At 65.6% G+C, this 55,981-nt stretch carries 54 protein-coding genes (2 of these 54 cut by a window edge); 31 read left to right on the top strand and 23 right to left on the bottom strand.

The window, feature by feature from the left end; all coding sequences use genetic code 11:
• The 3 genes in view from DFR51_RS10850 to DFR51_RS10840 are tightly spaced (at most 39 nt apart) and all read left to right on the top strand, a layout consistent with a single transcriptional unit that may run on beyond the window.
• On the top strand, nt 1-489 hold the 3' portion of the coding sequence (locus tag DFR51_RS10850; protein ID WP_126494474.1) for a hypothetical protein. Its footprint begins 45 nt before the window's first position; the window shows 489 of its 534 coding nt (coding positions 46-534); its start codon lies off the left edge, out of view; its stop codon occupies nt 487-489.
• Between the two features lie 39 nt (nt 490-528).
• The gene (tgt, locus tag DFR51_RS10845; RefSeq protein WP_121051567.1) at nt 529-1,653 is read left to right on the top strand and encodes a tRNA guanosine(34) transglycosylase Tgt; all 1,125 of its coding nucleotides are present in this window, start codon (nt 529-531) and stop codon (nt 1,651-1,653) included.
• Complete coding sequence (locus DFR51_RS10840; protein WP_121051004.1) at nt 1,653-2,423, top strand: enoyl-CoA hydratase; 771 nt, start codon at nt 1,653-1,655, stop codon at nt 2,421-2,423. The genes tgt and DFR51_RS10840 overlap by 1 nt, the downstream gene beginning before the upstream one ends.
• Here DFR51_RS10840 and DFR51_RS10835 read toward each other — a convergent pair.
• Together DFR51_RS10835 and DFR51_RS19020 are read right to left on the bottom strand one after the other, a co-directional pair.
• On the bottom strand, nt 2,420-3,232 hold the full coding sequence (locus DFR51_RS10835) for an enoyl-CoA hydratase-related protein (RefSeq protein ID WP_121051565.1): 813 nt from the start codon (nt 3,230-3,232) through the stop codon (nt 2,420-2,422). The two genes, DFR51_RS10840 and DFR51_RS10835, sit on opposite strands and share 4 nt — an antisense overlap.
• A 106-nt stretch (nt 3,233-3,338) precedes the next feature.
• Nucleotides 3,339-3,596 carry a PepSY domain-containing protein gene (locus DFR51_RS19020; protein ID WP_160119048.1) on the bottom strand — a complete coding sequence of 86 codons (258 nt, stop codon included), beginning with the start codon at nt 3,594-3,596 and terminating at the stop codon, nt 3,339-3,341.
• A gap of 115 nt (nt 3,597-3,711) precedes the next feature.
• Here DFR51_RS19020 and DFR51_RS10825 point away from each other — a divergent pair, with 115 nt between their 5' ends.
• From DFR51_RS10825 to DFR51_RS10815, 3 genes are read left to right on the top strand one after another with little or no spacing between them, the layout of a single operon-like run.
• The gene (locus DFR51_RS10825) at nt 3,712-4,053 is read left to right on the top strand and encodes a PepSY domain-containing protein (RefSeq protein WP_207790681.1); all 342 of its coding nucleotides are present in this window, start codon (nt 3,712-3,714) and stop codon (nt 4,051-4,053) included.
• Complete coding sequence (locus DFR51_RS10820) at nt 4,053-4,715, top strand: response regulator transcription factor (protein WP_121051002.1); 663 nt, start codon at nt 4,053-4,055, stop codon at nt 4,713-4,715. The genes DFR51_RS10825 and DFR51_RS10820 overlap by 1 nt, the downstream gene beginning before the upstream one ends.
• Nucleotides 4,715-6,070: an ATP-binding protein gene (locus DFR51_RS10815; protein WP_121051000.1), complete on the top strand. Its 1,356-nt coding sequence runs from the start codon at nt 4,715-4,717 to the stop codon at nt 6,068-6,070. The genes DFR51_RS10820 and DFR51_RS10815 overlap by 1 nt, the downstream gene beginning before the upstream one ends.
• Here the strand turns inward: DFR51_RS10815 and DFR51_RS10810 are convergent.
• Together DFR51_RS10810 and DFR51_RS10805 are read right to left on the bottom strand one after the other, a co-directional pair.
• Nucleotides 6,067-7,350, bottom strand: coding sequence for a putative porin (locus DFR51_RS10810; protein WP_121050998.1), 1,284 nt, complete (start codon nt 7,348-7,350; stop codon nt 6,067-6,069). The genes DFR51_RS10815 and DFR51_RS10810 overlap by 4 nt on opposite strands.
• A gap of 85 nt (nt 7,351-7,435) precedes the next feature.
• Entirely contained in the window at nt 7,436-9,535 is a 2,100-nt protein-coding gene (locus tag DFR51_RS10805) for a malate synthase G (protein WP_121050996.1), read from the bottom strand.
• Between the two features lie 103 nt (nt 9,536-9,638).
• Between DFR51_RS10805 and DFR51_RS10800 the strand changes: the two genes are divergently transcribed.
• From DFR51_RS10800 to DFR51_RS19175, 3 genes are all read left to right on the top strand, one after another.
• The gene (locus DFR51_RS10800; RefSeq protein ID WP_121050994.1) at nt 9,639-10,553 is read left to right on the top strand and encodes a LysR family transcriptional regulator; all 915 of its coding nucleotides are present in this window, start codon (nt 9,639-9,641) and stop codon (nt 10,551-10,553) included.
• A gap of 185 nt (nt 10,554-10,738) precedes the next feature.
• Entirely contained in the window at nt 10,739-11,335 is a 597-nt protein-coding gene (locus tag DFR51_RS18820; RefSeq protein ID WP_126494472.1) for a hypothetical protein, read from the top strand.
• Complete coding sequence (locus tag DFR51_RS19175; protein ID WP_197723676.1) at nt 11,332-12,087, top strand: hypothetical protein; 756 nt, start codon at nt 11,332-11,334, stop codon at nt 12,085-12,087. Before DFR51_RS18820 ends, DFR51_RS19175 begins: the two co-directional genes overlap by 4 nt.
• A gap of 203 nt (nt 12,088-12,290) precedes the next feature.
• Here the strand turns inward: DFR51_RS19175 and DFR51_RS10790 are convergent, their stop codons facing one another.
• Nucleotides 12,291-12,755: an Lrp/AsnC family transcriptional regulator gene (locus DFR51_RS10790; protein WP_121050987.1), complete on the bottom strand. Its 465-nt coding sequence runs from the start codon at nt 12,753-12,755 to the stop codon at nt 12,291-12,293.
• Between the two features lie 130 nt (nt 12,756-12,885).
• Between DFR51_RS10790 and DFR51_RS10785 the strand changes: the two genes are divergently transcribed.
• Nucleotides 12,886-15,213, top strand: coding sequence for a transketolase (locus DFR51_RS10785; RefSeq protein WP_121050985.1), 2,328 nt, complete (start codon nt 12,886-12,888; stop codon nt 15,211-15,213).
• Here DFR51_RS10785 and DFR51_RS10780 read toward each other — a convergent pair.
• From DFR51_RS10780 to DFR51_RS10760, 5 genes are all read right to left on the bottom strand, one after another.
• Entirely contained in the window at nt 15,210-17,273 is a 2,064-nt protein-coding gene (locus tag DFR51_RS10780; RefSeq protein ID WP_121050982.1) for a phosphocholine-specific phospholipase C, read from the bottom strand. The genes DFR51_RS10785 and DFR51_RS10780 overlap by 4 nt on opposite strands.
• A gap of 22 nt (nt 17,274-17,295) precedes the next feature.
• Complete coding sequence (gene phnE, locus DFR51_RS10775) at nt 17,296-18,288, bottom strand: phosphonate ABC transporter, permease protein PhnE (protein ID WP_121050980.1); 993 nt, start codon at nt 18,286-18,288, stop codon at nt 17,296-17,298.
• Nucleotides 18,285-19,064, bottom strand: coding sequence for a phosphonate ABC transporter ATP-binding protein (locus DFR51_RS10770; protein WP_121050977.1), 780 nt, complete (start codon nt 19,062-19,064; stop codon nt 18,285-18,287). The genes phnE and DFR51_RS10770 overlap by 4 nt, the downstream gene beginning before the upstream one ends.
• Before the next feature lie 2 nt (nt 19,065-19,066).
• On the bottom strand, nt 19,067-19,978 hold the full coding sequence (locus DFR51_RS10765; RefSeq protein ID WP_243445504.1) for a phosphate/phosphite/phosphonate ABC transporter substrate-binding protein: 912 nt from the start codon (nt 19,976-19,978) through the stop codon (nt 19,067-19,069).
• 107 nt (nt 19,979-20,085) lie between these two features.
• On the bottom strand, nt 20,086-22,248 hold the full coding sequence (locus tag DFR51_RS10760) for a TonB-dependent receptor plug domain-containing protein (RefSeq protein ID WP_243445503.1): 2,163 nt from the start codon (nt 22,246-22,248) through the stop codon (nt 20,086-20,088).
• A 249-nt stretch (nt 22,249-22,497) separates the two neighbouring features.
• On the opposite strand from DFR51_RS10760, the gene DFR51_RS10755 reads away from it, so the two are divergent.
• Nucleotides 22,498-23,373: a MurR/RpiR family transcriptional regulator gene (locus DFR51_RS10755; protein WP_121050971.1), complete on the top strand. Its 876-nt coding sequence runs from the start codon at nt 22,498-22,500 to the stop codon at nt 23,371-23,373.
• Here the strand turns inward: DFR51_RS10755 and DFR51_RS10750 are convergent.
• Nucleotides 23,360-24,157 carry an HAD-IIA family hydrolase gene (locus DFR51_RS10750; protein ID WP_160119047.1) on the bottom strand — a complete coding sequence of 266 codons (798 nt, stop codon included), beginning with the start codon at nt 24,155-24,157 and terminating at the stop codon, nt 23,360-23,362. The two genes, DFR51_RS10755 and DFR51_RS10750, sit on opposite strands and share 14 nt — an antisense overlap.
• A 79-nt stretch (nt 24,158-24,236) precedes the next feature.
• On the bottom strand, nt 24,237-24,914 hold the full coding sequence (locus DFR51_RS10745; protein WP_243445502.1) for a TetR/AcrR family transcriptional regulator: 678 nt from the start codon (nt 24,912-24,914) through the stop codon (nt 24,237-24,239).
• A 154-nt stretch (nt 24,915-25,068) separates the two neighbouring features.
• Between DFR51_RS10745 and DFR51_RS10740 the strand changes: the two genes are divergently transcribed.
• Genes DFR51_RS10740 through DFR51_RS10695 form a run of 10 tightly spaced genes read left to right on the top strand, consistent with a single transcriptional unit; the run spans nt 25,069 to nt 35,712 of the window.
• Nucleotides 25,069-26,250: an amine dehydrogenase large subunit gene (locus DFR51_RS10740; protein ID WP_121050961.1), complete on the top strand. Its 1,182-nt coding sequence runs from the start codon at nt 25,069-25,071 to the stop codon at nt 26,248-26,250.
• The gene (locus DFR51_RS10735) at nt 26,247-26,747 is read left to right on the top strand and encodes a MauE/DoxX family redox-associated membrane protein (protein WP_121050957.1); all 501 of its coding nucleotides are present in this window, start codon (nt 26,247-26,249) and stop codon (nt 26,745-26,747) included. Before DFR51_RS10740 ends, DFR51_RS10735 begins: the two co-directional genes overlap by 4 nt.
• Complete coding sequence (locus DFR51_RS10730) at nt 26,744-27,328, top strand: redoxin family protein (RefSeq protein WP_170151772.1); 585 nt, start codon at nt 26,744-26,746, stop codon at nt 27,326-27,328. The genes DFR51_RS10735 and DFR51_RS10730 overlap by 4 nt, the downstream gene beginning before the upstream one ends.
• A gap of 12 nt (nt 27,329-27,340) precedes the next feature.
• Nucleotides 27,341-27,895 carry a methylamine dehydrogenase light chain gene (locus DFR51_RS10725; RefSeq protein ID WP_121050951.1) on the top strand — a complete coding sequence of 185 codons (555 nt, stop codon included), beginning with the start codon at nt 27,341-27,343 and terminating at the stop codon, nt 27,893-27,895.
• A gap of 2 nt (nt 27,896-27,897) precedes the next feature.
• Entirely contained in the window at nt 27,898-28,338 is a 441-nt protein-coding gene (locus tag DFR51_RS10720) for a c-type cytochrome (protein WP_243445501.1), read from the top strand.
• Nucleotides 28,335-28,805 (top strand): cytochrome C, encoded by a 471-nt coding sequence (locus DFR51_RS10715; protein ID WP_243445500.1) that lies wholly within the window; start codon nt 28,335-28,337, stop codon nt 28,803-28,805. Before DFR51_RS10720 ends, DFR51_RS10715 begins: the two co-directional genes overlap by 4 nt.
• A gap of 29 nt (nt 28,806-28,834) precedes the next feature.
• Nucleotides 28,835-31,039, top strand: a complete 2,205-nt coding sequence (locus DFR51_RS10710) for a TonB-dependent receptor (protein WP_121050945.1) — start codon at nt 28,835-28,837, stop codon at nt 31,037-31,039.
• 28 nt (nt 31,040-31,067) lie between these two features.
• Nucleotides 31,068-32,471 (top strand): aldehyde dehydrogenase family protein, encoded by a 1,404-nt coding sequence (locus tag DFR51_RS10705; RefSeq protein ID WP_121050942.1) that lies wholly within the window; start codon nt 31,068-31,070, stop codon nt 32,469-32,471.
• The gene (locus DFR51_RS10700) at nt 32,468-34,069 is read left to right on the top strand and encodes an AMP-binding protein (RefSeq protein ID WP_121050939.1); all 1,602 of its coding nucleotides are present in this window, start codon (nt 32,468-32,470) and stop codon (nt 34,067-34,069) included. Before DFR51_RS10705 ends, DFR51_RS10700 begins: the two co-directional genes overlap by 4 nt.
• Nucleotides 34,042-35,712: an AMP-binding protein gene (locus DFR51_RS10695; RefSeq protein ID WP_121050937.1), complete on the top strand. Its 1,671-nt coding sequence runs from the start codon at nt 34,042-34,044 to the stop codon at nt 35,710-35,712. Before DFR51_RS10700 ends, DFR51_RS10695 begins: the two co-directional genes overlap by 28 nt.
• A gap of 3 nt (nt 35,713-35,715) precedes the next feature.
• Here DFR51_RS10695 and DFR51_RS10690 read toward each other — a convergent pair whose 3' ends face one another.
• Complete coding sequence (locus DFR51_RS10690; RefSeq protein WP_121050934.1) at nt 35,716-36,873, bottom strand: aminotransferase; 1,158 nt, start codon at nt 36,871-36,873, stop codon at nt 35,716-35,718.
• A 65-nt stretch (nt 36,874-36,938) separates the two neighbouring features.
• On the opposite strand from DFR51_RS10690, the gene mtnB reads away from it, so the two are divergent.
• The 8 genes from mtnB to DFR51_RS10650 all read left to right on the top strand — a co-directional run bounded on the left by mtnB (nt 36,939) and on the right by DFR51_RS10650 (nt 43,241).
• Entirely contained in the window at nt 36,939-37,559 is a 621-nt protein-coding gene (mtnB, locus tag DFR51_RS10685) for a methylthioribulose 1-phosphate dehydratase (protein ID WP_121050931.1), read from the top strand.
• A complete protein-coding gene (locus DFR51_RS10680; RefSeq protein WP_121050928.1) occupies nt 37,556-38,092 on the top strand; it encodes a 1,2-dihydroxy-3-keto-5-methylthiopentene dioxygenase in 537 nt (178 codons plus the stop codon). The genes mtnB and DFR51_RS10680 overlap by 4 nt, the downstream gene beginning before the upstream one ends.
• On the top strand, nt 38,093-38,716 hold the full coding sequence (mtnC, locus tag DFR51_RS10675; protein ID WP_121050925.1) for an acireductone synthase: 624 nt from the start codon (nt 38,093-38,095) through the stop codon (nt 38,714-38,716).
• Entirely contained in the window at nt 38,713-39,768 is a 1,056-nt protein-coding gene (gene mtnA, locus DFR51_RS10670) for an S-methyl-5-thioribose-1-phosphate isomerase (protein WP_121050922.1), read from the top strand. The genes mtnC and mtnA overlap by 4 nt, the downstream gene beginning before the upstream one ends.
• 86 nt (nt 39,769-39,854) lie before the next feature.
• The gene (locus tag DFR51_RS10665) at nt 39,855-40,127 is read left to right on the top strand and encodes a hypothetical protein (RefSeq protein ID WP_243445499.1); all 273 of its coding nucleotides are present in this window, start codon (nt 39,855-39,857) and stop codon (nt 40,125-40,127) included.
• A 71-nt stretch (nt 40,128-40,198) separates the two neighbouring features.
• On the top strand, nt 40,199-41,395 hold the full coding sequence (locus DFR51_RS10660) for a dipeptidase (RefSeq protein ID WP_121050919.1): 1,197 nt from the start codon (nt 40,199-40,201) through the stop codon (nt 41,393-41,395).
• Nucleotides 41,380-42,261: a bile acid:sodium symporter family protein gene (locus DFR51_RS10655; protein ID WP_121050916.1), complete on the top strand. Its 882-nt coding sequence runs from the start codon at nt 41,380-41,382 to the stop codon at nt 42,259-42,261. The genes DFR51_RS10660 and DFR51_RS10655 overlap by 16 nt, the downstream gene beginning before the upstream one ends.
• The gene (locus DFR51_RS10650) at nt 42,258-43,241 is read left to right on the top strand and encodes an ornithine cyclodeaminase family protein (protein ID WP_243445498.1); all 984 of its coding nucleotides are present in this window, start codon (nt 42,258-42,260) and stop codon (nt 43,239-43,241) included. The genes DFR51_RS10655 and DFR51_RS10650 overlap by 4 nt, the downstream gene beginning before the upstream one ends.
• Here DFR51_RS10650 and hrpB read toward each other — a convergent pair.
• From hrpB to DFR51_RS10610, 8 genes are all read right to left on the bottom strand, one after another.
• Nucleotides 43,238-45,670, bottom strand: a complete 2,433-nt coding sequence (hrpB, locus tag DFR51_RS10645) for an ATP-dependent helicase HrpB (RefSeq protein WP_121050913.1) — start codon at nt 45,668-45,670, stop codon at nt 43,238-43,240. The two genes, DFR51_RS10650 and hrpB, sit on opposite strands and share 4 nt — an antisense overlap.
• 16 nt (nt 45,671-45,686) lie before the next feature.
• Nucleotides 45,687-46,115, bottom strand: coding sequence for an OsmC family protein (locus tag DFR51_RS10640; RefSeq protein WP_121051548.1), 429 nt, complete (start codon nt 46,113-46,115; stop codon nt 45,687-45,689).
• A gap of 64 nt (nt 46,116-46,179) precedes the next feature.
• Nucleotides 46,180-47,037: a formyltetrahydrofolate deformylase gene (gene purU / locus DFR51_RS10635; RefSeq protein WP_121051546.1), complete on the bottom strand. Its 858-nt coding sequence runs from the start codon at nt 47,035-47,037 to the stop codon at nt 46,180-46,182.
• 25 nt (nt 47,038-47,062) lie between these two features.
• On the bottom strand, nt 47,063-47,845 hold the full coding sequence (gene fdhD / locus DFR51_RS10630) for a formate dehydrogenase accessory sulfurtransferase FdhD (protein WP_121050910.1): 783 nt from the start codon (nt 47,843-47,845) through the stop codon (nt 47,063-47,065).
• Nucleotides 47,838-48,062 (bottom strand): formate dehydrogenase subunit delta, encoded by a 225-nt coding sequence (locus DFR51_RS10625; protein WP_121050907.1) that lies wholly within the window; start codon nt 48,060-48,062, stop codon nt 47,838-47,840. The genes fdhD and DFR51_RS10625 overlap by 8 nt, the downstream gene beginning before the upstream one ends.
• Nucleotides 48,059-50,902: a formate dehydrogenase subunit alpha gene (gene fdhF / locus DFR51_RS10620; protein ID WP_121050903.1), complete on the bottom strand. Its 2,844-nt coding sequence runs from the start codon at nt 50,900-50,902 to the stop codon at nt 48,059-48,061. The genes DFR51_RS10625 and fdhF overlap by 4 nt, the downstream gene beginning before the upstream one ends.
• Entirely contained in the window at nt 50,899-52,422 is a 1,524-nt protein-coding gene (locus DFR51_RS10615; RefSeq protein ID WP_121050900.1) for an NADH-ubiquinone oxidoreductase-F iron-sulfur binding region domain-containing protein, read from the bottom strand. The genes fdhF and DFR51_RS10615 overlap by 4 nt, the downstream gene beginning before the upstream one ends.
• 3 nt (nt 52,423-52,425) lie before the next feature.
• Entirely contained in the window at nt 52,426-52,848 is a 423-nt protein-coding gene (locus DFR51_RS10610; RefSeq protein ID WP_121050897.1) for an NAD(P)H-dependent oxidoreductase subunit E, read from the bottom strand.
• Nucleotides 52,849-52,978: 130 nt separating this feature from the next.
• Between DFR51_RS10610 and DFR51_RS10605 the strand changes: the two genes are divergently transcribed.
• Both DFR51_RS10605 and DFR51_RS10600 read left to right on the top strand, forming a co-directional pair.
• A complete protein-coding gene (locus DFR51_RS10605; protein WP_121051544.1) occupies nt 52,979-54,298 on the top strand; it encodes a radical SAM protein in 1,320 nt (439 codons plus the stop codon).
• A gap of 101 nt (nt 54,299-54,399) precedes the next feature.
• Complete coding sequence (locus DFR51_RS10600; RefSeq protein ID WP_121050894.1) at nt 54,400-55,068, top strand: OmpW/AlkL family protein; 669 nt, start codon at nt 54,400-54,402, stop codon at nt 55,066-55,068.
• A gap of 63 nt (nt 55,069-55,131) precedes the next feature.
• On the opposite strand, the gene DFR51_RS10595 is transcribed toward DFR51_RS10600, so the two are convergent.
• On the bottom strand, nt 55,132-55,734 hold the full coding sequence (locus tag DFR51_RS10595; RefSeq protein WP_121050891.1) for a Pr6Pr family membrane protein: 603 nt from the start codon (nt 55,732-55,734) through the stop codon (nt 55,132-55,134).
• A 74-nt stretch (nt 55,735-55,808) separates the two neighbouring features.
• A protein-coding gene (locus tag DFR51_RS10590) for a hypothetical protein (protein WP_121050888.1) crosses the window boundary here: on the bottom strand, nt 55,809-55,981 show its 3' portion. It continues 43 nt past the right edge of the window; 173 of the gene's 216 nt are visible here — the last part of the coding sequence; its start codon lies beyond the right edge, outside the window; its stop codon occupies nt 55,809-55,811.

Below are 55,981 nucleotides of genomic sequence, written 5' to 3'. Positions count from 1 at the left end.
GCGTGCGATGAGCCTGCAGACCAGCCCGAGAAGGGCGCGGACGTCGCCATCGTGGCGGCGAACGAACAGGGCAAGCGGGTGTTCGAGGCCGCAGCGGACGGCAAGACGGGGGCGGTGACGGTGACGACGCCGGGCTTCGACCTCAACCTGAAGCTGCCCAAGGTGGCGCTCGGTGCGGACGATTTTGATATCGACGGCGTGAAGCTCTATCCCGGCTCGACGATCGGGGAGATTCGCGTTGATGCCGGCGCCAAGGACAAGAAGGGCGATAGCGCGGTGGATGTCGGCTTCACCGCGCCTGCCGGCGCGAAGACCGTGGCGGGCTGGTTCGCACGGCGCTTCACGCAGAAGGGGATCGCCTTCGAACGCGCGGGCGACACGCTGACCGGCGAGACCGCGGACGGCGATGCCTTCGTCATCGAACTCGCCGACGAGGTGGTGGACGGCGCGGCGGGCGCCAAGGGCAGCATCCACGTCGTCAGCGGATAGAGGTTTCCTGCGCGCGCGCTTCGCTCTATGCGGCGCGCCATGACGCGTTTCGACTTTTCCATCCACGCGCGCGACGGCAAGGCGCGCACCGGCACGATCCGCATGATGCGCGGCGACATCCGCACGCCCGCGTTCATGCCGGTGGGCACCGCGGCCACCGTGAAGGCGATGAAGCCCGCGGACGTGCGCGCGGGCGGAGCCGACATCATCCTCGGCAACACCTATCACCTGATGCTTCGCCCCGGCGACGAGCGCATGGCGCGCCTTGGCGGGCTGCACCGCTTCATGGGCTGGGACCGTCCGATCCTGACCGATTCGGGCGGCTATCAGGTGATGAGCCTGTCCGACCTCACCAAGGTGACGGAGGAGGGCGTTCGCTTCGCGTCCCACCTCGACGGCTCGCGGCACCTGCTGACGCCCGAACGCTCGATGGAGATCCAGCGCAACCTCGGCAGCGACATCGTGATGGCGTTCGACGAATGCACGGCGTTTCCCGCGCCGCACGCTGTGGCAGCGAAGTCGATGGAGATGTCGATGCGTTGGGCGAAACGCTCACGCGATGGCTTCGACGGGCACGAGCACGCGGGCCGCGCGGCGCTGTTCGGCATCCAGCAGGGTTCGATGTTCGAGGATTTGCGCCGCGCCTCCTCGCAGGCGCTGACGGAGATCGGCTTCGACGGGTACGCGATCGGCGGCCTCGCGGTGGGCGAAGGCCAGCCGCAGATGTTCGAGGTGCTCGACTATGCGCCGGGGCTGCTGCCGGAAGACCGGCCGCGCTACCTGATGGGCGTCGGCAAGCCCGACGACATCGTGGGGGCGGTGCAGCGGGGCATCGACATGTTCGACTGCGTGCTGCCGACGCGATCGGGCCGCAACGGGCAGGCCTTCACGCACGACGGGCCGATCAACCTTCGGAACGCGCGCTTCGCCGAGGACACGGGACCGCTCGATCCCGATTGCGCCTGCCCGGTCTGCCACGGCTGGAGCCGCGCCTATATCCATCACCTGATCCGTTCGGGTGAAATCCTGGGCGCGATGCTGATGACCGAGCACAACCTCTCCTTTTATCAGCAGTTGATGGCCGGGCTTCGGGAGGCCATCGGGGAGGGGCGGCTGGAGACGTTCGCGCGCGCATTCGTCGGTCGCTACCGAAAGGATGGCTGATGGCGGTTGTCGAGGTCGAGCGCTGCGGGGGCTATGCCGTCGTCACGATGAACCGCCCGGAGGCGATGAATGCGCTTTCGAAGGCACTTCGCACCGAACTCGCCCACACCATCGATGCGCTTGAAGCTGACGCCGACATTCGCGCCATCATCCTCACCGGCGCGGGCGACCGGGCGTTCACCGCAGGGCTCGACCTCAAGGAGCTGGGATCGGGCGCGTCGAGCCTCTCCGACGCTGTGGAAAAGGACGATCCGGCAAGCGCGCTTCGCCGCTTCTCGGGGCCGGTGATCGGCGCGATCAACGGCGTCGCCATCACGGGCGGCTTCGAACTGGCGCTCGCCTGCGATGTGCTGATCGCGTCTGAAACCGCGCGCTTTGCGGACACGCACGCGCGCATCGGCCTGATGCCCGGCTGGGGCCTCAGCCAGCGGCTGAGCCGCGCCATCGGCACCTATCGTGCCAAGGAAATATCACTGACCGGCAATTTCATCGACGCCGCGACGGCAGAGCGCTGGGGCCTCGTGAACCGGGTGGTCGCACCTGCCGACCTGATGCCCGCCGCGCGGCGGCTTGCCGAAGACATGGTCTCTGCCGACCCGGCGATGCTGAAGGCGCTGAAAGCGCTGATCGACGACGGCTTCGCGCTCCCCTTCGGTGAGGCGATGGCACTGGAGACGGAGCGGTCGGCGGGCAATAGCGCGATCGGTGCGGAAGCGGTCGAGGCGCGGCGAAAGGCCGTCCTCGAGCGAGGGCGTTCGCAGGCTTCCTAACGCCCTTTGAAGTTCGGCGGGCGCTTCTGCAGGAAGGCGGCGACGCCCTCCGCGAAATCTTCCGTGAGTCCCGCGAGCCGCTGGTTGCGGCGTTCCACCATCAGCCCTTCGCTGAGCGGCTTGTCGAGGCACTGGCGCAGGCCCTGACGGATGAGCGCGTAAGCCCGTGTCGGCCCCTTCGCGAGCCGCGCGGCAAGTGCGCCGGCTTCCGTCATCAGCGCATCGTCGTCCACGACCTTGTAGATCATGCCCCAGTCGAGCGCCTGCGCGGCGGGCACTTTCTCGCCGAGCATCATCATCGCCTGCGCCCGTGCGCGGCCCGCGAGGCGCGGCAGAATCCAGGTCGAGCCGACATCGGGCACGAGGCCGATGTTGACGAAGGCCTGCAGGAAATAGGCGGAGCGGGTGGCGATCACGATGTCGCCGGCCAGCGCGATCGACGCGCCTGCGCCGGCTGCGGGGCCGTTCACGGCGGTGACGAACGGGACGGGCAGATCCATCAGGCGTTCAAGCAGAGGGTTGAAATGGCTTTCGAGCACCTTGCCCGTATCCATCAGGCCCGCGGGGAGACCGCTGCTGTCAGGAACGGCGCCTGCATTACCGCCCGAAAGATCGGCGCCCGAGGAAAAGCCGCGGCCCGCACCCGTCATCAGAAGCACGCGCGCGGTGCCGTTATCGCGCACGGAATCGATCGCGTGGATCATCTCGCCCACCGTTTTCGTGCTGAGTCCGTTCAGCACCTGGGGCCGGTTGATCGTCAGCGTCGCGATGCCGTCCTGTTCTTCGAGCAGGATATGTTCGTAGGCCATCTGCATCTCCCCTTATGCTGTTCCGGGCGATGCTTAGCGGCATCGGGTGGCAAGGGAACCGGTCAATTGAAAGGGGGCATTCGCCTGACCGGTTCCCGCCCCGCGCCTAGTCGTCGAAGCGCCGGTCGAGCACTTCGCCGGTTCGGCGGTCGAGTAACAGCTCGACTTTGCGGTTCCGGTTGTCGCGGCCTTCAACCTTGATCGTGGAGCCCTTGATCTTGATCTCGTCCGCGCGGATGCCCTGCTTCGCGGCGCGCTTTTCAGCCGCACCGAATGACATCGGCTTCGCGGCGGGCGCCGCAGCGCATGCGGTGAACGGCGCGGCGATGGCGAGCGCGGCGACGGGGAGAACGAATCGGTTCATCTGCAATCTCCTTGGCTTGAGTGTTGCCGCCGAGTAGCGCACGCCGCCTGACGCATGCCCTTCTGCAGCCGTCAGGGAAGTGTCAGCCCCGATATGATATGCGGGACGAATGCAGATGGTCCTGAAATCCGGCCTGCGCCTGCTCTGTCTTGCGTTTGTCGTTCCGGCGATGGCGCTTGCGCTTGCCTCCGGCGCGCCCGCGAAAGACAAGAAAGCGAGAAAGGTAGAGGAGGCGAACTCCATTCGCGCGGCTGTCGAGCGCGGTGATCTTCTGCCGCTGCCCCATATCCTCGCGCTTGCACAGGCCCGCGTAAAAGGGGAAGTGCTGAAGATCGAATTGGAGCAGGACGACGGCGTGCTCAGCTATGAGGTCAAGATCCTGACGAAGAAGGGCCGCGTGCGCGAGGTGGAACTCGATGCCCGCACGGGGGCGCTGATCAAGATCGAGGACGATTGATGCGTCTGCTCGTGGTGGAGGACGATCCCGATGTCGGGGACGATCTCGTTCGCGCGCTCGGGGAGGCCGGTTTCGTCGTCGACCTCGCCGTGACAGGCGATGATGCGTGGTATCGGGGCGATACCGAGAATTATGCCGCCGTGATTCTGGACCTGGGCCTGCCGCGCCTCGATGGGCTGAGCGTCCTGCGGCGCTGGCGGAGCGCCGGGCGTAATTTCCCCGTGCTGATCCTGACCGCGCGCAGCGAATGGACCGAGAAGGTCGAAGGCATCGATGCGGGCGCTGACGACTATCTCGCCAAGCCCTTCGCAATGGGCGAACTCGTGGCGCGGGTGCGGGCGTTGCTGCGCCGTGCGGCCGGGCATGGGTCGCCGCTGATCCGTGTCGGCCGCATGACGCTCGATACCAGCCGCATGTCGGCGCACGTCGATGGACGCGCCATACGCCTGTCGCCGCTCGAATACCGTTTCCTGGAATTCCTCGCCCATCAGAAGGGCGGCGTCGCGGCGGCACACGATATTGCGGAGCATCTCTACGGCACCGCGGATTCGGGCGATACCAACGCTATTGAAGCGCTCGTCACCCGGCTGCGCCGCAAAACGGGACCTGGCATCGTCGAGACACGGCGCGGCTTTGGCTACGTGCTTTCGGAGGAGAGTTGATGGCGCTGCGTTCGCTGCGGCTTCGGCTGCTGGCGAGCGCCGCCGCCGCGATCTTTCTTGCGCTCGCGCTTGCGGGCCTCGGTCTCGGCCTCCTGTTCGAACGCCATATCGAGCGTCGCGAGGCGCATTCGATGGAGGCAAAAGCGCGCGAGTTGCTCGGCACGCTGCGGCTTGATGCGAACGGCAAGCCGGTTGTCGATACGCAACCTTCGGACAGCCGCTTCAGCGAGCCTGCGGGTGGACTTTACTGGCAGGTCACGACCCCGGCCGGACAGGAACACTCGCCCTCGCTCTGGGACCAGTCGCTTCCCACCGCGACGGGTGCACCGCGCGACCAGTGGCGCGTGCGGCGGATACCCGGGCCGTTCGAGCAGGGGCTGTTTCTGATCGAGCGTATGGTGCGGCCCGACGAGACCGGTCGCCCGGTGCTGGTGCAGGTGGCGACGGATGACAGCGCACTTAACGACGCACAGCGCGAATTCAGCCGGGAAATGGTCGGCTCGCTTGTGCTGTTGTGGCTGGTGCTGATCGGCGCGGCCTACGGCCAGGTGGTGCTGGGGTTGAGGCCGCTGGCGCGTATCCGCGCGGAACTCGACCGGATGCGGCGCAATCCGGGTGCGCGGCTATCGGCGGATCACTCGACCGAAATCGACCCGCTGGCGAACGCCATCAATTCGCTCGCCGATGCGCGCGCGGCGGATGTCGATCGTGCGCGCCGCCGCGCCGCCGATCTCGCGCACGGCCTGAAGACGCCGCTTGCCGCGCTCGCCGCGCAGAGCCGCCGGGCGCGCGAGGCGGGAGCGCATGAGGCGGCGGACGGCCTCGACCGCGCCATCGCGGCGGCCGGCGCAGCGCTGGAGGCTGAACTCGCGCGCTCGCGCTCCGCAGTGGCGCGCGAGGCGCAGGCATCTTCGCGCGCGAAGATGCTTGCCGCGGTGGAGGCGGTCGCCGCCGTGATCGAGCGCACCGAGGCGGGTGAGCGCATCGTATTCGAGATCGATGTGGCGGAGGATCTGGAATTGCCGTTCGCGGCTTCGGACCTTGCCGAAATTCTTGGCGCGCTGATGGAGAATGCCGCGCGCTTCGCCCGGCGGCGCGTGGCTGTGGCGGGCATGGCCGCAGATGGCGAGGTTTGGATCACGGTTTCGGACGACGGCCCCGGCATCGCCGATACGCGCGCGGCGACGGCGCTCGTGCGCGGCGGGCGCCTTGACGAAGCCGGGCCGGGACACGGCTTCGGGCTTGCCATCGTCAGCGACCTGGTGCGCGCGACGGACGGTACGCTTGCGCTTGGCACCGGCCCGCTCGGCGGTCTTGAAGTCCGCCTCGCGTGGCCGGCGGCGCGCGCATCCTAGAAGTTGACCAGGAAATTCAGACGCAGGCGGTTCTGCCAGTCGACGGGGCCGATAACGCCGTCCTTCTGCCGGTAGTGGTAGTAGGTGGCATTGAGCACGAGGTTGTGCTGCGGCACGAAATCGATCGCGAGCGTGTGCTGCATGTAGTTCGTGCCGATGTTTGTGTTGTCCTGGCTGAACGCCGCGAGCACGGCGTCGGTCTCCGCCTCGGCATAGCCGTAGGTGAAGCGCCAGTCTCCGGGCTTGCTGGCGCGGCCGACGAGAAGGTCGACGCCGAAGCCGGTGTCGGCATCGGTCGCCGCGCCATAGTTGTGAACATAGTCGCCGACGATACGCACCGGCCACTTCTCGCCGAGGCCGTTCCAGGTGAGCGCGGCGATCACATCGAGCAGGTTGAAGTCGGAGAGATAGCGCCCGCCCGCGAAGAGGTTTGAGCGGAAGTCGCCGGCGTCACCGCCTGCGACGCTGCGAAGCGAATAATCATAATATCCGACCGCGAATTCTGCCTGAATGGGCGCGGCGGGGGTCTGCACCGAGAGCTGACCGCCGATCATGCGGCTGTCCGGCCCGGCGACGGATTCGTCGACCATGAAATAGAGGCCGCTCGCCTTCACCTTCACGCCGCCGAGATCGGCGGTGTACGCCGCGGACGCGCCCTGCGGGGAGACGTCGCCGTCCCAGACGAGCTCGGTACGCATGAACGGCTGGGGGATCTTGCCGAGATGGACCTGAAGATCGCCGGGGGTGAGGCGGATATAGGCCTGATCGAGGCTGACCTGCAGATCGTCGTTGAAATTCGACAGCGTCATGTCGGTGGAGTTGGGATCGTCCGGGTCGCCCGTGGCGAGCTGGCCGCCGACGGTGAGCCAATCGTTCACCGAATAAGCGGCGCGCAGGCGCGCGCGGAGGACGCCGCGATCGCGATCGCGCGCGCCGGCGACGCCGAAATTGGACTCGTAGCGCACGCGCACGTCGCCCGAGAGGCTGAGGCGCGAGGGTTCGCTGCCGACGGGCGCTGCGGTCGTGACGATGGCGTTCGGTGCCGGGGCGGGCGCGGCTGCGACGGCGACGGGCGTTTCGCGCTGCTTCGCGAGTGCGCCTTCAAGCTCTGCGATGCGCGCCTGCGCGCGGGCCTGATCGGCGCGGAGCGCTTCGACCGCGGCTTTCAGCTCGGCGATGTCATCCGCAGGTGCGGCTGCCGCCGGTGTCAGCGACGATGCCAGCAGCACTGCCACGCAGAGCGGCAGGCGCGAACGGCGGAGAACGGAGAACGAAGTCATAAAACCCCCTTGCTGAAAACAAACGCGGCGCTGCCGATAGCAGCGCCGCGCTGTCACGTATCTGACAGGGGGTATCAGCGAAATGTCAGATTGAGCGGACGGCCTTCACCTTTGCGCGGAAGGCGTGGAGCAGCGGTTCGGTGTAGCCGCTCGGTTGGGCAACGCCTTCGAATACCAGCGCGCGCGCGGCCTGATACGCGAGGCTGGTGGCCTCGTTGCCGGACATCGGCCGGTAGAGCGGGTCGCCCGCGTTCTGCGCATCCACCTTCGCAGCCATGCGCGCGAAGGCGGCGTCGACGTCCGCTGGGGTGCAGACACCGTGCAGCAGCCAGTTCGCCATATGCTGTGAGGAAATGCGAAGCGTGGCGCGGTCCTCCATCAGACCGATGTCGTGAATGTCGGGCACCTTTGAGCAGCCGACGCCCTGATCGACCCAGCGCACCACGTAGCCGAGAATGCCCTGCGCGTTGTTATCAAGCTCCTCGCGGATCTCCTCGGGCGACCAGTTGTGCCCGGCGGCGAGCGGGATGGTGAGGAGTGCGCCGAGGCTGTCGATGCCCTCCGCGCGGCGTTCCTGCTGCCGCGCGAACACATCGACGGCGTGATAGTGCGTGGCGTGCAGCGTGGCGGCGGTGGGCGAAGGCACCCATGCGGTGTTCGCGCCGGTCTTCGGATGGCCGATCTTCTGGTCCAGCATGTCCGCCATCCGGTCCGGCGCGGCCCACATGCCCTTGCCGATCTGCGCGCGGCCCGAAAGCCCGCAGGCGAGGCCGATCTGCACGTTGCGGTTCTCGTAGGCGGTGATCCACGCGGAGGTCTTCATGTCGCCCTTGCGGATCATCGCGCCCGCGCGCATCGACGTGTGCATCTCGTCGCCCGTGCGATCGAGGAAGCCGGTGTTGATGAAGACGATACGATCCTTCACCGCCGCGATGCACGCCGCGAGATTGGCCGAGGTGCGGCGCTCTTCATCCATCACGCCGACCTTGATCGTGTGGCGCGCAAGGCCGAGCAGATCCTCGATCGCATCGAACAGACGGTTGGTGAACGCGGCCTCTTCGGGGCCGTGCATCTTGGGCTTCACGATGTAGATCGACCCCGCGCGGCTGTTCACGAAGCGGCCCTGACGCTTGAGGTCATGGACGCCGATGAGGCTGGTGACGATGCCGTCGAGGATGCCTTCGGGCGCTTCCGATCCATCGGGGAGGCGCACGGCGGGCGTCGTCATCAGGTGGCCGACGTTGCGGACGAAGAGGAGACTGCGGCCGGGCAGCATGAACGCGGCGCCGTCCGGCGCGGTATAGGCGCGGTCCGCGTTCAGGCGGCGCGTCATCGGCTTGCCGGTCTTCTCGAACGTGTCCTCAAGGTCGCCCTTCATCAGGCCGAGCCAGTTCGCATAGGCGGCGACCTTGTCTTCCGCGTCCACGGCGGCGACCGAGTCTTCGAGATCGACGATCGTGGAAAGCGCGGATTCGAGCACGACATCGGCGAGGCCCGCCGGGTCGTCCTTCCCGATCGGGTGCGCGCGATCGATGACGAGTTCGATGTGGAGGCCATTGTGGCGGAGCAGGATGTTGTCGCCCGCGCGGCCGACGAGCTGCGCGGGATCGGCGAGCGCGGGGGTGCCGCCCGCCCAGCCCGTCCACGATCCGCTGGCGAGGGGCACGGCGCGATCGAGGAACGCCTTCGCCCACGCGATCACCTCCGCGCCGCGCGCGGGGTCGTAGCCCTTGCCGGCGGCTGCGCCCGGAATCGCATCCGTACCGTAGAGCGCATCATACAGGCTGCCCCAGCGCGCATTGGCGGCGTTGAGCACGAACCGCACATTGAGCACGGGGACGACGAGCTGCGGCCCGGCGAGCGTCGCAAGCTCCGCATCGACATTCTGCGTGGTGACGGTGAAGGGCGCGGGCTCGGGCACGAGGTAGCCGATTTCGCGCAGGAACGCCTGATATTCGGCGGCGTCGATGGGCTTTCCGGCGCGCGCTGTGTGCCAGGCATCGATACGCGCCTGCAGATCGTCGCGCTTCGCGAGGAGCGCGGCGTTTTCGGGGGCGAAGCGGGCGTAGATGTCCGCAACGCCTGCCCAGAATGCGTCTGCGGCGACGCCCGTTCCGGGCAGCGCCTGTTCTTCGATGAAGCGGACGAGGCTGTCTGCGATCTGGAGGCCGTTCTTCGTCGTCATGGTCTGATCGTCCCGTATGGTTTCGCGCGTTCATAGACGAGCGCGAACTCGTGCGGTAGACGAACGAAAATTAAAGCAGCTTTTCACGACGGGAACAAATCGGATGGATGCCGATTACGTGCTGTTCGCCAAGATCATCGAAAGCGGCAGCCTTTCGGCGGCGGGGCGCGCGGTGGGGCTTTCGCCTGCGATGGTTTCGAAGCGGCTGGCGCGGCTGGAGGCGCGGCTGGGCGCGGCGCTCGTCAACCGCACGACGCGGCGCCTCGCGCTCACCGAAACGGGCGCGCGCTTTCACGCGGACGTGCTGGCGATCCTGAAGGCGGTGGCGGAGGCGGAAGCGCGCGTGGCCGGCGACAAGGACGGCCCGGCGGGGCTGCTGCGCGTGTCCGCGCCCACCTCGTTCGGGCGGCTGCACATCGCGCCGCACCTGAAGCGGTTTCTGGATGCGTATCCGCGCATCACGCTCGATCTCGATCTTTCGGACGGGTTCGTGGACCTGATGGCGGCGCGCATCGACGTCGCCGTGCGCATCACGCCCACGGTCGGCGGCGGCGTCTCCGCGCGGCGGCTGGCGACCAACCGCCGCATCCTCTGCGCGGCCCCCGCCTATATCGCGCAGCACGGCGCGCCGGAGGACACGGCGGCGCTCGGCGATACCCAGCGGCACCGGCTGCTCGCGGCGACCGGCCAGTTCCCGTGGCGACTGACGGGTGTGGGGGGAAGCGCAGGTGCGCGCACGGTGACCATCGACGGCACCAGCCGCGTGCGCACCAATTCGAGCGAGGTCGTCCGCGAGCTGTGCATCGCCGGGGTCGGCATCGCGCTCCGCTCGCTATGGGACGTGAGCGCCGACCTCGCCGCCGGGCGGCTGGTGCGCATCCTGCCGGACTGCGAGGGATCGGCAGACGTCGGCATCTACGCCGTCTCCCCCCGCCGCCCCGAAACTGCGCCTGCGGTGCGGGCGTTCACGGATTTTCTAGAGGGGCTTTATGGGCCTGTGCCACCTTGGGAGGGGTGATGGGGTACTGGAACAGACTAGCGGGTTACGGTTGCGCTTCACGAAAATCTATTATGTTTCATTATATTACGCTCAAGAAACAAATTTCTTGGCGCTTCTCTTGAATATTCGGGTTTCTCTTATATCTTGTCGTGAAGAAGCGGTGTCTGGATCAAGCCGCTCGGACGAATAACGGGAGGAATATTATGGCCACAAAGCTACGTATCGATATCTCGCAAGGAGTAATCGATATTGAAGGCGATCCCGATTTGGTCCGGGAAATATATACAGATTTCAAATCAAGACTTTTGGAGGCGTTAAAGTTCACTCCACCAGCAGCATCGACACCAGCGAGCGCAACGCATTCTGGCAACAACGAAGAGGCTGCTTCTTCTGCACCTAAGCAGAAGGTCAAGCGTCGTGGTGCAACCAAGAAGAAAACGAATGGCGATGAGAGTGGTAGCGGTGTGGCTGCCGACGCTCCCAAGCTCGACAAAAATTTGGATACATCTGGTCTTGGCGCATTTTATAGTCAATTCGCGCCGAAGAATAACGCTGAGAAGATTTTAATATTCCTGAAGTTTATGGCTGATTCATTGAATTTGGAAAACCCTAACACTGATCAGGTCTACACTTGCTTTAAGGCCACAGGAGACAAGATACCGAAGGCATTCGCGCAGGCCTTCTATGATACCAGCAGTAAATTCGGCTATATAGATTTTCGATCGCCCACAGACTTTCCTGTCACCATCGCGGGTGATAATCACTTTAATCATAAATTGAAGCGGAATCCGGCTGAATGAATGATGCGGTCAATCGCTTCTATAACTCCATCGAAGATGTGGCGAGCCAGAGCCAGAGTGGGCTCGTTGAGTTGTTTGTCTATTTTATAACGGTGGAATTGGGCCAAGAAACAGCAATCCCAAAACAGATCACTGACTGTTTTGAGGCGTGCGATCTAACGGTTCCTGCCAACGTGAGCGCTCGCTTATCAGAGGGACTGAAAGCCAAGCCGCCAAAGTACATCAAAGTCAAAGGTGCATACAAACTCCAGCGGCACATGCGGGAGGCGTTATCGAAGAAGCTCGGGGCCGAGACTGTGACTGCTCAAACCAGCGCTACCCTTCGCGGCCTTGAGCATAAGCTTCCTGCTGGAGCTGATAAGGAGTTTTTGAAAGAAGCGATCAACTGCTTTGAGATCGGAGCCAACCGAGCAGCGATTGTTATGACTTGGATATTGGCGATGGATCACCTGTTCGCCTACATCCTCGCGCACAAGCTAGCCGACTTCAATACAGCCCTCTCGAAAGATAAGGGCGTGAAAATCACCTCCGTTTCCAAACGGGACGACTTCACTGAAATCAAGGAAACAAAGTTCATTGAGCTTTGCCGCTCCGCAGGTATCGTCTCGAACGATGTGCGGAAAATTCTTGATCAGAAGCTTGGTACACGAAACTCGTGTGCCCACCCTTCCGGCGTGACAGTCAACAAGTCGAAGGTAATTGACTTCATTGAAGATCTTGTTGACAATGTTATTCTCAAATTCCCTGTTTAAACTTAACCACAAATGAGCTGACTTCCATCGCTCATTTCCAAGCATGTCCGGCATTCGAGTCGAAATATAGGAAATGACCTATATGAGGGCCCCCGCTTCTAACGGCTCGGACATACACAAGAGGGATCGTAGACAGCCACAGGTGATGATCATGTCGATCTATGCCGGTATGTGTTAGATCGTCCACAAACAGACTGAACCCCTCAAACCGGCACCGCCGTCTTGTAAACGATCGGCCGCAGCGCGAAGCTCGTCGTCACCTGCGCCACCCCCTCGATGCGCGTCAGTCGCCGCAGCACGTCCTCGAAATCGGAGAGTGAGGGGACGAGGACGCGGAGCTGGTAGTCGGCTTCGCCGGTCATCAGGTAGCATTCCATCACCTCCGGGAAGGCGGCGACGGCGGTTTCGAAGATGTCGAGGTGCTTTTCGTCCTGCTGGTTGAGCCGCACGCGCACGAAGGCGCTGATCGTGAGGCCGACCTGATCGGGGCTGACGAGGGCAACATAGCCGGTGATGATGCCCGCCGCCTCCAGCTGGCGCACGCGGCGCAGGCACGGGCTCGGCGACAGGCCGACCTTCTCCGAAAGCTCCTGATTGGTGATGCGGCCGTCTGCCTGCAGGCACTCAAGGATTTTGACATCGAGCGCGTCGAGCGGCTGGGTTGGCATAAAATTGCTTCCTGACGGTTTCCGGCAATCGTTTCTGCCAAAACACTTGGTCTGTCGACCCCATTTCGCAAGGACCGCGCGCGGGCAGGCGTAATATATGGTCCGCTCGCACAATCGCGGAGCAAGACAGATGGCAGTGACGGTTTCCAGCCCCGATACGGTGAGCACGCTCGAAGACCTGGAGACGCGGCTGCGCTGGCTGGCGGCGTGGACGATCCACAACGCGAACCACATCCGCGAGAACGTGGACGGCATCAAGGTGGGCGGGCATCAGGCGAGCTGCGCTTCGATGAGCGCGATCATGGCGGCGCTGTATTTCCATGCGCTGGGGCCGAACGACCGCGTGGCGGTGAAGCCGCACGCGGGGCCGCTGCTCCACGCGATCCACTACATGCTGGGGAACGAGGGCCTCGACAAGCTGAAGGCGTTCCGGGGGCTTGGCGGCGTGCAGTCCTACCCATCGCGTACCAAGGACGTGATCCCGGTGGATTTCTCGACCGGATCGGTGGGGCTCGGCGTCGCGATCACGGCGTTCGCGAGCCTTGTGCAGGACTATATGGTCGCGCACGGGCTGATGGCGGACGCGGATACCGGTCGCATGATCGCGCTGATGGGCGACGCGGAACTCGACGAGGGCAATATCTATGAATGCCTGATCGAGGCGTACAAGCACGATATCCGCAACTGCTGGTGGATCGTGGATTATAACCGGCAGTCGCTGGACGCGACGACCGCCGACCGGATGTTCCGCCGCTTCGACGACATCTTCGAAACCTGCGGCTGGCGCGTCGTGACGCTGAAGCACGGGCGGCACCAGCGCGCGGCGTTCAAGGAGCCGGGCGGGCAGGCGCTCGCGGACTGGATCGACAATTGCCCGAACGCCGAATATGCGGCGCTCACCTACCAGGGCGGCGCGGCGTGGCGCGCGCGGCTGGAGGCGGACATCGGCAGCGTGCGCGGCGTGAAGGCGCTGCTTGGCAAGCGCGACGATGCGGCGCTCGCGGAGCTGATGACGAACCTCGGCGGGCATTGCCTCGAATCGCTGAAAGACGCGTTCGACGGGGCGCAGGACGACCGGCCGACGCTGTTCATCGCCTATACGATCAAGGGCTATGGCCTGCCGCTCGCGGGGCACAAGGACAACCATTCCGGGCTGATGACGCCGGGGCAGATCGCGGAGCTGCGCGGGCGGCTCGGCATCGCCGAGGGCGAGGAGTGGGAGCCGTGGGCGGGGCTTGGCGGCAATGCTGCGGCGGCGGCGAAGGCGATGCTGGAGGCGGCGCCGATCCGCCAGCAGAAGGACGCGCGGCCGATCGATTCCGTGCCCGTGCCGACGCTGGAAGCGCCGCGCGAGGCGGAGCAATCGACGCAGGCGGCATTCGGGAAGATCCTGTTCGAGCTGGCGAAATCGGGCCATCCGCTCGCCGCGCGGATCGTGACGACGTCGCCCGACGTGACGGTCTCCACGAACCTCGGCGGCTGGGTGAACCAGCGCGGACTGTTCCGGCGGCAGGACCTTGCCGACGTGTTCCAGAAGGCGAAGATTCCATCGGCGCAGAAATGGTCCGGCGCGCCTGCCGGGCAGCACATCGAACTCGGCATTGCGGAGAACAACCTGTTCCTCGTGCTCGGCGCGCTCGGGCTGGCGGGCGACCTGTTCGGGGAACAGCTGATGCCGGTGGGGACGGTGTATGATCCCTTCATCGCGCGCGGGCTCGATGCGCTGAACTACGCCTGCTATCAGGACGCGCGCTTCATGCTGGTGGCGACGCCGTCGGGCGTGACGCTGGGGCCGGAAGGCGGCGCGCACCAATCGATCAACCCGCCGCTGATCGCGATGGGGCAGCCGGGGCTGACGCACTACGAGCCTGCATTCGCCGACGAACTCGCGCTGATGATGGAACACGGTTTCCGCCACATGCAAGCAGCGGACGGCGGATCGATCTATTTCCGCCTGACGACGCGCACCATCCTGCAGGCGCGGCGCGAGGACGACGCGTGGCAGGCAGATGCGCTGAAGGGCGCCTACTGGCTGCGGCAGCCGGCGGAAGGCAGCGAGGCGGCGGTCGTGGCGATGGGCGCGGTGATGCCCGATGCGATCGCGGCGTGGGAACTGCTGGAGGCGGACCTGCCGGGGCTCGGGCTGCTCGCGGTCACCTCGCCGACGCTGCTGCACCGCGACTGGAGCGCGGCGCGCGCGGCGCGCTGGCAGGGGCGCGGGCGGGAGGCGTCGCACATCGAAACGCTGCTCGGCACGCTCGCGCCGAACGCGGGGCTGGTGACGGTGCTCGACGGGTCTCCGGCGGCGCTGTCGTGGATCGGCGGCGTGCGCGGCCACCGCGTCAGCCCGCTCGGCGTCGATCGCTTCGGGCAGACCGGCAACCTTGCGGACACCTATCGCATCCACCGCCTGAACGCGGATGCGATCGTGGAGGCGGCGGCGGAGCTGTTCCTCTAGGCCGGATCGCTGATGCTGTGACGGCCGGTTTCGATGCGGCCCGCGAAGCGCTGCTCGAAGCCGGGGGCGGTGACGGTGAGATCGTACCAGCCTTGCGAGTCTTTCGCGGACCAGACGTGGGCGGCTTTCAGCGGCTGTGACACGGCTCCGTAGTGTTCGCTGCGCAGCGTGCCTTCGCCGCGTGACGTGAGTTTCAGCGCCGGGCCTTTGCGGTCGTAGCGTGCCGTCACGATGGGCGGCGCGGCGTTTTGCGCGAGCGAGCCTTTGATTGCGCGCACGAAGCCGTTCGGGCCGATCAGCCAGAGATCGAATGACCCGTCCGCTTCCACCGCCCAGTCGTCGGAAAGGCGCTTGCCGGCTTCCACGGTGTAGCGGCGCGGGATGCGGTCGAGGTTCAGCTTGTCGTAGACGTGGAACACGGCGCCCGCCGTGCCCGTGTTCGCGAAATCGACCGTGACGGCGCGGCGCTTCGCATCGACGCGCATGTCGGCGTGGAGTTCGTAGGGCAGCGCGCGCGAGGGGCGCGTGCCCGCCTCCTGCCAGAGCGGCTGCGGGGTTTCCGGCGGCATGATCTTCGGGCGCTGCATGTGCGCGAGGACGACGCCCGAGGCGCCCGTCACCGGCGGCAGCGGCGGGAAGCTCGTGTCCGTCGGCGCGGCGAAATCGAACGCCGAGGTCAGATCGCCGCTCACCGCGCGGTGCCACGGGCTGATGGCGGGGATCGTGATGTCGAAGCGCTTTTCGAGGAACTGGCCGATCGAGGTGTGGTCCATCACTTCGGACGTGACCCAGCCGCCCCGGCTCCACGGCGAGACGACGTACATCGGCACGCGCGGCCCCATCGCCCACGGGCGGACCTTGCCGCTGATGTCGTCGGTGGGGTCGGTATATTTGCCGGCGGTGTCGTTGAAATAATGTCCGGCGATCGGCATCGTCGTCTTGCCGCAGAGATTCCCCTCCACATCGTAGGACGGCGGCGCGGCGGGCGGCACGTGGTCGAACTGGCCGTCGTTCTCGTCGAAGGTGAGGAAGAAGGCCGTCTTCGCCCAGACTTCGGGGTTCGATGTCAGCGCATCGAGGACCATCGCGGTGAATTCGGCGCCCTGCAGCGGCGTCGAGGCGCTCGGATGCTCGGACCATTCCTTGGGCGGCAAGACCCACGAGACGGCGGGGAGTGTGCCGTTCTTCACATCGTCCGCGAGCTGGAGCAGCGTGTATTCGCTCATGCCGCGCTTGTAGAGTTCGGAGCCCGGCTTCGCGTCGCGGAAGCTCTGCGAACCGAGACAGCCGTGCATCGCGCCCGTCCAGTTGTCGTTCGGATCCTGATAGATGCGCCAATCGATGCCGGCATCCTGCAGCACGTCGGGGATCGTCGGCCAGGTGAGCGCATTGCCCTGATAGGTGTAGCCCGGCGACGGGAGCGCGCCCTTCACCCAGCAGCGGAGGTTGTTCGGCTCCGAATTCACATCGGTGCAATTCTCGCCCTTCGCGACCGCCTGCGGATCGAAGTTTGCGCCGGTCCAGAACACGATGCGGTTGGGATCGGTGCCGGATGTCACGGAGCAGTGATAGGCGTCGCAGATCGTGAAATTCTCGGCGAGCGCGAACTGGAAGGGAATGTCCTCGCGCCGGTAATAGCCCATCGAATAGGGGTTCTTGTAGCGCGGCCATTCGCCGAAACGGCCCTGGCTCCACGCGGCCTGCGCGTCAGAAAAGCTGTGCGGCGTGCCGGGCACCTTCAGCGCATCGGTGGTCTTCGTGTCGAGATGGTAGGGCGGAAGCTCGCGCTTGCCGTCCGACTGCTGCCAGACGGTGCGGTCGCCGCGCATCGGGATCGGATGACGATCGCCGAAGCCGCGCACGCCGCGCATCGTGCCGAAATAATGATCGAAGGAGCGGTTCTCCTGCATCAGGATGACGATGTGCTGCACGTCCTTGATCGTGCCCGTGACGCGCGCGGGGGCGATCGCCATGGCGCGCGCGATGCTGGCCGGAAGCGCGGAGAGCGCGGCGCCGGCTGCGGCGGTGCGGAGGAAATTGCGGCGGCTGGTGTCGGTCATCGTGCGCCTTTCATTTGAGGGGTCAGAGCGCCGCGCGGCGCAGGTGCGCGGCCGCCCGGTCGAGGAGGAAAACCACGAGGAAAATAACGACGAGGATCGTGCCGACATGGCCGTAGTCGTACATGTCGTAGCGGCCTTTCAGTTCCTGCCCGATGCCGCCCGCGCCGACGATGCCGATAACGGTCGCCATGCGCATGTTGCGATCGAGCACATAAAGCGCGGCGGCGATGAAGCGCGGCATCGCCTGCGGCAACACAGCCCAGCGAAGCTGCGCGAGCATGTTGGCGCCGCCGGCCGCGAGCGCTTCCTGCGGGCGCGGGTCCAGCCCTTCCATGTCTTCGGCGTAGACCTTGCCGAGATAACCCGCGCCGTAGAAGGCGAGCGCGAGGATGCCCGCGATCGGCCCGAAGCCGTAGGCGATGACGAGGAACAGCGCGCTGATCATCTCGGGGATCGAGCGCAGCAGGCTGATCGCCGCGCCCGCGACGCCGCGCAGCGCGGGCGAATGCGTGATGTTACGCGCTGCGCCGAGCGCGAGCGGAAAGCCGACGAGGATCGCGATCACGGTGCCCCACAGTGCGATCTCGAGCGTTTCCAGCATCTTCGCGGCGACGTGGACGAGATAGCCCACAGGCTCGACGAGAACCGTGGTGCGTTCGGTGTGCGGCTCCATCTCAAGCGTATCGGGATTGAGCGCCTGCGTCGTGGTTTCCGCAGTTTCGATGCGTGCGAAGGGGGGCAGATGCCGGGGATCGAAATTCTCGATCCGGCTCACTTCGGTGCGCGTGGAGATTTGCAGTGGAAACAGCTTACCCGCGACCGCGCCGAAACCGTCGGCGACTTCCGATTCCGGCACGATGCCGACCGCGGCAAGCGCGGCCTCGCCGGTCATCGAAATCATGCGTCCCATTTCGACGCGCTGGCCGGTGATCCAGAGCAATGCGAACGCCATGATGACGATGGCGACCGTGCGGGTTCCGAACGGGGCCGGATAATTCCAGGCGGCGCTGTTCATGCCGCGAGCCCTCCGCTGGCGATGGGGACCGGCCCCGCCTCTCCGTAGATCGCGCGGATCGCGTTGCGGTCGAGTTCGGCGGGGGTGCCGTCGAAGACGAGCCGCCCGTGGCGCAGTGCGACGATGCGGTCCGCGAAGGTGCGCGCGAGTTCGATCTGGTGGAGACTGCACAGCACGGTTGCGCCGCGCACGCGCGCCTGATCGCGGATGAGCGCGAGAATATCGCTGCTGATGCGCGGATCGAGGCTGGCGACGGGTTCGTCCGCAAGCACAATGGCGGGGTCCAGCATGAACGCGCGCGCGATGCCGACGCGTTGCTGCTGCCCGCCCGAAAGACTGTCCGCCCGGCGGCTCATGTGCGCGGGGTCGAGGCCGACGGAAGCCGCGAGCATACACGCCTTCGTCTTCAGCGCGTCCGGGAAGAGACCGGCGAGCACGCGCGCCGGGCCGAGCGCAGGGAGCGCGCCAGTCATGATGTTCGCCGCGACGCTGAGGCGGCCGACGAGATTGAAGCTCTGATGGATCATGCCGATGCGGCGACGGATGGGTTTCATCGTGCGCGGCGTGAGATCGCGGCCTTCGATGATGACGCGGCCCTCGGTCGGCTCGGCGAGGCGGTTCGCCATGCGCAGCAGCGTCGACTTGCCCGCGCCCGATGGGCCGAGCAGCACGCAGAACTGGCCGCGCGGAACATCGAGCGAGACATCATCGAGCGCGCGCGTGCCGTCCGGGTAGCGCTTGCCGATCTTGCGGAAGCTGATCGCGGGCGCGTCCATTTTCAGCGGTTCGCCGATTTGGTGAGGATACGGCTTTTGAGATCGTCGTTGACGAGCGCCATGCGCGATGCGGCGACGTTGAACTTCGATGCCGGGAATTTCACGTCGTAGCCGTCGATGCGTTTGCCGCCGTAGCCGCGGATCATCTCGGGTGTCATGCCGGGGGCGTGCGCGATGTCGGCGAACGCGGCGCGGAGTTTCGCCTGCAGCTTCGGCGCCAGGCGGCTGTTCACAGCGATCGGCGGATAGGGGATCGGGCTGCTCTTCGCGATCACCTTGAACTTCTTCGGATCGACCGCGCCCTGCCGCACCGCCTTCTCATAGGAATCGAATGAGAGCGCAGCGGCATCGACGCGGCCCTGCACCAGCGCGGCAAGGCTGTTCACGTGGCTGCCCGCCATGCGGATTTCGCCGAGATCGTGAACGGGATCGAGGCCCGCCTCGATGACCATCGCCATCGGGAAGACGAACGAGGACGCGGAATTGACGTCGCCGAATGCGACGCGCTTGCCGCGCAGATCCTTCACGCTTTTGAAGGGGGCATCCTTGCGCGCGAAGAAACCGGCGTAATAGACGGACTGGCCGTTTTCGACGCCGACCGCGAGCAGCTTCGCGCAGCCGCGCTTCCGCGCCTGGAGGTAAGTGACCGGCCCCATGAAGGCGACATCGGCGCGGCCGCCGCACATCGCCTCCACAACGGCGCCGTAGCTTTGCGCGACCTTGAGATCGAATTTGATGCCCGTGCTGCGCGATATGGCGTTGAACACCGGCTGATAGTCCGCGATCGTGCCGCTTTCGGTGCCGCCGTCAGCGGGGATGAGCACGACCGTGAGCGGCTTTGTCGCGGTTTGCGCAAGCGCGGGCGATGCGATGCCGACCAGTGTCGCCAATGCTGCCGTCAGCCAGTGTCTCATCCGAGTCTCCATCGGTGTGTTGAAAACGGAGTCCCTAGAATTCGCGTGTGACAGGTGCGTGATGCGGGCTCATCTCGCTGACCCGGGAAACGAGCCCGCACCCTCCCTCAGAACTTCGTGCTGTAGGAGACGTAGACGCTGCGCGGTTTGCCCTCGAACGGGTAGCCGTAGTAGTATTCGGGGCTGCTCGTCGTGATCTCGCCGCGGACGAAGGCTTCGCTGAAGCGCATGTTGCCGAAGCCGTAACGCTCCGCATAATATTTATCGAAGACGTTGACGACGCGGACCGTGAAGCGGTGGTCGCGCTCCTCGCCGAGCCATACGCCGAGCGAGGCGTTCATCACGAAGTAGTTGCCGAAGTTGTGGCGGAGCGCGCCGCCGACGCCGCCGGTCGCAAATTCCGGCCCCTGATAGCGCGGATAGAGCGTGACGTGGAAACGCTGGCCCGGGCTGTGCCAGGCGACGGTGCCCTGGATCATGTATTCGGGCGTTTCGTTGATCTGCAGCTTCGAGCCATCGAGACGCGCCTGCTGCTTGGTGTAACTGACGTTCGCCGACCAGCTCTCGCCGAGCGCCAGGTTGAGTTCGGCGGTGAGGCCGCGAATCTCGGTGATGCGATCGTTGTTGTAATAGGTGTTGGGCGTCAGGCCCGACGTTGTCTGGATACGGTTGGTGATGTCGGTGGTGAACCAGCCGAGTTCGGCGCTCACCTGGAAATTGCCGAAGGTGTGGGTGTAGCCGGCGGCGGCGTTATAGGTTTCGGTTTCCTCGGTCTTCAGGTCGGGGTTGCCGACGAGCGTGGGGCTTTCGTTGAAGAGCTCCGTATTGCGCGGCGTGCTGTAGGACGTGCCGCCGTTCGCACGGATGTAGAAATCCCCGAACGGCTGACGCACGCCGAATTTCCAGATCGTTTTCGAACCGAACGCCTTGGCGAAATCGATACGCGCGGCGAGCGAGATTTTCGTGTCGGGGCTGAACGGGATCGTCGGGCGCAGATCCGCATAAAGACCGGTGATCGTGGTGGAAGCGTCACCGACCGGGAACACCGGATCGGAGTCGTTCTTGTAGGACACGACCTGCACGCCGCCGACGACCTCGACCACGTCCTTCACCGTGAGCGTGTTGCGGAGATTGACGCCGAGTTCACGGAAGCCGCCGACTTTCGAATTCTTGCCGAAGCCCTTGTTGGGATAAGGGATCGAGCGGCCGGTCGCCTTGCCGAACGCGATCGCTGCGCCCGTTGCCGGATCGATACAGCCCATGGGCTGGCGGCAGATCTCGGCGTAGGTTTCGGTGTTGTTGAGCTTGGGATTGCTCCAGTAGCCGGAAAATTCGGTGTAGAGCGCGTCAGACCACCGGCGATCGAGCGAGAAATCGACGATCGGATAGCGGACACGGTTCGGCGAATAGGTTTCATTGTCCGGGAACGCATCCTGGAATTCGATCTGCGTGTATTGTGCGCCGACGCGGAATTCCGATTTGTCATCGACCTTCCAGAGATACTTGATGCCGATGTTGCTGCGGTTGAGCGGGTAATCCTGAATGGCGCCCGCGGCAGCGACGTTGTCGACGAACGAGTCCGGATTGAAGATGCGGGGACCGTCCGTCTGTACCGTGCCGCCGTAGACCATGATGCTGTGGCGGCCTTCGGAATCGATCGGGAACGAAGCGTTGCCCCAGATTTCGCGCGTGTTGAACGAGCCGTAATTGGCGCCGAGTTCGAATTTCTTGGTGCCGTCCGGGCGCTTGGTGACGAGGCTGATGACGCCGATGCCGCCGTTCGATCCGAAGAACAGGCTGTTGCCGCCGCGGAACACTTCGGCGCGCTCGATCATGTGCGGATCGATCGTGGTCGATCCCCAGATGTCTTCGAGCGCGGGGCCGCGATCGTAAAGCGGTACGCCGTCGAGAACGACCAGCGTGTCGCGGTCGCCGCCACCATCGAGGCGGATCGTGTATTCGCCTTCGTCCGGCGAATAGCCGATGTTGGCGCCCTTGATGAGGAACTGTGCGAGCTCTGCAAAGTTGGTGGCGCCGCTCATCGCGATCTGTTCGGAGGTGACGATCTGCACGGAGTTGCCGAATTCGATGACACCCGCCGCAAGTTCGCTCGGCTGTTCGAGCTGGCGGCCGGTGACGACGATCATCTCTGCATTGTCGGCAGCGTCGCCCGGATCGGCGGCGGCCATGTCGGCGGCGGCGAGCGCAGGCAGCGCGCAGCCGGTGAGGACGAAGCCAAGGAGGGCGGCACGGGTGATGGTGGGCGTCACGGAAGAATCCCCTTGTTGAAACGCATCGACGCGCGCCTTGGCCCGTGACCGGCGAGGCTTTCCCTCCATCCGATTCGCGAGGCCCCAGCGGCGCTCGCCACGGCCATAGGGCTCGCTCGTGACAGCTTTGTGAATAACACTCATTTCATTTCTGAATAAAATTGAGTGAAAGTGCTTCGCTTGACGCTGCCGCCCGGCTGAGCTTTGCTCAATCGCGGAATTGGAATCGGTAGAGTCGAAGGGTGCTTAATGACGCAGGGCGGCGCGCGGGATCAGATGCCGGTGGAAAACGCGCTGGCGCGAATCCGCGTCGCGCGGCCCACCATGCCCAAGGGGGCCGGGCGAATCGCCGACTTCGTGCTTGCCGAGCCGGAACGGGTCGTGCGCATGTCGGTGACGGAGCTTTCCGAAGCGACGGGCGCGAGCGAGGGCAGCGTCATCAATTTCTGCCGCAGCCTGGGCCTCACCGGGTTTCAGCACCTGAAGCTGAGCCTGGCGCAGGAGATCGTGCGGCCGGTGCAGTTCATCCACGAGGATCTGGAGAAGGACGACGACCTCGAAACCGTGTGCCGCAAGGTGTTCCATTCCGGCATTCAGGCGCTGCGCGACACGCATTCGGTGCTCGATCCGCAGGCGCTCGGGCAGGCGGTGGCGGCAATGCGCGCGGCGAAACGCATCGAGATCTACGGGATCGGCTCCTCCGCGCCGATCGCCGAGGATGCGCACTACCGGATGCTGCGCATCGGCCTTGATGCGCGCGCGATGACGGACAGCCACATCCAGGCGATCAGCGCATCGCGCACGGGGCCGGACGTGGCGGTGCTGACGATCTCGCACACCGGCGCGACGCACGAGACGCTTACGGCGACGCGGCTCGCGCACGAGGCGGGCGCGAAGACGGTGGTCATCACCAATTATGCGCGCTCCCCCATTCAGAGCCACGCGGATATCCTGCTCTACACGATGGCGCGCGAAACACGCTTCCGCACCGAGGCGATGGCAAGCCGTATCGCGCAGCTTTGCGTGATCGACGCGCTGATCGCAGCGCTCGCGCTCGCCGACTACGACCGGGCGACCGACACGCTGCGGCGGACCTTCGACATCCTCTCGATCAAGCGCTTCTGAGGCTGGCCGCCACCGATTCGAGCGTGCGCATCGCCGCGCCGCCGATCGTGACGCAGGGCATCCCCACGGCGGCTGCGCCGGCGACGTCGGTGTCCGGATTGTCGCCGATCATCAGCGCGTCTTCGGGCGGGATATCGAGAAGAGCGCACGCGCGCAGGAAGAGGCGCGGCGAGGGCTTGCCGACGAGCTGGTAATCGAGCGAGCGCTTGCCCGTCGCCGCGAGCAGCGCTGCGAGGAGGGCGCCGGTTTCAGGCACGACCTCGCCGCCGGGGCCGGGATGGTTGAGATCGGCGTTCGACACCAGCAGCGCCGCGCCGCGCAGGATCGCGTTCGCTGCGCGTTCAAGCTGGCGAAACGTGAAGCGCGTGTCGCGGAGCAGGACCACCGCATCGGGCGCGTCGCGCGCGACAGTGATCCCAAGCGCGCGGGCGGCGGCGCGCAGGCGCGGATCGCCAAGGATCATTGCCCGGCGCCACGTACTCTCTGCAGCAATACGGATCGCCTCGTACCCCGCCAGCAGGATGCGATCCGGCGGGACGGCAAGGCTTGCGTCTTCAAGAATGCGGGCGATCTGGTGCGGAAGATGCGTGCTGTTGTTCGAGACGATGACAACGCGTTCCTGCCACGAAGACAGAAGCGATACGGCGCCGGGCTGGAGACGATTGCCGATCGCAAGGCAGCCATCCCAGTCCACAAGCAACGCACGCGGACGTGCGTGTAATTCGCCGAAAGCGACATCGCGACTGACAGGGGCGCGGCGGACGCCCAGGCTTGCAACTGACACCCCGCCGGTCTCCCCGTGGATTCTTGTTCAATTTAGCTCAATATAGATTGCAAAAAAAATGAGCAAGTCTCATTTTAGATCAAGAGACGTGTTCCGACGCGGGCGCGCGAATGTCGCCGGGCTTCAGCGATTTGACGAGCGGCACGTAGGCACGGCAGGCAATGGTTTCCAGCCAGCCCATGCGATGCCGCCACGGCTTTTCATGGCCCGCGAACATCGTGGTGCCTTCGAGCGAGGCGGAGATGAATAGGGCGACCGTTTCGCGCTCGTCTTCAGGTAGAGACGGATTGAGTTCCGCGATCAGCTCGTTGAGGACGGCGCGGGCACGGCGATAGACCTCGTCGACGCGCTCGGAAACGAAGGCGTCGTGGTTGGCGAGCGCCCAGATTTCGGGAAAGAAACGCGTTGTTTTCTTGGTGGTGATGTCTTCGAGGATCAGCCTGATCAGGCTTTCGAAGCGTTCCTCCACGCTGGTGCCTTCGTCGTGGCTGATCGCGTCGAAGGCTTCTTCGTAGCTGCTGATGACGGCATCGAAGAGCGCGCGGACGAGTTCGTCGCGCGTCGGGAAATAATAGGTGATGTTGCCGAGCTTCATGTCGCAGGCCTTGGCGATCGCCCGCATCGTCACGGCGCGATAGCCCTGTTCGACAAGGATGGTGAGCGCTGCGCGCAGGATCTGTTCCACGCCATCCTGTCCGCGCGCATAGCCGCCCTCGCGCGGCACGACTTTCAGGTCCGGAACTATGAACTCAGCCAACACGGAACTCCTTCGACTCTCGCCCGGGCGTGTAGCGCGCTGATATTGAACCGACAAATTAGTACGCTTGACAAAAATTGGACGTAAGACCTAAATCATTTTCGCACTCTAGGGAAGTGCGACTCGTCGAAGGGCGATGCGAGGGAGGGGTTTCATGTCACGACGCGCCGGGCTTCTGGCCGCCACGCTGCTGCTTGCCTTGGGGAGCACCGCCACGAGCGGTGCTCAGGCTCAGCAGGCCTTTCCGCAGCCGCTTCCAGAGGAGCCGATTCCGTCGGTCGCGACGCTGCCCGAGCGCTATCCCGACAGCTACGTGTTCGTGCACGATCTGCACTTCAGCAGCATTCTCGACGGGCGCGCCGCCGTCGTCGACGTGTCGAGCCCTGTCTCCTCGGTGAAGGGGCACGTTCCGGTCGCGCAGTTCGGCACACTGCTGCCGTCGACGACCGGCAGCGAAATCTACACGGGCGAGACCTTCTTCTCGCGTCTGACGCGCGGCGAACGCACCGACGTGATCTCGATCTGGGACAAGGCGACGCTGGCGCCGAAGGGTGAGATCGTGCTGCCCGGCGGGAAGCGCGGCCAGTTCGTGACGCTAAAGAACGCCATGCAGTTCACGAACGGCGAGAAGTGGATGCTCGTGTTCAACTTCACGCCGGGCGCGTCCGTGACGGTCGTCGATCTCGAAGCGCGGACAATCCTTGGAGACATCGATCTGCCGGGCTGCTCGCTGATGTATCCCACCGGCGCGCGCGGGTTCACTTCGCTCTGCGCCGACGGCACGATGATGACCGTGCTGCTCGACGAAACAGGCAAGGCGAAATCGACGACCGCCACCAAGGCGATCAACGACATCGACAATGATCCCTGGTTCATGATGCCCGCGATGGTGGGCCGCACGGCGTGGTTCGTCAGCTTCAAGGGCAAGCTGCGCGGCTTCGATCTTTCGGGCGACAAGCTGCGCGATCTCGGCGGCTTCGCGATGGTGCCGGGCGATGCCGCCAAGGGCTATCGCCCCGGCGGCTGGCAGGTGACCTCCGCCGATGCGGCAGGGCGCGTTTATGTGCTGATGGACCCGAACGGCGAAGCGGGCAGCCACAAGAACGGCGGCACGGAAGTGTGGGTCGCGGACACGGCGAAGAAAGCCGTCGCGCGCAAGATCGCCATGAAGAACCACACGCTCTCCATCGAGGTGACGGCGGGCGCGAAGCCCTATCTCGTCGCATCGCGGCCTGACGGCAATCTCGACGTCTACGACGCGAACAGCGGCGCATTCCTGCACACGGTCGCCGAGGCCGTGCACGACCCGATGACCATGACGGCGGCGGGCAAATGAGCTTCGCGGGCGACAGCATCGCGCTGTTCCTCGCGCTCGTGCTGCTGTCGGCGGCCGCGCACAAGGCGTTCCAGGCCGATCGCCTGGCGGGCGCGGCGGCGCGGCTTGCGGGCGTGAACGCCGGTTTCGGCAGGGTGCTTGCGGTGACGGCGGGCGCCGTGGAATTTCTCGCAGCGATCGCATTGCTGTTTGCCGCGACGCGGCCGGCAGGGGCCGCCATCGCCGCAGGGCTCTGGCTCGTCTACGCCGTACTGCTGGTGCGGCGGCGCGGCGAGGCTTTCGATTGCGGTTGCACTTTTGGCGCGCATGCCGCGGCTCCCCGGGTCTTTGCTCCGGCGCGCGCCATCCTTTTCGCAGCCCTGGCGATCGCCGCGGCGCTTCTGCCGGCAGGCGCATGGTCGCCCGAGCCGCTGTTCGCGGCCCTCGCACTCTTCAGCCTGCAATCCGCCGCCGGTGAACTGGCGGCCATTCCTCACCCCCATTGGAGGCACGCATGAGCCTGATCGTCGTCTCGCAGGTGCTGCTCTGGATCACCGTTGCCGTGCTCGGCGTCCTCGTTGCGGCGCTCGCGCGGCAGGTTGGCGTGCTTCACGAACGGATCGCGCCGGCGGGCGCATTGACGCTCCATCAGGGCGTGAAGGTTGGCGACGCCGCACCGGAAATGCACGTGAAGTCGCTCGGCGGCGATGCTGTCGTGGTTGGCGGTGCGCGCGGCCGCAGCCAGCTGATCTTTTTCCTCTCGCCGGACTGCCCCATCTGCAAGACGCTGCTGCCGGTGTTCAAATCCGCTGCCGCTGCCGAGCGCGGCTGGCTGGACGCGATCCTTGCGAGCGACGGCGATGAGGCCGCGCACCGGCGCCTGATGATGGCTGAAGGGCTTGCGGGTTTTCCTTATGTCCTCTCCGAAGATCTCGGGCGCCGTTTCGGCGTGTCGAAGCTGCCCTATGCGGTGCTGATCGGCGAGGACGGAAAGATCGCCTCGCTCGGCCTCGTCAACACGCGCGAGCATCTGGAAAGCCTGTTCGAAGCCAAGGAGCGCGGCGTCGCGTCGCTCCAGGACTTTCTTGCGAAACGATAGGGGGACGCAGTCATGGCCATCGACAAGATCACCGAAGCGCTCACCCGCCGGGTAGCCAAAACCACGTCGCGACGCAGTCTGCTGACACTGATCGGCGGTGCGATCACCGGCGCGGCGGCATTCCCCGTGCTGCCCGTGTCGCGCGCCTACGCTTCGGCGAACCCCGTGCATGGCGGCGGTGGCGGCGTCGCGCCGCAGCCGACGGGCAATCCCCAGGACCCGGGCGACCAGGCGAGCTGTGATTACTGGCGCTACTGCGCGATCGACGGTTTCCTCTGTTCGTGCTGCGGCGGTACGGCGAGCACCTGCCCGCCCGGCACGGAGATGTCGCCGATCACGTGGATCGGCACCTGCCTCAATCCTGCGGACAACCGCTCCTACATCATCAGCTACAACGATTGCTGCGGCAAATCCTCGTGCGGACGATGCCTGTGCAACCGCAACGAGGGCGACCGGCCGATGGTGCGCCCGCAGGAGAACAACGACATCAACTGGTGCCTCGGCACATCGAGCGCGATCTACAATTGCTCGACCGCCGTCATCCTTGGCGTGGCGCTGGAGAAATGACGATGCTGCGTATCGGGGCCGCAATGGTGCTGATGGCGCTGCCCGCTGCTGCAGAGGCCGCAGACGGTCCGGCGCTCTACAAGCGCTGCGCTGCGTGCCACCTCGCGACCGGCGCGGGTGTGCCCGGCGCGTTTCCTTCGCTGAAGGCGGAGCCTGCAGCGCTTGCGGCAAAGCCGGACGGTCGACGTTTTCTCGTGCTGGCCGTCACGCGCGGCCTTGCCGGGCCGCTCGTGGTCGACGGCAAGACCTATCGCGGCGTGATGCCCGCGCAGCCGATGAAGGATGATGAGGTCGCGGCGGTTCTGAACCATGTGCTCGATACGATCGCTTCGGCCGACAAGAAGGTGACGCGGTTCAGCGCCGACGAGGTGGGCGACATCCGCAAGGCCGGCGCGGCGCTGACGCCGCGGCAGGTCGCCGAGCTTAAGGCCGCGATCAAATGATGCTGCGCGGTGCCCTCGCATTCGCAGCCCTCGCCGGAATTGCCGGGGCGGGGCTCGCTGCGCAGGGCGCCCTTCAAGACAGCGGCGTTTCCAATCCGGCGCTCGCGCGGCAGAACTGGATTCTGAAATGCCAGGGGTGCCACCGGCCGGACGCGACCGGTACGGCTGCGACGACACCCGCGATGGCGGGGGTGGTGGCGAAGTTCCTGCACGTGCCCGGCGGGCGCGAGTATCTGGGGCGCGTGCCGGGCGTCGCGACCGCGCCGATCAGCGACGCGGAACTCGCGGACCTTCTGAACTGGACACTTTACCGCTTCGACGGCGCGCACATGCCCGCCGGTTTCAAACCCTATTCGGCAAGCGAGATCGGCAAGCTGCGCAAGGCACCGCTCCGCACCGAAGCGCCTGCCGTGCGGGCGGAACTGATCGAGAAGATCAATGCTCTTGCGGAGGGCGGCGACACATAATTCGGGGAAACAAAAGGGGAAGGTTTATTATGAAGATTTCAGGACGCGCGGCACTGTCCGCCACCATCTTGCCGGTCCTGCTCGCGGGCACTGCCGGTATCGCGCAGGCACAGGAAAATACCGAAGCGGCGCCAGCCGATACGGAAATCGTCATTACCGCGACGAAGCGCGCCGAGCGGCTTCAGGACGTGCCGATTTCGGTCTCCGCGATCGGCGGTGATCAGCTTTCGAAATCGCGCGTGACGAACGCGGATGACCTCGTCACCAAGGTGGCGAACCTGCAGCTCACCAGCATCGTTGGCGACAACACGCCGATCTTCGCGCTGCGCGGCGTTTCGATGTCCGATTACAGCCTCAACCAGTCGAGCCCGGTCGCGACCTATTACGACGAAGTCTACAAGGGGAATTTCGCGTTCCTCGGCGTCGCGATGTACGACCTTGAACGTGTCGAAGTGCTGCGCGGCCCGCAGGGCACGCTGTACGGCAAGAACACCACGGGCGGCGCCGTGAACCTCATCAGCCGCGCACCGGAACTCGGCGAGACGAGCGGTTATCTCAATCTCGGCTATGGCAATTACAACCGCATGGATGCGAGCGGCGCCATCAATATGCCCATGGGCGAAAAGGCCGCGGCGCGCGTCGCCTTCACCTTCGCGCGCGCGGACGGCTGGTTCAAGAACCAGTTGCCGGGCGAGCCGGACCTTGCGAGCGTGCGCGAATATGCGGTGCGCGCTTCCGTGCTGCTGGAGCCTTCGGACGGGGTGCGGTTCGTGCTGCGCGGTTCGACGAGCTATCAGAACCCGCGCAACTATGGCATCTACGCGCAGCCTACGGAGGTGCATCGCGTCGGTCTCGGCAAGCGCGAGATCGAGGCGAACGTCACCGAACGCCGCCGCGCGCGCACCTATTCACTGGCGCTCACCGGCAACATCGACGTGTCGGATACGCTCACCGTCACCAGCATCACCTCGTGGGACAAGGGCAAGCTCTCGTTCTATGAAGATACCGACGGGACGGCGACCGAACTGCTGGAGATCCCGTATTACGACAAGGCGAACCAGTTCGCGCAGGATCTGCGGCTGACGAGCGACACGGGCGGTCCGTTCGATTTCATCCTCGTCGCCTATTACAACCGCGAGAAGGTGTTCAACAGCACCACCTTCGAAATCGGCAAAGATGTCGATTCGGATGGTGTCCCCGGCGTGACGGATGCGGACTGCGCGATCGGCCTTCCGCTCGGCTGCCTGTTCGCCAACAGCTTCAACCAGGTGAAGAAGAGCTTCGCGCTCTACACCGACATGAATTACGACATCACCGACTCGATCACGCTGCGCGGCGGCCTTCGCTACACGCACGACACGGGACGGCAGAGCGATTTCGAATCGAATGCGCTCGGCCCGAACGGTGTGCTGGTGGTAAACCTGATCCCGCCGTCGAGCCTGAAATACAGCACCGACAATATCTCCGGGAAGATCGGCTTCGATTACAAGCTCGCCGACGGCAATCTTCTGTATGCACATTACAGCCGGGGGTACCGCGCGAGCAGTTTCAACGCGCAGGCGTTCTTCGATCCATCCGAGCTTTCGATCGCGAAACCGGAAAAAGTGAACGCATACGAGATCGGTGCCAAAACGCAGTTCGCGGGCCGCTCGGTTACGCTCAATCTCGCGGCCTTCTATTATGATTATCGCAATCAGCAGTTCATCAACGTCGATCCTGGAACCGCAGCGCAGACGCTGCTGAACATCGATAAATCGCGGATCATGGGCGGCGAGGCCGAACTCAGCGTTCGCGCGAACGACATGCTCAGTCTCCGCGCCGGCGTCGGCCTTCTCGATTCCAAGATCAAGAAGGGCACGGTGAGCGGTGTCGACGTTTCGGGCAACGAACTGTCGAATGCACCTTCGCTGACCTTCAACGGAGGCGTTGATGTGACGGCCATGGATTCGGATAGCGGCAAGCTGAGCCTTCACGGCGATGTGAGCTATTCGTCGAGCCAGTATTTCGAAGTGCTGAATGTGCCGCGGTTGCAGCAGGGCAGCTACGCGATCCTCGGCGCGCACATCGATTATGAGACTGCGGACGGGCGCTGGAACGCATCGATCTGGGGCAAGAACCTTGGCAACAAGTTCTACTTTACCTCGCGCGTCGATCTCCTCGCAGGCTTCGGTTTCGATTATAATCACATCTCCGCGCCGCGCACTTACGGCGTGACGGTGGGTCACAAGTTCTAAAGACGAAGATACTGGGGAAGGATCGATTATGGACGACTATCGGCTGCTGATCGGCGGCACGCTGGTGCCGGGCGATATGACGATGGATGTCATCAACCCGGCGACGGAAGAGGTGCTCGCCGTCTGTCCGCGTGGATCGGAAGCTCAGCTCGACGCTGCTGTTGCGGCGGCGAAGGCGGCCTTCCCCGCATGGTCGCGGCGTTCCATGCAGGAACGCCGTGATCTCCTCCTGAAACTTGCCGACGCGATCGAGGCGAAGACGGACAGTCTTGCGCGGTTGCTGACGCAGGAACAGGGCAAGCCGCTCTCCGAATCGACGGCGGAAATCGCCTATACGGCGGCGTTCATGCGCTACCTCGCGACGCTGGAACTCAGCGATCGCATTCTTGAGGATAATGACAACCGCCGCGTCGAGATGCGGCGGAAGCCGCTGGGCGTGGTCGGTGCGATCATTCCGTGGAATTTCCCGGTGCTGATCGTGGCGTTCAAGATGCCGGTGGCGCTGCTCGCGGGCAACACGATCGTCATCAAGCCTGCGCCGACGACACCGTTGACGACACTGAAACTGGGTGAACTCTGCGCGGAGATTTTCCCGGCGGGCGTTATCAACATCGTCACCGACCAGAATGATCTCGGCGGCAAGCTGACGACGCATCCGGATATCGCCAAGATCTCGTTCACCGGCTCCACGGAGACCGGCAAGAAGGTGATGGCGAGCGCGGCGTCCACGATTAAACGCATCACGCTCGAACTCGGCGGCAACGACGCGGCGATCGTGCTGCCCGATGCCGATCCGAAGGCAATCGCGCCCGGCATCTTCGGCGCGGCGATGATGAACGCGGGGCAGGTGTGTCTCGCGGTGAAGCGCGTCTATGCGCATTCCTCGATCTACGAGGATCTGTGCGCGGAGCTTGCGAAGCTGGCGGACGCGGCGATCGTCGACGACGGCCTCGCGCAGGGCGCGCAGATCGGCCCGCTGCAGAACAAGATGCAGTATGAGAAGGTGAAGGGCTTCCTGGACGACGCGCGCGCCGCAGGTACGATCATCGCGGGCGGCGAGACCGTGGACCGGCCTGGATACTTCATCCGCCCGACCATCGTGCGCGACGTTTCGGACGGCTCGCGCATCGTTGACGAGGAACAGTTCGGTCCCGTGCTGCCGGTGATCCGCTACGACGATGCGGAAGAGGCGCTGGAACGCGCCAATGCCTCGCCGTGGGGGCTTGGTGGTTCGGTGTGGGGCAAGGACCGCGACACCGCCTACGACATCGCCACGCGCATGGATTCGGGTACGGTGTGGATCAACAAGCACCTCGATTTCGGGCCGAACATTCCCTTCGGCGGCGCCAAGCAATCCGGCATCGGCGTGGAGTTCGCCGAGGAAGGCCTGCATGAGTTCACGCAGGTGCAGATCATCAACGAAGCGCGATGACGGAGCAGTCTTTCGAGTGGAATCCGCCCGCGCGAACCAATTTCGCGCGGGATCGGATGCAGATGCTCGCGCGCGAACGCGGGCAGGATCGTGCCTTGCTGTGGGTCGATGCGGGCGGGCGTGTAGAGGACATCAGCTTCGCCGCGCTCGATGGACGGGCGGCGAAGGCTGCTGCCGTTCTGAAAGACGCAGGCGTGCAGCGCGGCGATACGGTGCTGATTCTGCTGGCGCGCGAACTCGAATGGTGGGAGCTGATGCTCGGTTGCCTGCGGCTCGGCGCGATTGCCTCGCCCGGCACCGTGCAGCTGATGCCCAAGGACATCGCCTATCGCCGCGCAGCGGCAAAGGCCGTCTGCGTGATCGCGGGCGCCGATATCGCTGACCGCGTGGATGCCGCGCTTGGTGACGACAAAATCGCGAAGCTGCATATCGGCGGGCCGCGTTCGGGCTGGGGCGATTATTCGGCGCTTGCGGCGAAGGCGGCGCCGCTTGCTGAGATCGCCGACACCGCGTTCGACGATCCGGCGCTCTGCTATTTCACCAGCGGCACCACCGGAAACCCGAAGATGACGATCCACGGCGCGGGCTATCCGCTCGCGCACGAGATCACCGCGCGCACCTGGCTCGATCTCGGCCCCGGCGATCTGATGTGGAACGTCTCCGACACGGGCTGGGCGAAGGCGGCGTGGTCCAGCCTGTTTGCGCCGTGGATGATGGGCGCGGGAATCTTTGCCTATCACGCGCCGGGCTTCGATGCGGAGGCAGTGCTTGGCCTCCTCGGCAAATATCCGGTGACGACGCTGTGCGCGCCGCCGACCGCATACCGCATGTTCGTGCGCTCCGATCTCGGCACGCGGCGCTTCGAGACGCTGCGGCGCTGCGTGAGCGCGGGCGAACCGCTTAACCCCGAGGTGATCGACCTGTGGCGCGCGGCGACGGGGCTTTCGATCCATGATGGCTACGGCCAGACCGAAACGGTGATGCTGTGCTGCAACCGCGAAGGCGCGGAGCGCCAAGGCGCGATGGGCAAGCCTGCGCCCGGCATCGACCTTGCCGTGATCGGCGAGGCGGGTGAACGCCTGCCTCCGGGTGAGGAAGGCGACATCGCGCTGCGCGTCGCGGAAGGGCGTCCGCCGGGGCTGTTTCTGGGTTACCGCGACGACGATGAGCGCACGGCGAGCGTGTTCCGCGACGGTTGGTATCTGACCGGAGACCGCGCCTTCGTGGACGAAGACGGCTTCTTCTGGTTCGTGGGCCGCGCCGACGATGTGATCCTTTCGGCCGGATACCGGATCGGGCCGTTCGAGGTGGAAAGCGCGCTGTTCGAGCACCCTGCGGTCGCCGAGAGCGCGGTTGTGGCCAGCCCCGACCCGACGCGCGGCGAGGTGGTGAAGGCGTTCGTGGTGCTCGCTGCCGGGCACGCCGCATCGGACGCGCTCGTCGAGGCTTTGCAAACGCATGTGAAATCCACGACGGCGCCCTATAAGTATCCGCGCAAGATCGAGTTCGTCGCATCGCTGCCGAAGACGGTGAGCGGCAAAATCCGGCGCAAGGAATTGAGGGAGCAGGAATGGTCCGGGGAGAATCTCAAGAGCTGAGCCATGTTGTCGGGGCGAGCGAACCGCCGCTGATCGAGAAGACGATCGGCGCGATGCTGGCCGAGGCGGCGGCGCGCGATCCAGACGGCGAGGCGCTCGTCGTTCGCCATCAGGGCGTGCGGCTGACGTGGGCGGAGCTGAAGCGCCGCAGCGACGCGGTGGCCTGCGGGCTGCTGGCGGCGGGCATCCGCCCCGGCGATCGCGTGGGCATCTGGGCGCCGAACTGTGCGGAATGGACAATCCTGCAATTCGCAACCGCGACGGCGGGCATGATCCTCGTGACGATTAATCCCGCATACCGGACGAGCGAGGTCGAATACGCGCTGAAGAAGGTGGGATGCCGCGCGCTGGTGACGGCGGTGCGGCACAAGACGAGCGACTATGTTGCCATGCTGCGCGAGGTGATGCCGGAGCTTGCAGCGGCGACGCCCGGCACGCTGCGCGCGCGGGCGCTGCCGGATTTGCGCCTCGTCGCCACGATCGGCGAGGAAGCGCACGCGGGCTGCCTTCGCTTCGGCGATCTGGAGGGCGCGGTGGACGCGGCGCAGCTCGCGGCGATCCCCATCGATGCGCACGATGCGGTGAACATCCAGTTCACCAGCGGCACCACGGGCTTCCCCAAGGGCGCGACGCTGACGCACAGGAACATCCTCAACAACGGCTATTTTGTCGGCGCGGGCATCGGGCTTTCGAAGGCCGACAAGGTTTGTATTCCCGTGCCGCTCTACCACTGCTTCGGCATGGTGATGGGGAACCTCGCCTGCCTGACGCACGGCGCCACGATGGTCTATCCTGCGGAGGCCTTCGATCCGCTCGCGGTGCTGGAAACGGTGGCGGCGGAGCGGTGCACGGCGCTGTACGGCGTGCCCACCATGTTCATCGCCGTGCTCGGACGGCCGGAGTTCGACAGCTTCGACGTGTCGTCGCTGCGCACCGGCATCATGGCGGGTTCACCGTGCCCGATCGCGACGATGCGCGAGGTGATCGACCGGCTGGGGATGCATCAGGTGACGATCGCCTACGGCATGACCGAAACGAGCCCGGTGAGCTTCCAGAGTGCGATGGACGATCCGATCGAGGAGCGTGTCTCCACGGTGGGCCGCGTGCAGCCGCACCTTGCGGTGAAGATCGTCGGGCCGGACGGTGAGACGCTGCCGCGCGGTGAGCCGGGCGAGCTTTGCACGCGCGGCTATTCGGTGATGCAGGGTTACTGGGACGATGCCGCGCGCACCGCCGAAGCGTTAGACGAAGACGACTGGATGCACACCGGCGACATCGCGACGATCGACGCCAAGGGCTATTGCCGGATCACCGGCCGTATCAAGGACCTGGTGATCCGCGGCGGCGAGAATATCTACCCGCGCGAGGTCGAGGAATTCCTGCTGACGCACCCGCACATCGCCGACGCGCAGGTGATCGGCGTGCCCGACGAGCGCTACGGCGAGGAGCTGTGCGCGTGGGTGATGACGCGCGGCGGCGCGGCGCTTTCCGAAGAGGAGGTGCGTGATCACTGCCGCGGCCGCATCGCGCACTACAAGGTACCGCGCTATGTGCGGATCGTCGAAACCTTCCCGATGACGGTGACGGGCAAGGTGCAGAAGTTCGTGATGCGCGAAACGATGATCGCCGAACTGAGGGGGTAAGTCTCAGCCGAACAGCTTCCGCGCCTTCGCCATGCGTTCGAGCGCGGCATCGATCGTCGCGTCGGTTTTGGCGAAGCAGAATCGGACCACCGATGTGACGGGCGCTTCCGCGTAGAACGCCGAGACGGGAATCGCGACGACATCGCCCTCGCGCGCCAGCCGGTCGCAGAATGCCACGTCATCGAGCGCGATGCCTGAGGCGGCGAGATCGACCGACAGGAAATACGTGCCCGCGCTTGGCAGCGTCTTCCAGCCCGCCGTTTCGAGGCCGCTTGCCAGACGGTCGCGCGAGCGGGCGAAATCGGCGCGCATCGTGGTGAAATAATCGTCGGTCTTGCCGAGGCCGTAAGCGATCGCCGCCTGCAGGTTCGGCGGTGTCGTGAACGTTAGGAACTGGTGCGCGCGGGCGAGTACCTGGTTGAGCCTGGGCGCGGCGCACATCCAGCCGACCTTCCAGCCGGTGAGCGAGAAGATCTTGCCGCCAGAGCCGATCTTCACGGTGCGTTCGCGCATTCCCGGCTGCGCCATGATGGGCGAATGGGCGCGGCCATCGAACACAACATGCTCCCACACCTCGTCGCTGATGACGACGGCGTCGTGCGCGACCACGAAACGCGCGAGGAGGGCGAGTTCTTCGTCCGAGAACATCGTCGCGGTGGGGTTGAGCGGGTTGTTGAGGAGGACGATGCGCGTGCGCGGGGTGAAGGCCTCCGCGAGTGCCGTTTCGGTCAGCCGCCATTCGGGCGGCTCCAGGCGAATCAGTTTCGGCACGCCGCCTGCCTGTTTCACCATCGGCAGATAGGCGTCGTACATCGGCTGGATCATCAGCACCTCGTCGCCCGGGCTGACGAGCGCCAAGATAGAGGCGGCAAGCGCCTCGGTCGCGCCGGAGGTGACGGTGATTTCGGTCTGCCAATCGAGATCGATGGCCTGATGGCGGCGGTAGTGATCGGCGATCGCCTGGCGCAGCTCCGGGATGCCGAGCATCGGCGGATACTGGTTGTAGCCTTCGGTGAGCGCGCGGGCGGCCGCTTCCAGCACGTCGCGCGGCCAGCCTGCGTCAGGGAAGCCCTGCCCAAGGTTGATCGCGCCCGTTTCACGGGCAAGCAACGACATCTTCTCGAAGATCGTGGTCGGGAGGTTGGCGTAGAGCGGATTCATGGAGATGTTTCATAGGTGAGCGGAAACCGCTTCGCCAGCACCGCCGTGATGGTTAAGAAAACATCATGGTTGCAAGCACATTCGCCGAGGCCGCTGAGGCCATCGTTGCCGTGGGGCGCGCATTCGACGCGCGCGGGTGGGCGCCCGCGACGAGCGGGAACTATTCGGTGCGGCTTGAGGACGGCAGCTTTGCGGTGACGGTTTCCGGCTGGCACAAGGGGCGGCTGACGCTGGACGGCGTGATGCGCGTGGACGGGGAGGGCGCATCGCTCGACGGCAAGCGGCCAAGCGCGGAGACGGCGCTCCATTTGTCGCTCTACCGCCGGTTTCCCGAAGCGGGCGCTGTGCTGCACAGCCATTCGCCGCAAGCGGTCGCGCTGTCGCGGTTGCTCGGCGGGAACTGGACGATCCGGGGTCATGAGTTGGCGAAGGCGTTTCCGGGTGTGACCACGCACGCGGTGGACGTCATGCTGCCGATCGTTGAAAACAGCCAGGACATGCGCGACATCGAGGCTGCGATTGCGCCGTTTCTCGCCGCGGACATGCCGCCGCCCGCTTACCTTATTCGCGGGCACGGGCTCTACGGCTGGGGCCGCGACATTGCGGAGGCCGAGCGGGTGATCGAAGCGGCGGAATGGCTCGCCGCGTGCGAGGTCGCCGAACGCAGCATGAGGAGGGACGCATGAGTCATCTTGCCGTTTATGCGGAGGACGCGCCCGAGCGCCCGCTTCTGGAAACCGCCGATCCCGACGAAATCGCGAAAACACTGGATGCGATCGGCGTGCGCTTCGAGCGCTGGCCGACGCGAGATGCCGGTGACGATACGCTCGCGGCCTATGCCGAGGAGATCGAGAGGCTGAAGGCGATCGGAGGCTATCAGGCCGTGGACGTGGCAAGCATGGTGCCCGACCATCCCGAACGCGCCGTGTTCCGGCAAAAATTCCTTTCGGAGCACCGCCACATGGAGGACGAGGTGCGCTTCTTCGTGGACGGTGAAGGCCTGTTCACGCTCCACGAGGACGGGCGCGTGTTCAACATGCTGTGCACGAAGGGCGACCTCATCGCCGTGCCTGCGGGGATGCGGCACTGGTTCGACATGGGGCCGAGCCCGCGCTTCACGGCGATCCGCCTGTTCATCAATCCCGAAGGCTGGGTGGCGCACTTCACCGGCGACGATATCGCCGACCGCTTCCCGCGCCACGAACCGGCGCTCGCCTGAATGGTCAAAGCGATCCTCACGGACATCGAAGGCACGACGAGCAGCATCGCCTTCGTGACCGACACGCTGTTCCCCTATGCGCGGGCGCGGCTGGCGGACTGGATCGCGGCGCACGCCCACGAGGCCGCACCGATCCTGAAGGATGTGCCGGGCGACCCCGTGGAGACGCTGACGCGCTGGATCGACGAGGATCGCAAGGAGACCGCGCTCAAGACGCTGCAGGGGCTGATCTGGGCGGAAGGCTATGCGGACGGTACGCTGAAGGGGCACGTCTATCCCGACGCCGCCGAGGCGCTGCGGCGCTGGCACGCTGAGGGGATCGGGCTCTATGTCTATTCGTCGGGTTCGGTGGCGGCGCAGAAGCTGATCTTCGGGTACAGCAATGCAGGCGACCTGACGCCGCTGTTTTCCGGCTATTTCGACACCACGACCGGGCCGAAGAAGGAGGCTGCGTCGTACCGGCGCATCGCTGCCGACATCGGTCTGCCGGTGCAGGAGATTCTGTTTCTCTCCGACAGCGTGCCCGAGATTGAGGCCGCGCGCGCGGCGGGCTTCAAGACCTACCTCGTCGACCGGGAAACAGGCGCTGGCGATGTGGCTTCGTTTGCGGAGATCGCGCTGTGAGGCTGGAGGGCGAACACCGCCGTTCGATCGCGCGCACCGCGGACGGCAAGGGTGCGCGCATCCTCGATCAGCGCCGCCTGCCGTGGGAGATCGTGTGGGTGGAGCTGCGCTCCGCCGCGGATGCCGAGCGCGCCATACGCGAGATGTGGACGCGTGGGGCACCGCTGATCGGGGCGACGTCTGCCTATGGTTTCGCGATGGCGCTTGCCGAGGACGGGTCTGATGCGGCGCTGGACGCGGCTTACCACTTGCTTGCTGAAGCGCGGCCGACGGCGGTGAATTTGCGCTGGGCGCTCGATGAGGTGGCGAAGGCGGTGCGTCCGCTTCCGGCGGCGATGCGCGGTGAGGCAGCGTTCGCGCGCGCCGACGCGATTTGCGACGAAGACGTGGCGCTCAACCGCGCGATCGGCGCGCACGGGCTCCAGTTGCTGCGCGATCTCCATGCGCGGAATCCCGGCCGGACGCTCAATATCCTGACGCACTGCAATCCGGGCTGGCTCGCCACCGTGGACTACGGCACCGCGACCGCGTCGATCTATCTGGCGCAGGATGAAGGGCTGCCGGTGCATGTGTGGGTGGACGAGACGCGGCCGCGCAACCAGGGCGCGCTGCTCACCGCGTTCGAACTTGCCGGGCACGGCGTGCCGCATACGGTGATCGCCGACAATACGGGCGGGCTCCTCATGCAGCGCGGCGAGGTTGATCTCGTCATCGTCGGCACCGACCGCGTCACCGCGAACGGCGACGTGTGCAACAAGATCGGCACCTACCTGAAGGCGCTTGCCGCGCACGACAACGGCGTGCCGTTTTACGTGGCGCTGCCTTACACGACGTTCGATCCTATGACGCCTACGGGGGCGGACGTGCCCATCGAGGAGCGTGATCCCGACGAGCTTGCCCTGCTTTCCGGACCCGGCGCGAACGGGCAGACCACCGTGCGGGTTACCGCTTCGCCTGCATACAACCCGGCTTTCGACGTGACGCCTGCACGCCTTGTCACAGGTTTTATCACAGAACGGGGGTTGATCGCTCCGGCCGCACTTTCGTCCTGACGCATCCGAGGGAACGCCTTCTGCGGGAGAGCGTTTTCACATCGAGCATCCGCGAATGGAGGACCAGTGCCATGTATGGGACAGCAGTGCGCGAAAATACGCGAAACAATGCAGGGCTGATCGGGATTGCCGCGGGCCTCGGCGCCGCCGCGGCCTTCGCCGGTTGGAAGTTGCTGCGCGGCAGGAAATCATCCGAGCACGCGCCCGCCTTTGCGAAGGGAGAGGCCGAACCGGAAAACATGAATCCGACACGTTCAGCCGGCCATGAGTCGATGCGCGACAAGCCCACAGACAAATGGGACAAGGTCGATCAGGCGGTCGACGAGTCTTTCCCCGCGAGTGACCCGCCCGCTTATTGATTGATCCGTAACGCTTTACGCGTTGTGCTCGCCATGCTCTATCGCCGGCGAGTGCAACGCGGGAGCGGCGAATGGTTTCAGGTTTCAATCGGCGTGAATTGCTCGCGCTCGGCAGTGCGGGCGCCGCATTGCTTGCTGCCCGCCCGGTCTTTGCAACCGAGAAGGGCGTGCGTTCCAGCACCATCGTGGTGAATGCGCTCGGCGGCCTTTACAATCCGAATATCGAATCCCCCGAGAAAACCGAAGCCTCCGGATGGACATCCACCGATGCCGTGATCGACCAGCGCGTAATAGACGATGCGCGCGCTTCCGGACTAACCGCTGTCAATCTCACCCTTGGGCATGTCTTCGGCCCGAAGGAGCCTTTCGAGCAGACCGTGCGCGAGATCGCGCACTGGGACGCGGTGGCGCGCCGCTATCCGAGCGATCTCTTGAAGATCGAACGCGCGGACGACATTTTGCGCGCGAAACGCGAAAACCGCATCGGGCTCATCTACGGTTTCCAGAACACGACGATGCTGGGCAGCGATGCGAGCCGCGTCGACGTGTTTGCCGATCTCGGCGTCCGGATCATCCAGCTTACCTATAATCCGGAAAATGCAGTGGGTGACGGGTCCATGGCGCCGGAAAACCGGGGGCTGACGCCATTCGGGCGTGAGGTTGTGGAGCGGTTGAATGCGAACCGCGTGATGGTCGATCTGTCGCACAGCGGCGAAAAAACCTGCCTTGAAGCCGCGCGTGTTTCGAAGCAGCCGATTTCGATCAACCACACGGGATGCCGCGCGCTCACCGACATGCCGCGCAACAAGACCGATGCGGAGCTTCGTCTGGTCGCGGAGCGGGGCGGGTTCGTCGGCATCTATTTCATGCCGTTCCTCAATCCGACGAGCAAGGCGACCGCCGATGACGTGGTGGCGCATATCGAGCATGCCGTGAACGTGTGCGGCGAGGATCATGTCGGCATCGGCACCGATGGCGGCATCACCACGATTGACGATCTGGGTGCCTACAAGGCGAAAATCGCGAAGGAAATCGCAGACCGGCGCGCGGCGGGCATCGGCGCGAAGGGAGAGAACCCCGACACGCTGCCCTTCGTGATCGACTTGCGCGGACCTTCGCAGTTCCACGATCTCGCGGACCGCCTGCGGCGGCGCGGGCATTCGGAAGCCCGCATCGAGAAAATCCTCGGCGCGAATTTCGTCGCCTATGCGAAGCGCGTGTGGGCGCATAGAGAGACGCCGGGGGAAATTCCATGTCTGACGCGATGATCGCTTTCATCAACACGACCTTCGTGCCCGTGGGTCTGATGCTCATCATGTTCAGCATGGGGCTGACCTTGCGGCTCGGCGATTTCGGGCAGGTGTTCCGGGATGGCCGCGCGCCGCTTGCCGGGCTCGCCGGTCAGCTTCTGGCAATGCCGCTGCTCGGCCTTGCCATCGGAATCCTGTTTGGCCTGCCGCCCGAACTGGCGCTCGGCGTTTTCATTCTCGGCATCTGCCCGGCGGGCACGACATCCAACGCGCTGACCTTCATCGCGCGCGGCAACGTGGCGCTGGCGGTCGTGCTGACGGCGTTGTCGAGCATCGTGACCGTGTTTTCGATTCCCGTGTTGCTGCAATGGGGGCTGCGCCACTTCGGGCTGGAGGGCACCGTGCCCGCGCTTTCCATGGCGGACACGATGCTGCAGCTGGCGCGGATCACGGTGCTGCCCGTGGCCGTCGGGATGCTCGTTTGCCGCTTTGCGCCGGACGCCGCGCGGAAGATGAGCGGCTGGCTGCGGCCTGTTTCGATGATTGTGCTGTTCGGCGTTATTGCCTTTGCCGTCGGTGTCAGCGCGGAGATGGTGCTCGCTAACCTGTTGAGCGCCGGCCCCGCCGTCTGGACGATGAACATCGCTGCGATGGCGGTGGGTCTTGGCATCGGCCGTGCTTGCGGCGTCGGTAGCCGGGATGCCATGACGCTGGCCATCGAGGTTGGCGTGCAGAACGTCACACTCGCTACCTTCCTCACCCTCACTGTGCTCGGCAGCCTGCCGCTTGCCGTTACCCAGAATATCTATGGAGTCGCCATGATCCTGAACGCCGTGCTTCTCGTCCGCTGGTTTCGCGCGCGTACCGCCGGAGAGTCCGCGTGAGCGCACCGCTGATGATCGTCGGGGCCGCCGACACCGAGCGCCTGCTCGGCTATGAAGACTGCATCCGGCTTGTGCGCGAGGCGATGGCGGCGCTTTCGCAGGGCGAAACGCGGCAGCCGCTCCGCAACATCGTCGACCTGAACGGCGGAAACGCTTTCGGCGTGATGCCGGGTGCAATGCTGGGCGGCACGTTCGGCGCCAAGATCGTCAGCGTCTATCCGGGCAATTTCGCGCTCGGCAAGCACTCGCACCAGGGCATTGTCGTGCTGTTCGAGCCGGAAGGCGGTGCGCCGGTCGCAATCATCGACGGCAGTATGGTCACGGCGATCCGCACGGCGGCTGCGTCTGCTGCCGCGACCGATGCGCTTGCGCGGCCGGGCCCGTCACGGCTCGCGATTCTCGGATACGGGGAGCAGGCATGGCGGCACGTCGCGGCGGTGTGCTGCGTGCGGCCAATCACCGGCGTCAGCGTGTGGGGGCGCTCCGCGGAGCAGGCGGATCGGTTCGCGCAGCGCGTGCGCGAGACGCTTGGTATTGATGCGGAAGCTGCGCCCGATGTGGCGAGCGCCGTTCGCGATGCGGACATCATCTGCACGACGACGGCAGCGGCGGAACCGATCCTCGCACGCGCCGACCTGAAGCCTGGCACGCACATCAACGTCGTCGGCTCGAGCCGCGCGGGGCCGGCGGAGATCGCGAACGACCTTGTCGCGGCGTCGCGCTTCATCGCCGACTACCGGCCCGGCGTGCTCGCGCAGGGCGCCGAGTTCCTGAACGCGAAGGCGGCGGGCATGGTGGACGACGCGCATGTCGTCGGCGAAATCGGCGAGGTGTTTGGCGGGACGCTCGCCGGGCGCACCAGCGATGACGAGATCACCATCTACAAATCGCTCGGCCACATCGTGCAGGACCTCGCGGCGGGCTGGTACGTCTTCGAGCAGGCGAAAAAGCTCGGCCTCGGGACGACGGTGGAGCTCTAGCGGGCGTCTGCGCGCTTGGTGCGGAGCGTCGGCGCGGCGGCGGCCGGGTCGTCCGGCCACGGGTGCCGGGGATAGCGTCCGCGCATTTCCTTGGCGACCGCCGCCCAGCTTCCAGACCAGAAGCCGGGCAGGTCTTTCGTCGTCTGGATCGGGCGGCCCGCAGGCGAGGTGAGGCGGAGGACGAGCGGAACGTCCCCTGCAATCACGGGATGCGCGGCGAGGCCGAAGAGCGCCTGCACGCGAAGCTCGACTGCCGGGCCACCTTCTGCCGCATAGTCGATGGCGTGGTGGCTGCCGAGCGGTGAGACGAAGGCTTCGGGGGCGAGGCGGTCTACGGCGGTCTTGCCGGCCCAGCCGAGGCGGGCCTCCAGCATCTGTGTGAGTGCGGACACGCTGACGGCGGCGAGTGCGCGTTTGCCTTCAAGGAGCGGCGGAAGCCAGTCGTCGATGTCCGCGGTGAGCGCGTCGTCGCTGATGCCCGCGATCGAAGGATCGACGCGGCGTGCGAACGTTGTACGTCGTTGCAGTGCGCGAGCATGGTCCGAAAAGGGCAATGCCGCGACGCCGGCCTTGCGCGCGGCGTCCAGAAGCGCGGCGGTGACGGCGGCGGGATCGGGGCTGTCGTCCTGCCCGGACGACAAAGCGAGGCTGCCGAGGCGGCGGTCGCGCGTCGCGAGGATACCGCCCGCGCCGTCGGCGCGGACGCGGCGGACGGTTTCGATGCGGTCCGCGAACAGCGATTCGATGAGATCGGGCGCAATGGCGGCGGCGGCGAGGATGCGCGCGCCGGAGGCGGCGCCCTGCACTTCGGCGACCGCGAGATACGTTTGTGCGGCGAGGGGCGAGGCAGGGTCGAGCCGGAAGCCGCGCCCGCCGGACGAGGCCCAGTCCTCGCCGCTGCTGCCGCGCCGCTTCGCGATGCGGTCGGGGAAGGCGAGCGCGATGCAGGCGGCAACGGGGCCTTCTCCCTCACCGCCGGCCATGCGCTGCCAGCGTCCGGCAAGGCCGCGCGCGGCGTCGGCGCGGGTGCCGCGCTCGCGGCGCCAGCGGGCGAGGCGGTTTTCGATATCCACATCGTTCCCGCCGAGACCGCGCTCCGACAGAAGCACCGCAACCTCGGCAGCGGTCTTGCCCCAGCCGCGCTGGGCGGCGGCGAGCATCATGTGTGCGAGGCGCGGGGGCAGCGGCAGTTCGGCGATGCGGCGGCCGTGCGGTGTCGGGCGGTTCTCCGTGTCGAGCGCGTCCAGCAGTCGCAGGCGTTCGCGGGCTTCGGCAACGGCTGCTGCGGGCGGAGGGTCGAGCCACCGCAGCGATGCCGGATCGGCGGCACCCCAGATCGCGCAGTCGAGAACGAGCGCGGAGAGATCGGCTTCGAGAATTTCGGGCGGATCGAACGGCGGCATTCCCGCCGTCGCAGCCTCTTCCCACAGACGGTAGCACACGCCCGGCGCCTGTCGCGCGGCGCGGCCCGCGCGCTGCGTGACGGCGGCTTGACTGGCGCGCTCGGTGACGAGGCGGGTCATGCCGCCGCCGCGATCGTAGCGGGCACGGCGGGCGAGCCCCGAATCGACGACGATGCGGACGCCGTCGATGGTGAGGCTGGTTTCGGCGATGCTGGTTGCGAGCACCACCTTGCGCGTACTGGGCGCGCCCTTGCGGATCGCGGCACGCTGCGCGGCGGGATCGAGGCTGCCGTGCAGGCGGTGGAGCGCGACGCCGGGGATTCCCTCCAAACGCTCGGCGGTGCGCTCGATCTCGGCGACGCCGGGCAGGAAGGCGAGGAGATCGCCTTCGGCCTCGACAAGTGCGCGGCGAATGGCCGGGGCCATCGCATCTTCGATGCGCTGCTCGGCGCTGCGGCCGAGATAGCGGATATCAAGCGGATGGCTGCGGCCTTCGCTCTCGATGACGGGGGCGCCGTCCAGCAGTTTCGAAAAGCGCGCGCCGTCGAGCGTTGCCGACATGGGCAGGATGCGAAGGTCGGGGCGAAGCGCGCCCTGTGCGTCGAGCGCGAGCGCGAGGCCGAAATCGCTATCGAGGCTGCGCTCGTGGATTTCGTCGAACAGCACGGCGGAGATGCCCACGAGTTCGGGGTCGGCCTGGATGCGGTTGCGAAAGATACCCTCGGTGAGAACGAGGATGCGCGTGTCCTTGCCGTGCTTGCTGTCGAGCCGGGTGGCGTAGCCGATCGTTCTGCCGACGGGTTCGCCCGCGATCTCCGCCATGCGTTCGGCGGCGGCGCGGGCGGCGAGACGGCGCGGGGAGAGCAGGAGAATCTGACCCGTGCACCACGGCTCGCCGATAAGCGCGGGCGCCACTGCCGTGGTCTTGCCCGCGCCCGGCGGCGCGACGAGCACGGCGGACGCACGCGCACGCAGTGCCGCGAGCAGTGCGGGGAGAACGGCGTGGATGGGCAGGCTGTCGCTCACGCCTGCCCTTTAAGAGTCAGACGAGCGCCGCGTCGAGCGTGATCTCGGCGTTCATCAGTTTCGAGACCGGGCAGTTCGCCTTGGCCTTGGCGGCAAGCTCCTGAAACGCGGCGTCGTCCGTGCCGGGGATCTTCGCCTCCAGCTTCAGGTGAACGGCGGTGATCGTGAAGCCGCTGTCCAGCTTTTCGAGCGTCACCGTGGCTGTCGTGTCCATGCTCTCAGCCGTCAGCTCCGCCTCGCCGAGGATCAGCGACAGCGCCATTGTGAAGCAGCCCGCGTGCGCTGCCCCGATCAGCTCTTCAGGGTTCGTGCCGGGCACTCCTTCGAAGCGCATGGCGAAGCCGTAGGGGCGCTTGTCGAGTGCGCCGCTCTGTGTGGAGATGCTGCCGCGGCCATCCTTGAGGCCGCCTTCCCAGTGCGCGGAACCCTTGCGATCGATCTTCATGGCCTGCTCCTGCTGCCGGATGAGCGGCAAGGCTATGGAGATTCGGGGAGCGAGTCCATTGAGGCTAGTCGCGGAAAACCACCGTGGTGGCGCCGTTCAGCAACACGCGGTCCTGCAGATGGTAGCGGACCGCGCGGGCGAGCACGCGGCGCTCGATGTCGCGGCCCTTGCGGACGAGATCGTCGGGCGTGTCCGTATGGCTGATGTGCTCGACGTCCTGCGCGATGATCGGGCCTTCGTCGAGATCGGCGGTCACGTAATGCGCGGTCGCGCCGATGATCTTCACGCCCCGCGCATGCGCCTGATGATAGGGCTTGGCGCCCTTGAAGCCGGGCAGGAAGCTGTGGTGGATATTGATGCAGCGCCCCGTGAGGAACGCAGCGAAATCGTCCGACAGGATCTGCATGTAGCGGGCGAGCACGACGAGTTCGGCGCCGCTATCTGTGACGATGCGCTTGATCGCGGCTTCCTGCGCGGGCTTCGTGTCCTTCGTGATCGGCAGATGGTGGAAGGGAATGCCATTGTTGATCGGGGCGATCGCATCCTGCGGGTGGTTTGAGACGATGCCGACCACATCCATCTCCAGCTCGCCGATGCGCTGGCGATAGAGCAGATCGGTGAGGCAGTGATCGAACTTCGAGACGAGCAGTAGTACGCGCATCTTCTCGGCGGCGGCGCGCACACGCCAGTCCATGCTGTGCTGGTTCGCGAGCGCTGAGAAGCGCGCCTTGAAGCCCGGCTGCGCCGATGCGTCGAGATCGAAGACGACGCGCATGAAGAAGCGCTCGGTGAGCTGATCGTTGAACTGCTGCGCATCGAGGATGTTGCCGCCGCTCTCCGCGAGCAGCGTGGCGACTGCGGCGACGAGGCCGGGTTTGTCGGCGCACGACAGCGTCAGCGTGCAGATGTTGCTGGATTCCATCGACATATCCCCTGAGAACCAATCGCTACATGACGCGCAAGAGTGAATCTTCCCTTGCGAGCACATGAAGCGCGAGCCCGGCCGCCTTTGCGCGGTCGATGGCGAGCGTTGTCGGCGCGGAGATGGTAGCGAGCGCGCGGCCACCTGCTACGACCGTTTTCTCCACAAGCTCGTAGCTGCACCGGGCGGAGAGCAGGAAGACGCCGTCGCCCGCCGCGATGCCTGCGACCGCAAGCCCGCCGATCAGCTTGTCGAGCGCGTTGTGGCGGCCGACATCCTCGCGCACGGCAAGAATGGTGCCGCCGAGGTCACAGAAGGCAGCGGCGTGAACGGCGGCGGTGCGGCGGCCCAGATGCTGATGATCGCGGAGCGCGCCAAGTGCGGTGAAGATCGCCTGCGGCTCGACGGCGAGCGGCGCGGCGATGCGGGGCAGAGGGCGGGCGATCTGCTCTAGATTCTCGATGCCGCAGAGGCCGCAGCTACTTTCGGAAACGCGGCGGCGCGCGCGTTCCATCACGGGTGCGGCCGCCTCGGCGGGAAGCTGCACGCGGACGATCCAGCCCTTGTCCGTCTCCGCGATATCGACGTCGTCGATGTCCTGCGCGCGGGCGACGAGGCCTTCGGTGATCGCGAAGCCGGTGACGAAATCGGCAAGGTCGGCAGGCGTCGCCATCATCACCGCATAGGCGATGCCGTTGAATTCGAGCGCGACGGGGGTTTCGACTGGAATGTCGCGGGCGATTTCCGCCGCGCCGCCGCTTGCGAAGATTTCCGTGAACCGCGTTTCGCGCGCGGAGGCGTCAGGCATCGACGTTCGCGCGGACTTCGGCGATTGCGGCATGTGCGATTTCGGAAAGGCCCGTACCGCCTGCGTCGAGGTGATTCAGAATCATCTGCTTCATGCGCGGATCCCAGAAGGCGATGATGTGCTCCGCCGTCTGGCGCGCGGCATGGTCCCGACCCGCGGTTTCGAGGTTCCGCGCGATCTGGTTCGCCATGTAAACGAGCTTCTCCGCGGGACTCATTCGGCGGCGACCCCTTCGATGCGGCGGGCGCGTTCGCTGAGGCGCGAATAATCCTCCTGCCAGTCGGTGGGGCCGTTCGAGGCTGCGACCTGCACCGCAGTCACCTTGTATTCGGGGCAGTTGGTGGCCCAGTCCGAATAATCGGTGGTGACGACGTTCGCCTGCGTCATCGGATGGTGGAAGGTGGTGTAGACGACGCCCGGCGCCACGCGGTCCGTCACCAGCGCGCGCAGCGTCGTTTCACCCGAACGGCTGGCGAGCTTGACCCAGTCGCCGTCCTTGAGACCGCGATTTTCGGCATCCGTGGGGTGGATTTCGAGGAGGTCTTCGGGGTGCCACGCGACGTTCGCCGTGCGCCGCGTCTGCGCGCCGACGTTGTAGTGCGAGAGGATGCGGCCCGTGGTGAGCAGCAGCGGAAAACGCGGCCCCGTACGCTCGTCGGTCGGTACGTAGTCGGTGACGACGAACTTGCCGCGCCCGCGCACGAAACCGCCGATGTGCATGACCGGCGTGCCATCCGGTGCCGCTTCGTTCACCGGCCATTGCAGCGAACCTTCTGCATCCAGGCGCTCGAAGCTGACGCCCGTGAAGCTGGGGGTGAGGCGCGCGATCTCGTCCATGATCTCCGAAGGGTGCGTGTAGTGCCAGTCGAGGTCCATTGCCTGCGCGACGCGTTGCGTCACCTCCCAGTCGGCAAGTCCGTTCAGCGGCGACATTACCTTGCGCACGGGCTGGATGCGGCGTTCGGCGTTGGTGAAGGTGCCGTCCTTTTCGAGGAAGGTGGAGCCGGGCAGAAAGATGTGCGCGTAGTTCGCGGTTTCGTTCAAAAACAGATCGTGGACGATCACGCATTCCATCGCGGCGAGACCGGCGGCGACGTGCTTCGTATCCGGGTCGGACTGGAGAATGTCCTCTCCCTGAATGTAGAGCGCCTTGAATGTGCCGTCGACGGCGGCGTCCAGCATGTTGGGGATGCGAAGGCCAGGCTCCGGATCGAGGGTCACGCCCCAGTCATCCTCGAACAGTTTGCGCGCGGCGCCATCCGAGATGTGGCGGTAGCCGGAAAGCTCGTGCGGGAAGCTGCCCATGTCGCAGGCGCCCTGCACGTTGTTCTGCCCGCGCAGCGGGTTCACGCCGACGCCGGGCCGGCCGATGTTGCCCGTCACCATCGCGAGGTTGGCGATCGCCATGACGGTGGAGGAGCCCTGCGAATGCTCGGTGACGCCGAGGCCATAGTAAATCGCGGCGTTGCCGCCGGTCGCATAAAGGCGCGCGGCGGCGCGGAGTTCGGTTGGATCGACGCCGGTGACTGCGGCGAGCGTTTCGGGCGAATGCTTCGCCTCCGACACGAATGTCGCCCAGTCCTGATACTCGTCCCAGTCGCAGCGTTCGCGAATGAAGGCTTCGTTGGCGAGACCTTCTGTGACGATGACATGCGCCATCGCCGTCAGCACCGCGACGTTGGTGCCGGGTTTGAGCGGCAGGTGATGCTGCGCCTCTATATGCGGTGAGCGGACGAGATCGGTGCGGCGCGGATCGATGACGATCAGCTTCGCGCCCTGCCGCAGGCGGCGTTTCATGCGGCTGGCGAAAACCGGATGCCCGTCCGTGGGGTTCGCGCCGATGACGAGCATCACGTCGCTCTGTTCGACGCTGTCGAAATCCTGCGTGCCCGCCGATGTGCCGAACGTGGTCTTGAGGCCATAGCCTGTCGGCGAGTGGCAGACGCGCGCGCACGTATCGACATTGTTGTTGCCGAAGCCCGCGCGGACCAGCTTTTGGACGAGGAACGTCTCCTCGTTCGTGCAGCGCGACGAGGTGATGCCGCCGAGCGCGCCACGCCCGTATTTCGCGGCGATGCGCTTCAGTTCGGAAGCGGCGTAGGCGAAGGCTTCGTCCCATTCCACCTCGCGCCACGGGTCGGCGATGCTCGCGCGGATCATCGGCTTCAGGATGCGGTCCGCGTGCTGCGCGTAGCCCCATGCGAAGCGGCCCTTGACGCAGCTGTGGCCGCGATTGGCCTTGCCGTCCTTCCACGGCACCATGCGCACGAGTTGCTCACCGCGCATCTCGGCGCGGAAGGTGCAGCCGACGCCGCAATAGGCGCAGGTGGTGACGACGCTGCGGTCGGGGAGGCCGATTTCCTTCACCGCCTTTTCCTGCAGCGTCGCTGTGGGGCAGGCCTGCACGCAGGCACCGCACGAGACGCATTCGGAGCCGAGGAAGTCGTCGCTTGCGAGGCCCGCCGATATCTTGGAGGCGAAGCCGCGCCCGTCCATGGTGAGCGCGAACGTGCCCTGCACCTCGTCGCACGCGCGCACGCAGCGCGAGCAGGCGATGCACTTCGACGGGTCGAAATCGAAATAGGGGTTGGACGTGTCCGTCTCGAGCCCGAGATGGTTCTCGCCCTCGTAGCCGTAGCGCACGTCGCGCAGGCCCACGGCGGCGGCCTGATCCTGCAGCTCGCAATCGTTGTTGGCGCTGCAGGTGAGGCAGTCGAGCGGGTGATCGGAGATGTAAAGCTCCATCACGCCGCGCCGCAGCTTTTGCAGCCGGGGCGTTTCGGTGTGGACGACCATGCCGCTCGCAACCGGTGTGGTGCAGGAGGCGGGCGTGCCGCGCGCGCCGTCGATCTCGACGAGGCAGAGACGGCAGGAACCGAACTGCTTCAGGTTGTCTGTTGCGCAGAGCTTGGGGATCGCGGTGCCGATCTCGGCGGCGGCGCGCATCACCGTGGTGCCCTGCGGCACGGTCACGTCGCGCCCGTCGATGGTGAGCGTGACGGTCTCTTCGGCGGAGACGGCGGGCGTGCCGAAATCGTTCTGGCGAACGTAGGTCATGATGCGGACTCTACCACAAAATCCTCCGGGAAGTGATTGAGCGCCGAAAGCACGGGGTAGGGTGTGAAGCCACCGAGCGCGCAGAGTGAGCCGAACTTCATGGTTTCGCAGAGGTCGCGAAGCAGCGCGACCTCGTCCGCCGCGCTCCGCGCCTTGCGGTTTGCGTTGTGGATCTGCGGCAGATTTTCGATGGCGCCGCGCGCGCGTCCGCCCGCCATCAGGCGGTCGATCGTCTCCACGCCGCGCACTGCGCCGATACGGCACGGCGTGCACTTGCCGCAGCTTTCCACCGCGCAGAACTGCATCGCGAAGCGCGCCTGCCGCGCCATGTCCACGCTGTCGTCGAACACGACGATGCCGCCGTGGCCGATAAGGCCGTCCGCCGCCGCGAAAGCTTCGTAGTCGAACGGCAGATCGAACTGGGACACGGGGATGTAGGCACCGAGCGGTCCGCCTACCTGTACCGCGCGCACCGGGCGACCGGAGGCGGTGCCGCCGCCAATGTCGTTCACGAGCGCGCCGAGCGTGATGCCGAACGCGGTTTCATAGAGGCCGCCGTGCTTGATGTTACCGGCAAGCTGCACCGGCATCGTGCCGCGCGATCGGCCCATGCCGTAGTCGGCGTAGGCCTTCGCGCCCTCCGCGAGTACGAACGGCACCGCCGCGAGCGTGAGCACGTTGTTGATGACCGTGGGGCAGCCGAACAGGCCTTCGTGCGCGGGCAGCGGCGGCTTGGCGCGAACCTCGCCGCGCTTGCCTTCAAGGCTGTTCAGCAGGGAGGTTTCCTCGCCGCACACATAGGCGCCCGCGCCGGTACGAACCTCGACCTCGAACGGCGCGATGATCGGCGCGGCGAGTGCGGCGGCGGCCTCCATCTTCGCGATGGCGTGCGGATATTCGCTGCGGATGTAAACGTAAGCTTTGCCTGCGCCCACGGCGAGTCCGGCGATCGCCATGCCTTCGATCAGCATGAAGGGGTCGCCCTCCATCACCATGCGGTCGGCGAAGGTGCCGCTGTCGCCTTCGTCGGCGTTGCAGACGATGAATTTGCGCGGCGCCTTGGCGTACGCGACCGTGCGCCATTTGATGCCCGCCGGGAAGCCGGCACCGCCGCGTCCGCGCAGGCCCGAGGCGAGCACTTCGGCGATCGTGTCGTCCGGCCCGAGCGTGCGTGCACGCTCAAGGCCCTTCCAGCCGCCTGTCGCGGCATAATCTTCAAGGCTGAGCGGACGCGTCTTGCCGAAGCGCGCGAAGGTGAGGCGCTGTTGACCCTTGATGAAGGCGTGCTCGGCGACGGCGCCGATGCGGAGATCATCGGCGCTGCCGGCAAGAATGTCGGGCACGCGGTCCGGCGTCACCGGGCCGTAGCCGATGCCGCCCACCTCGACGAGCGGTTCGAGCCAGTGCATCCCCCAGCTCGATACACGCTCGGGCACCTGGCCTGCCTTCACGAAGGCGTCAGCGACGGCGTCCGCACCGCAGGCAAGCGCCGCCGCATCGTCGGAAATGCGAATCTGCATCGTTCAGAGCGCCTCGATCAGGGTGTTGAGGCGCTGCGCGTCCAGCCGGGCGTGCACATTGCCGTTCGCCATCGCTGCCGGGCCGACCGAGCACAGGCCCAGGCAATAAACGGTTTCGATGTGTACCCGCTCACCCGCCGTCGCTTGCGCATCGGCGACCAGCGCTTCGACGCCGCGCGCCTGACAGGCCTCGGCGCGGCAGAGCTTGAGGACGGGGCGCGGATCGGCCTTCGCCTTATAGTCGTGATAGAAGCTGATGACACCGTGCACCTCGGCGCGGCTGAGGTTGAGCGCGGCGGCAATGCTGCGCACCGCGTCCTCGTCCACGCAGCCGAATGCCGCCTGTACGTCGTTCAAAATGGGCAGCAGCGCGCCCTCGCGGTGTGTGTGCGCCGCGATGATCTCGGCCAGGCGATCGTCCCTCATGCCGGGCGGTGTAGCGCCGCGCGGCCTTATGAACAATTTCAATTCCACCTTGGCGCACGCTCCGCAACTTCAGTCGCTGCAATTGACCTGCGTCAATGAAGCCTGTTGCAAAAGCCGCGAAACGAGAACCATGTGGAGGTATCACCCCGAGCTGCTGAACAGCGCCGTGCCGCGCTACACGAGCTATCCGACCGCGGCGGAGTTTCGCTCGGTGGATGCCGGCTTCCATGCGGACGGGTTCGGCGGAATCTCAGCGGAAACCGCGCTCTCGCTCTATCTCCATATCCCTTATTGCGACGCCATTTGCTGGTATTGCGGCTGCAACACGGGCGCGGCGGGGCACCGGCAGCGGCTTGGTGCCTATATGCAGGCGCTGGACCGCGAAATCAGCACGGTGGCGCGGATGCTGCAGGGGCGCGGCCATGTGCGCAGCATTGCGTTTGGCGGCGGCAGCCCGAATGCGGTGCCGCCGATCGCGTTCGTGCGCCTGCTTGAGCGGCTGACATGGGCCTTCCGCGCGCTCGACGCCGACATGGCGATCGAGCTCGATCCACGCAGCTACACGCCGGAATGGGAGCGGATCGTCGCGATGGCGCCGTTTCGCCGTGTCAGCCTGGGCGTGCAGACGTTCGCCCCGCACGTGCAGGCGGCGATCGGCCGGTTGCAGCCGCTCGACGAGATAAAGCGTACCGTGGAATCGCTGCGCCGCGCGGGTGTCCGCTCACTGAACTTCGATTTGATGTACGGGCTTCCTGAACAGACCGACGAGGACCTCGCTGCGACGCTTGAGGATGCGATCCGGCTCGCGCCCGATCGCATCGCGCTCTTCGGCTACGCGCATTTGCCTTCGCGTATTCCGCGCCAGCGGCGCATTGATGGTACGCATCTGCCCGGCGCCGAGGCGCGCTTCCGCATGGCTGAGCGTGGGTATGAAATGCTCATCGCCGCCGGCTACCAGCCGATCGGTTTCGACCATTTCGCGCTGCCGGACGACAGCATGGCCCGTGCGGCCTCAAGCGGTCGTCTGCGTCGGAACTTTCAGGGCTTCACCGATGACGAAAGCGAGGTTCTGCTTGGCTTCGGCGCCACCGCAATCAGCAGCTTTCCCGATCGCTTCGTGCAGAACGAGAAGAATGTCGGTCGCTACCGGGGGCTAGCGGGTGACGGGAAGCTGACCGGCGCGCTCGGCGTGTTCCGTTCCGAGGACGACAGGCGGCGCGGCGCGATCATCGAGGCGATCCTGTGCAGCGGCTGGGCGTCCTTCGAAGGGTATCCGCCGGATGCCGAGACGCGCCAACGCCTGCAGCCTTTCGTTGCGCGGGGGCTGTGCAGCGTGGGTGAGAACGCGATTTCGCTGAAGGACGGTGCGCTGCCCTATGCGCGCGCCATCGCATCATGCTTCGATATTTATCGCCATCCGGACGCGCAGCGGTTCAGTAGCGCAATATAACCACATCGGTTCTACAAATCGGCAATGTTTGCGACAGATCAAAGTGATGGGTCGCAAGGGGCGTATCGCGGTGGGGTCAAACACGTTGAAGGGGATTTGTCATGACCCGTATCAAGGCCGCCATGCTGATGGGCATTGCCGCAGCGGCCACAGTTTCGCCGAATTTGGCTCACGCCGCGGCGGGTGATTTTCTGGTGCGCCTGCGCGGCATCGTCGTTGCGCCGAACGAGAAGAGCGGCAGCGTTCTGCCTGCCTTCCCGGGCGAGAAGGTCAGCCTCGATAACGCCATCGCGCCCGAGGTAGATTTCACCTATATGGCGACAAACAATATCGGCTTCGAATTGATCGCCGCCACGACCAAGCACACGGCGAGCGGCAGGACGGGCACGACCGGCACCATTGGCAAACTCGCCTCCACGTGGGTTCTGCCGCCGACGCTGACGGCGCAGTATCACTTCATGCCCGAAGGCAAGGTGCGGCCGTATGTCGGCGCGGGCGTCAACTACACGATGTTCTACAACGACAAAGCTTCCAGCGCGCTTGAAGCGGCGGTGGGCGACACGAAGGTGCGGCTGAAGGACAGCTTCGGCTGGGCCGTGCAGGCGGGTCTCGACATCGATCTCAACAAGAAGATGTTCCTGAACCTCGACGTTAAATACATCGACATGGATACCACCGCGCGTCTGGACACGACAGCGGCGGGAACCCAGCGCGTTAAGATCAACATCGATCCGATCGTGGTGGGTGCGGGCGTCGGCTTCCGCTTCTGATCCGTCCGACACGTACGAAAACCCCTTCCCGGCATCACGCCGGGGAGGGGTTTTGTTTTGGGTTCAGCGGCGAGCGAGCAGTCTATCGACGAAGACCATGATCTGTCCGGCGACAACGAAGCCCGCGCCGATCGCAGCCGCGTTGACTGCGGCCTGCATCCAGCCGATCGCGCCGACATCGATGAACGGATAGGCAAAGCGTTCTCCCGACAGTCCGCGCGCGAGCGCATAGCCGAGGTAGGCGATCGGGTAGAGCGCCCACAGCAGCGGATCGCGCCAAGACAGCACGCCTTTGCGCGTGAACAGCAGCCAGTAAAGCGGGACAGCCACGGGCGTGAACCTGTGCAGCAGGAAGTCCGACACGGCGACGGAGCCGCCGAGCGGCCGCATCCCTTCAAGCAGCAAAGCGAACACGACGCCCACGAGCGCAATTGCAGCGGCGATGCCGGCAACCGTTCGCGGTCTTTGCGTGCGGCCTGCGGCAGCGGCGATCATGCCGAACAGGACGGCCACGATCGCATTCGTCAGGATCGTGAAATACCCTGCGAGCGCCCAGGTTGCACCGACAAGCGACTGGCCCTTGCCGAGCAGGTTCTGAAATTCAATGCCGATGCCCACACAGGCGGCGAGGCAGATAACGAGTGCAAGCAGGCGTGCGACCGGCATTCGACCTCGCTGTCATGATGGATATGAACGGCAGCGGCACGATAGTGCGGGGAACTGCCGAGCGCCACCGGCAATCAGCGTTGGCCGAACAGCCTTCGCTGGCAGGCGGCGTGGCAGGCCTTGCGGTCGCAGTGGGGCGTATCCTGAGGCGCGGAGGGATCGCCTTCGACGACGATGACCTTGCGCTGTCCGTCGCTGCTGCAGATTTCCATCATCCGCTGCGAGCCGAGCGCCGCATCGGGAATGG

This window comes from Sphingosinicella microcystinivorans (assembly GCF_003634215.1).
In the GTDB taxonomy this organism is placed as follows: domain Bacteria; phylum Pseudomonadota; class Alphaproteobacteria; order Sphingomonadales; family Sphingomonadaceae; genus Sphingosinicella; species Sphingosinicella microcystinivorans.
Note: the sequence above shows the minus strand (reverse complement) of the source record. Positions and strands in the feature narration are given on the sequence as shown.

Coding starts and splice junctions, on each gene's coding strand:
- DFR51_RS10600 (WP_121050894.1), top strand. CDS start 54,400: ATGACCCGTATCAAGGCCGCCATGCTGATGGGCATTGCCGCAGCGGCC.
- phnE (WP_121050980.1), bottom strand. CDS start 18,288: ATGAACAGCGCCGCCTGGAATTATCCGGCCCCGTTCGGAACCCGCACG.
- purU (WP_121051546.1), bottom strand. CDS start 47,037: ATGGAATCCAGCAACATCTGCACGCTGACGCTGTCGTGCGCCGACAAA.
- mtnB (WP_121050931.1), top strand. CDS start 36,939: ATGGTTGCAAGCACATTCGCCGAGGCCGCTGAGGCCATCGTTGCCGTG.
- DFR51_RS10615 (WP_121050900.1), bottom strand. CDS start 52,422: ATGCAGATTCGCATTTCCGACGATGCGGCGGCGCTTGCCTGCGGTGCG.
- DFR51_RS10730 (WP_170151772.1), top strand. CDS start 26,744: ATGAGCCTGATCGTCGTCTCGCAGGTGCTGCTCTGGATCACCGTTGCC.
- DFR51_RS10800 (WP_121050994.1), top strand. CDS start 9,639: ATGGATGCCGATTACGTGCTGTTCGCCAAGATCATCGAAAGCGGCAGC.
- DFR51_RS10820 (WP_121051002.1), top strand. CDS start 4,053: ATGCGTCTGCTCGTGGTGGAGGACGATCCCGATGTCGGGGACGATCTC.
- DFR51_RS10835 (WP_121051565.1), bottom strand. CDS start 3,232: ATGGCCTACGAACATATCCTGCTCGAAGAACAGGACGGCATCGCGACG.
- DFR51_RS10780 (WP_121050982.1), bottom strand. CDS start 17,273: ATGACCGACACCAGCCGCCGCAATTTCCTCCGCACCGCCGCAGCCGGC.
- DFR51_RS10725 (WP_121050951.1), top strand. CDS start 27,341: ATGGCCATCGACAAGATCACCGAAGCGCTCACCCGCCGGGTAGCCAAA.
- DFR51_RS10710 (WP_121050945.1), top strand. CDS start 28,835: ATGAAGATTTCAGGACGCGCGGCACTGTCCGCCACCATCTTGCCGGTC.
- DFR51_RS10640 (WP_121051548.1), bottom strand. CDS start 46,115: ATGAAGATCGATCGCAAGGGTTCCGCGCACTGGGAAGGCGGCCTCAAG.
- DFR51_RS10765 (WP_243445504.1), bottom strand. CDS start 19,978: ATGAGACACTGGCTGACGGCAGCATTGGCGACACTGGTCGGCATCGCA.
- DFR51_RS10660 (WP_121050919.1), top strand. CDS start 40,199: ATGGTTTCAGGTTTCAATCGGCGTGAATTGCTCGCGCTCGGCAGTGCG.
- DFR51_RS10770 (WP_121050977.1), bottom strand. CDS start 19,064: ATGGACGCGCCCGCGATCAGCTTCCGCAAGATCGGCAAGCGCTACCCG.
- DFR51_RS10655 (WP_121050916.1), top strand. CDS start 41,380: ATGTCTGACGCGATGATCGCTTTCATCAACACGACCTTCGTGCCCGTG.
- DFR51_RS19175 (WP_197723676.1), top strand. CDS start 11,332: ATGAATGATGCGGTCAATCGCTTCTATAACTCCATCGAAGATGTGGCG.
- DFR51_RS10810 (WP_121050998.1), bottom strand. CDS start 7,350: ATGACTTCGTTCTCCGTTCTCCGCCGTTCGCGCCTGCCGCTCTGCGTG.
- fdhD (WP_121050910.1), bottom strand. CDS start 47,845: ATGCCTGACGCCTCCGCGCGCGAAACGCGGTTCACGGAAATCTTCGCA.
- DFR51_RS10735 (WP_121050957.1), top strand. CDS start 26,247: ATGAGCTTCGCGGGCGACAGCATCGCGCTGTTCCTCGCGCTCGTGCTG.
- DFR51_RS10700 (WP_121050939.1), top strand. CDS start 32,468: ATGACGGAGCAGTCTTTCGAGTGGAATCCGCCCGCGCGAACCAATTTC.
- DFR51_RS10625 (WP_121050907.1), bottom strand. CDS start 48,062: ATGAGTCCCGCGGAGAAGCTCGTTTACATGGCGAACCAGATCGCGCGG.
- fdhF (WP_121050903.1), bottom strand. CDS start 50,902: ATGACCTACGTTCGCCAGAACGATTTCGGCACGCCCGCCGTCTCCGCC.
- DFR51_RS10790 (WP_121050987.1), bottom strand. CDS start 12,755: ATGCCAACCCAGCCGCTCGACGCGCTCGATGTCAAAATCCTTGAGTGC.
- DFR51_RS10805 (WP_121050996.1), bottom strand. CDS start 9,535: ATGACGACGAAGAACGGCCTCCAGATCGCAGACAGCCTCGTCCGCTTC.
- DFR51_RS10840 (WP_121051004.1), top strand. CDS start 1,653: ATGGCGGTTGTCGAGGTCGAGCGCTGCGGGGGCTATGCCGTCGTCACG.
- DFR51_RS10680 (WP_121050928.1), top strand. CDS start 37,556: ATGAGTCATCTTGCCGTTTATGCGGAGGACGCGCCCGAGCGCCCGCTT.
- DFR51_RS10595 (WP_121050891.1), bottom strand. CDS start 55,734: ATGCCGGTCGCACGCCTGCTTGCACTCGTTATCTGCCTCGCCGCCTGT.
- DFR51_RS10705 (WP_121050942.1), top strand. CDS start 31,068: ATGGACGACTATCGGCTGCTGATCGGCGGCACGCTGGTGCCGGGCGAT.
- DFR51_RS10815 (WP_121051000.1), top strand. CDS start 4,715: ATGGCGCTGCGTTCGCTGCGGCTTCGGCTGCTGGCGAGCGCCGCCGCC.
- DFR51_RS10690 (WP_121050934.1), bottom strand. CDS start 36,873: ATGAATCCGCTCTACGCCAACCTCCCGACCACGATCTTCGAGAAGATG.
- DFR51_RS18820 (WP_126494472.1), top strand. CDS start 10,739: ATGGCCACAAAGCTACGTATCGATATCTCGCAAGGAGTAATCGATATT.
- DFR51_RS10610 (WP_121050897.1), bottom strand. CDS start 52,848: ATGAGGGACGATCGCCTGGCCGAGATCATCGCGGCGCACACACACCGC.
- DFR51_RS10720 (WP_243445501.1), top strand. CDS start 27,898: ATGCTGCGTATCGGGGCCGCAATGGTGCTGATGGCGCTGCCCGCTGCT.
- DFR51_RS19020 (WP_160119048.1), bottom strand. CDS start 3,596: ATGAACCGATTCGTTCTCCCCGTCGCCGCGCTCGCCATCGCCGCGCCG.
- DFR51_RS10715 (WP_243445500.1), top strand. CDS start 28,335: ATGATGCTGCGCGGTGCCCTCGCATTCGCAGCCCTCGCCGGAATTGCC.
- DFR51_RS10785 (WP_121050985.1), top strand. CDS start 12,886: ATGGCAGTGACGGTTTCCAGCCCCGATACGGTGAGCACGCTCGAAGAC.
- DFR51_RS10695 (WP_121050937.1), top strand. CDS start 34,042: ATGGTCCGGGGAGAATCTCAAGAGCTGAGCCATGTTGTCGGGGCGAGC.
- DFR51_RS10740 (WP_121050961.1), top strand. CDS start 25,069: ATGTCACGACGCGCCGGGCTTCTGGCCGCCACGCTGCTGCTTGCCTTG.
- mtnC (WP_121050925.1), top strand. CDS start 38,093: ATGGTCAAAGCGATCCTCACGGACATCGAAGGCACGACGAGCAGCATC.
- tgt (WP_121051567.1), top strand. CDS start 529: ATGACGCGTTTCGACTTTTCCATCCACGCGCGCGACGGCAAGGCGCGC.
- DFR51_RS10825 (WP_207790681.1), top strand. CDS start 3,712: ATGGTCCTGAAATCCGGCCTGCGCCTGCTCTGTCTTGCGTTTGTCGTT.
- DFR51_RS10755 (WP_121050971.1), top strand. CDS start 22,498: ATGACGCAGGGCGGCGCGCGGGATCAGATGCCGGTGGAAAACGCGCTG.
- DFR51_RS10605 (WP_121051544.1), top strand. CDS start 52,979: ATGTGGAGGTATCACCCCGAGCTGCTGAACAGCGCCGTGCCGCGCTAC.